This window comes from Comamonas sp. A23 (assembly GCF_004522605.1).
GTDB classification, from domain to species: Bacteria; Pseudomonadota; Gammaproteobacteria; order Burkholderiales; family Burkholderiaceae_C; genus Comamonas; species Comamonas thiooxydans.
In genome coordinates, this window is sequence record NZ_RSDT01000002.1 from 284,601 (window position 1) to 342,271 (window position 57,671).

At 63.4% G+C, this 57,671-nt stretch carries 44 protein-coding genes and 4 tRNA genes (2 of these 48 cut by a window edge); 24 read left to right on the plus strand and 24 right to left on the minus strand.

Annotated elements, in window-relative coordinates:
* On the minus strand, positions 1–117 hold the 5' end (the start) of the coding sequence (locus tag EIC84_RS05760; protein ID WP_003067744.1) for an alpha-hydroxy acid oxidase. 1,062 nt of this gene lie to the left of the window's left edge; the window shows 117 of its 1,179 coding nt (coding positions 1–117); its start codon is at positions 115–117; the stop codon falls past the left edge of the window.
* Between the two features lie 32 nt (positions 118–149).
* Between EIC84_RS05760 and EIC84_RS05765 the strand changes: the two genes are divergently transcribed.
* The 5 genes from EIC84_RS05765 (at position 150) to lldD (ending at position 6,017) form a co-directional block, all read left to right on the plus strand.
* On the plus strand, positions 150–338 hold the full coding sequence (locus EIC84_RS05765) for a hypothetical protein (protein ID WP_131361368.1): 189 nt from the start codon (positions 150–152) through the stop codon (positions 336–338).
* On the plus strand, positions 316–1,974 hold the full coding sequence (locus tag EIC84_RS05770) for an L-lactate permease (protein WP_003067746.1): 1,659 nt from the start codon (positions 316–318) through the stop codon (positions 1,972–1,974). Before EIC84_RS05765 ends, EIC84_RS05770 begins: the two co-directional genes overlap by 23 nt.
* A gap of 460 nt (positions 1,975–2,434) precedes the next feature.
* Complete coding sequence (lldP, locus tag EIC84_RS05775; protein ID WP_003067748.1) at positions 2,435–4,099, plus strand: L-lactate permease; 1,665 nt, start codon at positions 2,435–2,437, stop codon at positions 4,097–4,099.
* A 17-nt stretch (positions 4,100–4,116) separates the two neighbouring features.
* The gene (gene lldR, locus EIC84_RS05780; RefSeq protein ID WP_003067750.1) at positions 4,117–4,887 is read left to right on the plus strand and encodes a transcriptional regulator LldR; all 771 of its coding nucleotides are present in this window, start codon (positions 4,117–4,119) and stop codon (positions 4,885–4,887) included.
* The gene (gene lldD, locus EIC84_RS05785) at positions 4,884–6,017 is read left to right on the plus strand and encodes an FMN-dependent L-lactate dehydrogenase LldD (protein WP_003067752.1); all 1,134 of its coding nucleotides are present in this window, start codon (positions 4,884–4,886) and stop codon (positions 6,015–6,017) included. Before lldR ends, lldD begins: the two co-directional genes overlap by 4 nt.
* 114 nt (positions 6,018–6,131) lie before the next feature.
* Here lldD and pbpC read toward each other — a convergent pair whose 3' ends face one another.
* From pbpC to argH, 11 genes are all read right to left on the minus strand, one after another.
* Positions 6,132–8,504 carry a penicillin-binding protein 1C gene (gene pbpC, locus EIC84_RS05790; RefSeq protein WP_050788991.1) on the minus strand — a complete coding sequence of 791 codons (2,373 nt, stop codon included), beginning with the start codon at positions 8,502–8,504 and terminating at the stop codon, positions 6,132–6,134.
* A gap of 169 nt (positions 8,505–8,673) precedes the next feature.
* Positions 8,674–9,231, minus strand: coding sequence for an HdeD family acid-resistance protein (locus tag EIC84_RS05795; RefSeq protein WP_012837236.1), 558 nt, complete (start codon positions 9,229–9,231; stop codon positions 8,674–8,676).
* 106 nt (positions 9,232–9,337) lie between these two features.
* Entirely contained in the window at positions 9,338–10,213 is an 876-nt protein-coding gene (locus EIC84_RS05800) for an endonuclease/exonuclease/phosphatase family protein (RefSeq protein WP_003067758.1), read from the minus strand.
* A gap of 66 nt (positions 10,214–10,279) precedes the next feature.
* Complete coding sequence (locus EIC84_RS05805; protein WP_003067760.1) at positions 10,280–10,666, minus strand: VOC family protein; 387 nt, start codon at positions 10,664–10,666, stop codon at positions 10,280–10,282.
* A gap of 34 nt (positions 10,667–10,700) precedes the next feature.
* Positions 10,701–11,567 carry a carbohydrate ABC transporter permease gene (locus tag EIC84_RS05810; protein WP_034362726.1) on the minus strand — a complete coding sequence of 289 codons (867 nt, stop codon included), beginning with the start codon at positions 11,565–11,567 and terminating at the stop codon, positions 10,701–10,703.
* Positions 11,564–12,484 (minus strand): carbohydrate ABC transporter permease, encoded by a 921-nt coding sequence (locus tag EIC84_RS05815; RefSeq protein WP_046460342.1) that lies wholly within the window; start codon positions 12,482–12,484, stop codon positions 11,564–11,566. Before EIC84_RS05815 ends, EIC84_RS05810 begins: the two co-directional genes overlap by 4 nt.
* A gap of 35 nt (positions 12,485–12,519) precedes the next feature.
* On the minus strand, positions 12,520–13,809 hold the full coding sequence (locus tag EIC84_RS05820; RefSeq protein ID WP_003067767.1) for an ABC transporter substrate-binding protein: 1,290 nt from the start codon (positions 13,807–13,809) through the stop codon (positions 12,520–12,522).
* A gap of 46 nt (positions 13,810–13,855) precedes the next feature.
* Positions 13,856–14,977: an ABC transporter ATP-binding protein gene (locus tag EIC84_RS05825; RefSeq protein ID WP_003067769.1), complete on the minus strand. Its 1,122-nt coding sequence runs from the start codon at positions 14,975–14,977 to the stop codon at positions 13,856–13,858.
* 230 nt (positions 14,978–15,207) lie between these two features.
* Positions 15,208–21,219 carry an alpha-2-macroglobulin gene (locus EIC84_RS05830; RefSeq protein ID WP_003067772.1) on the minus strand — a complete coding sequence of 2,004 codons (6,012 nt, stop codon included), beginning with the start codon at positions 21,217–21,219 and terminating at the stop codon, positions 15,208–15,210.
* A 152-nt stretch (positions 21,220–21,371) separates the two neighbouring features.
* On the minus strand, positions 21,372–22,352 hold the full coding sequence (locus EIC84_RS05835; RefSeq protein ID WP_003067774.1) for a Bug family tripartite tricarboxylate transporter substrate binding protein: 981 nt from the start codon (positions 22,350–22,352) through the stop codon (positions 21,372–21,374).
* 99 nt (positions 22,353–22,451) lie between these two features.
* Complete coding sequence (argH, locus tag EIC84_RS05840; protein WP_003067776.1) at positions 22,452–23,900, minus strand: argininosuccinate lyase; 1,449 nt, start codon at positions 23,898–23,900, stop codon at positions 22,452–22,454.
* A 339-nt stretch (positions 23,901–24,239) separates the two neighbouring features.
* On the opposite strand from argH, the gene EIC84_RS05845 reads away from it, so the two are divergent.
* The 3 genes from EIC84_RS05845 (at position 24,240) to EIC84_RS05855 (ending at position 27,182) form a co-directional block, all read left to right on the plus strand.
* A complete protein-coding gene (locus tag EIC84_RS05845; protein WP_003067778.1) occupies positions 24,240–25,199 on the plus strand; it encodes a DMT family transporter in 960 nt (319 codons plus the stop codon).
* Between the two features lie 194 nt (positions 25,200–25,393).
* A complete protein-coding gene (locus EIC84_RS05850) occupies positions 25,394–26,464 on the plus strand; it encodes a sensor histidine kinase (RefSeq protein ID WP_003067780.1) in 1,071 nt (356 codons plus the stop codon).
* The gene (locus EIC84_RS05855) at positions 26,445–27,182 is read left to right on the plus strand and encodes a LytTR family DNA-binding domain-containing protein (RefSeq protein WP_003067782.1); all 738 of its coding nucleotides are present in this window, start codon (positions 26,445–26,447) and stop codon (positions 27,180–27,182) included. The genes EIC84_RS05850 and EIC84_RS05855 overlap by 20 nt, the downstream gene beginning before the upstream one ends.
* Before the next feature lie 48 nt (positions 27,183–27,230).
* On the opposite strand, the gene EIC84_RS05860 is transcribed toward EIC84_RS05855, so the two are convergent.
* The 5 genes from EIC84_RS05860 to polA all read right to left on the minus strand — a co-directional run bounded on the left by EIC84_RS05860 (position 27,231) and on the right by polA (position 33,382).
* A complete protein-coding gene (locus EIC84_RS05860; RefSeq protein WP_003067784.1) occupies positions 27,231–28,190 on the minus strand; it encodes a ZIP family metal transporter in 960 nt (319 codons plus the stop codon).
* 200 nt (positions 28,191–28,390) lie between these two features.
* A complete protein-coding gene (locus EIC84_RS05865; protein ID WP_003067785.1) occupies positions 28,391–29,296 on the minus strand; it encodes a dienelactone hydrolase family protein in 906 nt (301 codons plus the stop codon).
* Between the two features lie 95 nt (positions 29,297–29,391).
* The gene (locus tag EIC84_RS05870) at positions 29,392–29,703 is read right to left on the minus strand and encodes an AzlD domain-containing protein (protein ID WP_003067787.1); all 312 of its coding nucleotides are present in this window, start codon (positions 29,701–29,703) and stop codon (positions 29,392–29,394) included.
* The gene (locus EIC84_RS05875; protein ID WP_034362752.1) at positions 29,700–30,362 is read right to left on the minus strand and encodes an AzlC family ABC transporter permease; all 663 of its coding nucleotides are present in this window, start codon (positions 30,360–30,362) and stop codon (positions 29,700–29,702) included. The genes EIC84_RS05870 and EIC84_RS05875 overlap by 4 nt, the downstream gene beginning before the upstream one ends.
* Positions 30,363–30,568: 206 nt before the next feature.
* Positions 30,569–33,382: a DNA polymerase I gene (polA, locus tag EIC84_RS05880; protein WP_003067792.1), complete on the minus strand. Its 2,814-nt coding sequence runs from the start codon at positions 33,380–33,382 to the stop codon at positions 30,569–30,571.
* A 100-nt stretch (positions 33,383–33,482) separates the two neighbouring features.
* Between polA and EIC84_RS05885 the strand changes: the two genes are divergently transcribed.
* From EIC84_RS05885 to EIC84_RS05900, 4 genes are all read left to right on the plus strand, one after another.
* Positions 33,483–33,845 carry a hypothetical protein gene (locus EIC84_RS05885; protein WP_003067794.1) on the plus strand — a complete coding sequence of 121 codons (363 nt, stop codon included), beginning with the start codon at positions 33,483–33,485 and terminating at the stop codon, positions 33,843–33,845.
* Positions 33,846–33,957: 112 nt separating this feature from the next.
* A complete protein-coding gene (locus tag EIC84_RS05890; RefSeq protein ID WP_003067796.1) occupies positions 33,958–34,914 on the plus strand; it encodes a homoserine kinase in 957 nt (318 codons plus the stop codon).
* A 112-nt stretch (positions 34,915–35,026) separates the two neighbouring features.
* A complete protein-coding gene (locus tag EIC84_RS05895; RefSeq protein WP_003067798.1) occupies positions 35,027–35,857 on the plus strand; it encodes a BPSS1780 family membrane protein in 831 nt (276 codons plus the stop codon).
* A 232-nt stretch (positions 35,858–36,089) separates the two neighbouring features.
* Positions 36,090–38,054: a PhoX family phosphatase gene (locus EIC84_RS05900; protein WP_003067799.1), complete on the plus strand. Its 1,965-nt coding sequence runs from the start codon at positions 36,090–36,092 to the stop codon at positions 38,052–38,054.
* Positions 38,055–38,124: 70 nt separating this feature from the next.
* On the opposite strand, the gene EIC84_RS05905 is transcribed toward EIC84_RS05900, so the two are convergent.
* From EIC84_RS05905 to EIC84_RS05920, 4 genes are all read right to left on the minus strand, one after another.
* The gene (locus EIC84_RS05905) at positions 38,125–40,608 is read right to left on the minus strand and encodes a UvrD-helicase domain-containing protein (protein WP_003067802.1); all 2,484 of its coding nucleotides are present in this window, start codon (positions 40,606–40,608) and stop codon (positions 38,125–38,127) included.
* Between the two features lie 182 nt (positions 40,609–40,790).
* Positions 40,791–42,371 carry a DHA2 family efflux MFS transporter permease subunit gene (locus EIC84_RS05910; RefSeq protein ID WP_003067803.1) on the minus strand — a complete coding sequence of 527 codons (1,581 nt, stop codon included), beginning with the start codon at positions 42,369–42,371 and terminating at the stop codon, positions 40,791–40,793.
* A gap of 7 nt (positions 42,372–42,378) precedes the next feature.
* Positions 42,379–43,551, minus strand: coding sequence for an HlyD family secretion protein (locus EIC84_RS05915; protein WP_003067805.1), 1,173 nt, complete (start codon positions 43,549–43,551; stop codon positions 42,379–42,381).
* A 122-nt stretch (positions 43,552–43,673) separates the two neighbouring features.
* Complete coding sequence (locus EIC84_RS05920) at positions 43,674–45,170, minus strand: efflux transporter outer membrane subunit (RefSeq protein WP_003067806.1); 1,497 nt, start codon at positions 45,168–45,170, stop codon at positions 43,674–43,676.
* 106 nt (positions 45,171–45,276) lie between these two features.
* Between EIC84_RS05920 and EIC84_RS05925 the strand changes: the two genes are divergently transcribed.
* The 8 genes from EIC84_RS05925 (at position 45,277) to EIC84_RS05960 (ending at position 50,101) form a co-directional block, all read left to right on the plus strand.
* A complete protein-coding gene (locus tag EIC84_RS05925; RefSeq protein ID WP_003067809.1) occupies positions 45,277–45,924 on the plus strand; it encodes a TetR/AcrR family transcriptional regulator in 648 nt (215 codons plus the stop codon).
* 199 nt (positions 45,925–46,123) lie between these two features.
* Complete coding sequence (locus EIC84_RS05930) at positions 46,124–47,101, plus strand: GMP reductase (protein WP_003067812.1); 978 nt, start codon at positions 46,124–46,126, stop codon at positions 47,099–47,101.
* 200 nt (positions 47,102–47,301) lie between these two features.
* Positions 47,302–48,180 (plus strand): NAD(P)-dependent oxidoreductase, encoded by an 879-nt coding sequence (locus EIC84_RS05935; protein ID WP_003067815.1) that lies wholly within the window; start codon positions 47,302–47,304, stop codon positions 48,178–48,180.
* 79 nt (positions 48,181–48,259) lie between these two features.
* Positions 48,260–48,335 (plus strand) — tRNA-Lys (locus EIC84_RS05940).
* Positions 48,336–48,384: 49 nt separating this feature from the next.
* Positions 48,385–48,460, plus strand: a tRNA-Lys gene (locus EIC84_RS05945).
* Between the two features lie 49 nt (positions 48,461–48,509).
* A tRNA-Lys gene (locus tag EIC84_RS05950) sits at positions 48,510–48,585 on the plus strand.
* A 49-nt stretch (positions 48,586–48,634) separates the two neighbouring features.
* Positions 48,635–48,710, plus strand: a tRNA-Lys gene (locus EIC84_RS05955).
* A 158-nt stretch (positions 48,711–48,868) separates the two neighbouring features.
* Positions 48,869–50,101, plus strand: coding sequence for a multidrug effflux MFS transporter (locus tag EIC84_RS05960; RefSeq protein WP_003067818.1), 1,233 nt, complete (start codon positions 48,869–48,871; stop codon positions 50,099–50,101).
* A gap of 180 nt (positions 50,102–50,281) precedes the next feature.
* On the opposite strand, the gene EIC84_RS05965 is transcribed toward EIC84_RS05960, so the two are convergent.
* Both EIC84_RS05965 and orn read right to left on the minus strand, forming a co-directional pair.
* Positions 50,282–52,384 carry a DEAD/DEAH box helicase gene (locus EIC84_RS05965; RefSeq protein ID WP_003067821.1) on the minus strand — a complete coding sequence of 701 codons (2,103 nt, stop codon included), beginning with the start codon at positions 52,382–52,384 and terminating at the stop codon, positions 50,282–50,284.
* Between the two features lie 283 nt (positions 52,385–52,667).
* A complete protein-coding gene (gene orn / locus EIC84_RS05970) occupies positions 52,668–53,276 on the minus strand; it encodes an oligoribonuclease (protein ID WP_003067823.1) in 609 nt (202 codons plus the stop codon).
* 30 nt (positions 53,277–53,306) lie between these two features.
* On the opposite strand from orn, the gene EIC84_RS05975 reads away from it, so the two are divergent.
* The 4 genes from EIC84_RS05975 (at position 53,307) to EIC84_RS05990 (ending at position 56,992) form a co-directional block, all read left to right on the plus strand.
* A complete protein-coding gene (locus EIC84_RS05975) occupies positions 53,307–54,608 on the plus strand; it encodes a M48 family metallopeptidase (protein WP_034362731.1) in 1,302 nt (433 codons plus the stop codon).
* 19 nt (positions 54,609–54,627) lie between these two features.
* Positions 54,628–54,966: a 4a-hydroxytetrahydrobiopterin dehydratase gene (locus EIC84_RS05980; RefSeq protein ID WP_003067828.1), complete on the plus strand. Its 339-nt coding sequence runs from the start codon at positions 54,628–54,630 to the stop codon at positions 54,964–54,966.
* A gap of 5 nt (positions 54,967–54,971) precedes the next feature.
* Positions 54,972–55,958 carry a ribosome small subunit-dependent GTPase A gene (gene rsgA / locus EIC84_RS05985; RefSeq protein WP_003067831.1) on the plus strand — a complete coding sequence of 329 codons (987 nt, stop codon included), beginning with the start codon at positions 54,972–54,974 and terminating at the stop codon, positions 55,956–55,958.
* A gap of 170 nt (positions 55,959–56,128) precedes the next feature.
* Positions 56,129–56,992 carry a lytic transglycosylase domain-containing protein gene (locus EIC84_RS05990; RefSeq protein ID WP_237704490.1) on the plus strand — a complete coding sequence of 288 codons (864 nt, stop codon included), beginning with the start codon at positions 56,129–56,131 and terminating at the stop codon, positions 56,990–56,992.
* Between the two features lie 146 nt (positions 56,993–57,138).
* Here EIC84_RS05990 and EIC84_RS05995 read toward each other — a convergent pair whose 3' ends face one another.
* Positions 57,139–57,671: the 3' portion of a CobD/CbiB family protein gene (locus tag EIC84_RS05995; protein WP_003067835.1), read on the minus strand. The gene runs 451 nt beyond the window's last position; only the last 533 of its 984 coding nucleotides appear in the window; its start codon lies off the right edge, out of view; it ends in the stop codon at positions 57,139–57,141.

Here is a 57,671-nt window from a genome sequence, read left to right on the forward strand (position 1 = left end):
ATACGTGCCCTGGGTGTAAGAGCCCGAATCGGCGTAGTCATAGAACATGCGCGGCACACGACGCTTGGCCACCACACGCAGGTCTTCGATACAGGTGATTTTGGAAAGATCGCTCACGACTTCTAGCCTTGTAATTGGAGTTGAACCCGATGGTAGCCCTCATCGCCGTCATCGGCAGTTCACTATGGTTTGAAGTGATTTATGCCGGTTTTGAAATTTTCTTCAGCGAGGGAAAATCAAGGGCTAATGCTAGGTATGCAAGCCTATTCGCACAGCCACCATCCTTGTCACCACAACAAACAGGAGACAACAGAGATGGTTTGGCAACAGGTCTATGACCCTCTATCGAATATGTGGCTATCCACATTGCTGGCGGCCATTCCGGTCGTGGTGATGCTGGTGGGCCTTGGTTTTCTGCACATGAAGGCCCACCTGGCCGCAGGAGCAGGCCTGATTGCAGCGCTGCTGATTGCAGTCTTTGTCTACAACATGCCCGGCGAAATGGCGGGGCGCGCAGCCTTGTTCGGCGGCTTCACCGGCCTGCTGCCCATTGGCTGGATTGTGCTGAACATCATCTTCCTGCATCAGCTGACCGAGCAGAACGGCAGCTTCAAGGTGCTGCAGGATTCACTTTCCGGGATCACCGAAGACCGCCGCATCCAGTTGCTGCTGATTGCCTTTTCCTTCGGTGCCTTTTTCGAGGGCGCTGCCGGCTTCGGGACACCCGTGGCCGTGACGGCAGCCATCCTGATCGGCCTGGGCTTTTCTCCACTGGCGGCATCTGGTCTGTCGCTGATCGCCAATACCGCACCCGTGGCCTTTGGCGCCCTGGGCACGCCCGTCATCACGCTGGCCAAGGTCCATGGCTACGATCTGATGGAAGTGACCGCCATGATCGGCCGCCAACTGCCTTTCTTCTCGGTGCTGGTGCCGTTCTGGCTGATCTGGGCCTTTGCCGGTCGCAAGGGCATGATGGAGATCTGGCCCGCGATTCTGGTCACCGGCCTGTCGTTTGCCATTCCCCAGTATCTGGTCTCCAACTTCATCGGCCCCGAACTCGTGGACATCATCGCGGCCATCGTTTCCATGGCCAGCCTGATCCTGTTCCTGCGCGTCTGGCAGCCAAAGAAGATCTGGACCTCGGCCTCGCTGCGCGGCAAGGATATCAGCGCCTCCGAAGTCAAGCCGCCACAGCCCGTGGCCAAGCACAGCAAGAGCGCGCTGATCGCCGCCTGGACACCCTGGATCATTCTCTCGGTGTTTGTCTTCATCTGGGGCCTGCCGCCGGTCAAGGCCTGGCTCAACAGCCTGTTTGCCCCCGCCTTCCCCATGACGGGCCTGCACAATCTGATCGAGAAAATGCCGCCCGTGGTGCCCCAGCCGACCAAGGAAGGTGCTGTCTACACGCTGAACCTGCTGTCTGCCACCGGAACAGCCATTCTGTTCTCGGCCATCGTCAGTGCCTTCGTCATGAAGTACAACCCGGTGACCATAGTGCGCACCTTCTTCAAGACCACCTGGCTGGTGCGCTACTCGCTGCTGACCATCGTGCTGATGCTGGCCCTGGGCACGCTGACACGCTACTCGGGCACCGACACCACCCTGGGCCTGGCCTTTGCCAACACAGGTGTGCTCTACCCCTTCTTCGGCACGCTGATGGGCTGGCTGGGCGTGGCGCTCACAGGCTCGGACACGGCGTCCAACGTGCTGTTCGGCGGCATGCAGAAGGTCGCCGCCGACCAACTGGGCCTGTCCCCCAACCTCATGGGCGCCGCCAACAGCTCGGGCGGCGTGATGGGCAAGATGATCGATGCGCAATCCATCGTCGTGGCTTCGACCGCCACACGCTGGTTCAACCGCGAAGGCGACATCCTGCGCTACGTATTCTTCCACTCCATCGCCCTGGCCTGCCTGATGGGTCTGTTCGTCACCATGCAGGCCTATGTCTGGCCGTTCAAGCTGATGGTGAACTGAGCCCCCGAGCCGCTTTGCGGCTTGCCCTGACGGGACACCTCAAAGAGCCACACAGGCCCTTGCTCGGTATCTCTGGCCTGGGCCGCGGCGGTTTTCCGCCGCGCATGTCCCTTTTCTCAACCCACCAGATGGGCATTCCAGCAGCCGCAGCGCCTTCGAGCCTGCGGCTTTTTTGCGCCGTTTGCAGGTAATCAGCGTAATACCAATTCGCAAATTGGTATTACCAATCAATTATTCAAAACAAGGGAAAACCACTAATTCATGAGCAAAACCTCATTTCTATAATCCGCTTTACCCGAAATCGCCACATATTGGTCATACCAATTTAACAAACGAAGCCGAACAAGACTGCGTGACAGCGTCCGGCACAGGGTGACACGGTTGTTTAAAGAATTGACGGGGAAGCTTCTGGACGCTCAGGAGGGTTGCCCTCCCCGCATAAATCCAGGAGATCAAGGCAATGCAAGAAATCTGGTCGCAGAACTACGACCCCGCAGGCAATGTGTGGGTGTCGGCGCTGGTGGCGCTGATACCCATCATCTTTTTCTTTCTCGCTCTGACCAAGCTGCGCCTCAAGGGCTATGTGGCGGGCACCATCACGGTGGCGCTGTCCCTGGCCGTGGCGCTGCTCTTCTATCGCATGCCCGTGGCCAATGCGCTGGCAGCAGGCGTCTACGGCTTCTTCTATGGCCTGTGGCCGATTGCCTGGATCATTGTCGCGGCGGTGTTTCTCTACAAGGTCTCGGTCAAGACCGGACAGTTCGACATCATCCGCTCGTCGATTCTCTCGGTCACAGAAGACCAGCGCCTGCAGCTGATCCTGGTGGGCTTTTGCTTCGGTGCCTTCCTTGAGGGAGCCGCCGGCTTCGGCGCCCCCGTGGCCATCACGGCAGCACTGCTGGTGGGCCTGGGTTTCAGGCCTCTGTATGCAGCCGGCCTGTGCCTGATCGGCAATACCGCCCCCGTGGCCTTCGGCGCCATGGGCATTCCCGTCATCGTGGCCGGTCAGGTCTCGGGCGTCGATGTCATGGCCATCAGCCAGATGGCCGGCCGCCAGCTGCCGTTCATGACCATCATCGTGCTGTTCTGGCTCATGGCCATCATGGATGGCTGGCGCGGCGTGAAGGAAACCTGGCCTGCGGTGCTGGTCGGCGGCGGCAGCTTTGCACTCGGACAGTTTCTGACGGCCAACTACATCGGCCCCGAACTGCCGGACATCACCTCGGCCATCTTCGCCCTGGTGACACTGACCACTTTCCTCAAGTTCTGGCAGCCCAAGCGCATCTTCCGCTTCGACACCGAGCCGGGCGCAGCAAAGATCCAGACGACAGCCCCTGCCAAACTGACGACCGGCATGGTGATCAAGGCCTGGTCGCCCTTCATCATCCTCACGGCCATGGTGACCATCTGGAGCCTCAAGCCCTTCAAGGCGCTGTTCGCCTCGGGCGGTGCACTGTCCGGCACGGTCTTCAGCATTCCCGTGCCCATGCTGCACAATCTGGTGCAGAAAATGGCTCCCGTCGTCGCCGCGCCCACGCCCTATGGCGCGGTCTATTCCTTCAACTGGCTGTCGGCCACTGGAACCGCGATCCTGATCGCCGCCGTGCTCGCCATTCTTTTGCTGCGCCTCAAGCCAGCCGTGGCAGTCCAGACCCTGGGCGAGACCTTCAAGGAACTGGCCCTGCCCATCTACTCCATCGGCATGGTGCTGGCCTTTGCCTTCATCGCCAACTACTCCGGCCTGTCCACCACGCTGGCCATGGCGCTGGCCCATACGGGCAAGGCCTTTGCGTTCTTCTCGCCCTTCCTGGGCTGGGTCGGCGTATTCCTCACAGGTTCGGACACCTCGGCCAATGCGCTGTTCGGCGCTCTGCAGGCCACGACGGCCGCCCAGCTGGGGCTGCCCGAGGTTCTGGCCGTGACGGCCAACACCACCGGCGGTGTGACCGGCAAGATGATCTCGCCCCAGTCCATCGCCATTGCCTGCGCGGCCGTGGGCCTGGCCGGCAAGGAATCGGACCTGTTTCGCTTCACCGTCAAGCACAGCCTGGCCTTCCTGGTGCTGATCGGCATCATCTGCACGCTGCAGGCTTATGTGTTTCCGTGGATGATTCCTACCACCTGAAACTCCTGCCCGACCCCATGCCCGCCATCCGCCTGTCCGACCGCGTTGCCCAGCAGTTGCTGGAGCTGATCCAGAGCACCCAGCTCCAGAGCGGCGCCAAGCTGCCGACCGAGCGGGCGCTGGCCGAGCAGCTGGGGGTCTCGCGCACGGCGCTGCGCGAGGCCATACAGAAGCTGGCCAGCCGCGGCGTGCTCGAAAGCCGCGTGGGCGCCGGCACTTTTGTCGGCTCGCGCGTTCCGCTGTGGCACGAGCAGGCCGTCGCACCGCTGGAGTCCTTGCTGCGCGACGACCCCCAGTATCGCTACGACGTGCTGGAAGCACGCCAGGCGCTGGAGCTCAGCACCGCCTGGTATGCGGCCCAGCGTGCCACCGACAAGGACAGGGACCGCATCCGCCGCTGCTTTGACGACATGCTGCGCCACCAGCAGGCGCGCGATGCCGCCAGCGCGGCCCGCTCCGACGCACAGTTCCATCTGGCAATTGCCGAGGCTTCGCACAACGCCGTGCTGGTGCAGCTCATGGGCAGCCTCTTCGAGCTGGTGCTGGGTACCGTGGCCCAGAACCGGCGCCTGATGTTCGTGCATGATGATCTTTCGACGCTGGAGCATCTGACTGCGCAGCACCACAACCTCATGCAGGCCATTGTCGACGGCGAGCCAGAGCAGGCCAGAAGCGCCATCGGCCAGCACCTGGCCTATGTTCACGAAAAGCTGTCCGAGTCGGATGCCGAAGCGGCCCGACGCAAGCGGCTGGATCGTTTCTCCTCTTCCTCCGCCATTTTTTCATGATCATTTCCTCCACCACCGACTACCGCGCGGCTGCGCAAAAGCGCCTGCCGCCCTTTCTGTTCCACTACCTCGACGGCGGTGCCTATGCCGAGAAGACGCTGGCCCGCAATGTCGATGACCTGGCCGACGTGGCCCTGCGCCAGCGCGTGCTCAAGGACATGAGCCAGCTGGACACCAGCATCGAGCTGTTCGGCGAGAAGTTCTCGATTCCCGTGGCGCTGGCTCCCGTGGGGCTGACCGGAATGTTCGCCCGCCGCGGCGAAGTGCAGGCCGCCATGGCCGCTGATAAAAAGGGCATCCCCTTCACCATGTCCAGCGTCTCGGTCTGCCCCATCGAGGAAGTCGCGCCCAGGCTGGGCCGGCCGATGTGGTTCCAGCTCTATGTGCTCAAGGACCGGGGCTTCATGAAGAACGCGCTGGAGCGCGCCCAGGCTGCCGGCGTCTCCACCCTGGTCTTCACCGTGGACATGCCCGTGCCTGGCGCCCGCTACCGCGATGCGCATTCGGGCATGAGCGGCCCCAACGCCGCCATGCGCCGCTACCTGCAGGCCGTGACCCATCCGCACTGGGCCGTGGACGTGGGCCTGATGGGGCGCCCGCACACGCTGGGCAATATCTCCACCTACAAGGGTCAGAACGTCTCGCTCGAAGACTATATGGGCTATCTGGGCGCGAACTTCGATCCCTCGATCTCGTGGTCGGACCTGGAGTGGATCCGTGACTTCTGGAAGGGTCCCATGCTCATCAAGGGCATTCTCGATCCCGAGGACGCCAGGGATGCCGTGCGCTTCGGGGCCGACGGCATCATCGTCTCCAACCACGGCGGGCGCCAGCTCGACGGCGTGCTCTCCTCGGCACGCGCCCTGCCGGCCATTGCCGATGCCGTCAAGGGCCAGATCAAGATCCTGGCCGACTCGGGCGTGCGCAACGGCCTGGACATCGTGCGCCTGCTGGCCCTGGGCGCAGACTGCACCATGATAGGCCGCGCCTTCGTCTACGCGCTGGCCGCGGAAGGCGAAGCCGGCGTCACCAACCTGCTGAACCTGCTCGAAAAGGAAATGCGGGTGGCCATGACGCTGACCAGCGTCAAGAAGGTCTCGGAGATCACTGACGATCTGCTGGTGCGCTGAGCGCCTCTGAGAGACGGCGCTGCTGCCTCCCGATGGCTTGGCTTGAGGACAGTCATGTCCGGCGGTCATGCCCCGTCTGCAAACCGCTGACCCCAACCAGCGGTTTTTTCATGTCTATCTTTTTTTCTTGATGTCCTCGGGGCCCGCAACCAGTGCGCCGGCACCACGCACCTCGAGCGCAATGCTGTCCAGCACCTTGCCGGAGGCATCAAGCAGCTCCAGCTTGTGGCGCCCCGGCCAGGGCAGCCAGCCCAGCTGACTGCCACGCCCCAGCTCGCGCTGCACTTCCCGCATCACGGGTTGGGCGTTCTTGTCTGCTGTGGCGGGCGCTCCATATTGCCGGGTCACCAGCCGCCAGCGCAAGCTGCTGTCGCGCCAGTCCTGCTCGGCCGCCATGCCGGCCTGGCGCGCCACCAGCTGCACGCGCTGGCTATCGGGTGGAATATCGGGGTCCAGCGCCAAAATGGTGCCATTGGCCGGACGCGAGATACGCACAGCGGCCGCAGCCGCAGCGCTGCCGGACTTGCTGCCTTTTTGCCTGGCTAGGCTTTTCTGCTCTGCACTGCCCGCCACGTGATCCATGGCAAACAACGACTGCTGCGTGCCTTCCACAAACCATTCGCCACGGGCGCTTTCGATGGGCGTTCCGCCACTGGCCAGCGCGCCAAACTGCACTTGCTGCTGCAGCACGCCGATCGGAGCCCTGGGCGCGCGGCTGGACAGGTTGCGATGCAAAAAGCCCATGATATCGGCCCAGATGGGCGCTGCGCCGCTGGTGCCGCTGACCGAATGCATGGCCTCGCCACCCGCATTGCCCACCCAGACGCCCACGGTGTAGCGCTCGGACCAGCCCACGGCCCAGTTGTCGCGCATATCCTTGCTGGTGCCGGTTTTCACGGCCGTCCAGAAGCGCGTGGCCAGCACGCTGTCCGTGCCGAACGTCGGGGCCCGCGCCATATTGTCGGAGAGAATGTCGCCCACGATAAAAGCTGCCCGCGCATCCAGTGCCTGCACCGCGTCGTCGCCGGTTTTGCCGCCGGCCTTGCGGCTTTCAGTCTGAGGCAAGGCCCAGCTCACGGGACGATATTGACCGCTATTGCCCAGTGCCCGATAGGCATTGGTCAGATTGAGCAGCGCGACCTCGCTGCTGCCCAGCGCCAGGCTGAAGCCGTAATAGCCTCCGCTTTCGCGCAGCGGCAGACCCAGTTTTTTGAGCTGCTCGAAGAAGGCGTCGGGCGTGACCATGACCAGCGTGCGCACCGCAGGCACATTGAGCGAGGAAGCCAGCGCCGTGCGCGCCGATACCCAGCCCTTGAAGCGCCGGTCGTAATTCTGCGGAATATAGAGGCCGTTCTGCGTGGGAATATGGGCCGATGAATCCTCGATCAGCGAGGCGGCCGTGATGCGCTTTTCGGCAATCGCCTGGGCGTAGAGAAACGGCTTGAGCGTGGAGCCGGGCTGACGCAGCGCAGTGACGCCATCGACCTCGGACGCCTGGCTCAGCGTGCCCGAAGAGCCCACCCAGGCCAGAATCTCGCCTGTTCGGTTGTCCAGCACCACGGTCGCACCATCTTCCACATTGCGGCCCTGCAACTCGCGCAGATGCTGCTGCAGGCTGGCCACGGCAAAGCGCTGCAAGGGTGCGCTCAAGGTTGATCGCACCTGCTCCTGCCCCCTGTTCTGAGGCAGCGCCAGCCAGCGCCGCGCGAAATGCGGGGCCACGCCCTCGCTGGCCAGCCATTGACGCCGCTGCAGCACGCTGGAGGTGTAGAGCTGCATGGCCGAGCAATCCCTGGCCGCCACATCATCGGGCACCATCACCTGCAGCACGCCACAGGCACGCTGGGCCACCCGCTCCACCGAGGCATTGGGTGCCCGCACCAGGGCTGCGGCAATGGCGGCCTCGCGCGCGTCCAGCCCGTGTGCTGCCTTGCCGTACAGGCTTTGCGACAGCGCAGCGATACCCACGATCTCGCCGCGGAACGGCACCAAGTTCAGATAGGCCTCGAGAATCTGGTCCTTGCGCCAGCGCCTGTCCAGCACCTGGGCCGCCACGGCCTGCCCCACCTTCTGCACCACGCTGCGCCCACCCGGTCCCTGACGCCAGTCTCCATCCAGCAGACCGGCGAGCTGCATGGTGATGGTGCTCGCGCCGCGCGTGCGTGTGTTCCAGAGGTTGCCCCATGCAGCTGCGGTGACGGCAGCCCAGTCCACGCCGCTGTGCTCGTAGAAACGCTTGTCCTCGCTGAGCACCAGGGCCGTGCGCAGTGCCGGCGAAACATCGGCCAATGCCACCCAGGGACCGCGGCGCACCGTGCTGTCGGTGCGCAAGCGCTGCAGCACCTCGCCTTCGCGCGAAAGCAGAAGGGTCTCCGACGAGCGATGGTCGCTGCGCACCTCGTCATAGCTGGGCACGGCTTGGCTGCTAGCGGCAAGACCCAGCCACAAGGCGGCCGTCATGCCAACGGCTCGCCAGAACGGCTTCATTCTCTGGGGCTGGAAATACCGCTGCATGCCTTGTTTCATGTCTTTGTGCGCTGTTGGAAGTCTGCAGGCATTGTCCCAAAGATGGCATGGCAAACTGTCCGCTCAGGCAAGCGGCAATAAAAAAGCGGCTCCAGCGAGCCGCTTTTTTTCCGGAACCACCGCCTTTTCTTCAGGCCGTGAACTTCTTGATCTTGAACGCCAGTATCACCATCAGCACGCCAAAGATGACGGCATAGGTCGCCAGCACCCACAGCATGGCCATCATGCCCGCGCCGGGTTGCATCAGCACGAAGATGCCGAACAGCACCGAGAGCAGCCCCCCGAGCACCAGCACCCATTCGCCTTGAATTTCCTTGCGCAGACGCAGCGCCGCGACGATCTGCAGCACACCGGTCATCAAGGCCCAGACGCCGATATAGATGGTCAGAACCAGCGCCGTAATCGCAGGGTTGATGACCGTGAGCACCCCCACCACCACACCCGTCAGCCCCCACAGCAAAACCACCCACCAGTGGCGCGACTGTTGACGGCTCTTGATGGCGGTGTAGATGCCTAGCAAGCCGTCGACAAACACATAGGCGCCAAACACCAGCACCAGCGCGGCGGCGGACGCCGCAGGCTGCATCCAGGTCAGCACGCCGAAGATGATGGCTGCGGCGCCGCGCAACAACAGCACCCACCAGCTACGGTGCAACATGATGGACATGGACGGAATTTCTACAGGCATGAAGACTCCTCTCTTTTAGAACGTGTTTACGTTCTCAGGGTTTCACAACAGTGCGACTTGTGCAGCCACTCGTCTCTCGAATCCAGCTTCGACCCTAGCAACAAGCTCAGCCCAGCGTCAACATCACAGGCTGGTGATCAGACGCCTGTGTGGCGCTGTCAACACTCCAAGTGTGCACTCTCTGACACAAGCTATCGCTGACCCATATCAAGTCGCATGCCCCAGGCTCTGCCCCCCAGGTTCGATCCACCAGTCTGAAGGTCGGAGGCTGCGGTTGCCCGGGATACAGCACATCCCAGCTATTGCGCCACTGCCCGGCCTGCAGACAGCCTTCCTCGCCGGCAACCCAAGGTGCAGACAGAACGGCATATTCGGGCTCGTGCGGCTCGAAGTTGAAATCCCCACAAAGCACGGCATGGCGGGTATGCGGCTTGGTTTGATAGGGCGAGCCATCGCTGGCCGGCTGAGGCGGGGCATCGGCCAGCGCACAGGCCTGCATCTGCAGGGCACGCAGTGCGCCGGCCTGCGCCATGCGCTGACGCGCCGAGAAATATTCGAGATGCGTGGTCATGATGCGTACCGGTCCCAGCGCCGCGTCATCGACCGTGACCACGGAACACATGCGCTGCATGCAGCGCATATCGGCTTGGGCCGGCATGGGCAGCAGATAGTGCTGAACCAGCAGCACCGGCAGCCGCGTGGCAATCAGATTGCCAAAACGCTGATGGCCACTGGACGTGAATTCATCGACCGATGCGCCAAAGAAAATCTGCCAGCCCGGCAACAGCGCCTTCAGCTCGGCCAACTGGTCGCCGGGCCTTCCTTGCAGATCGGGGTAGTTGACGGCGATTTCCTGCAGGCACAGCACATCCAGACCGCCGGACTGCTCGCCCATTTGCAGCGCGTGACGCACGATGCGTTCCACACTGACCAGTCCATCCATGCCGCAGCACCATTGCACATTCCAGGTCAGGATATTCATCTTGTCGCGTCTTTCCAGATTGAAAGTGGCTGAAGCCCCGGCAGCCACTATTTTTACAGCAGCTGATCAGGCCAAGTTCTCGCGCAACTGGAACACATTGCCTTCCTTGTCCATGGCATTGCAGGCCGCAAAGCCAGGACCTTGCCAACGCTCGTCAAACACTTGTCCGCCCAGCGCCTGTGCTGCGCTTTCGGCGTCGGCAATCGCCGGCACGGTGACAAAGAACTTGAGTGCCACATCGGCGCGGCGCTGCGGTGGCGTGCCGATCTTGACCCGCGCCGCAATCTCGGCCGGCAGGGCGTGAATCACCAGTTGCAACACGGCGGACTCCAGCACGATGACGTGCGCATCTTCATGCAGTCGCCGCATGCCCAGAACCTGCTCATAGAAGCCTGCCAGACTCTGGAAATCCTTGGCATAAATCAGCACACCAGCAGCAGCGGGACCGGGCATCGTCAACTCCTCAAATGGTTTGACTGTATCCCAGTCACTTGATGCCCGCACGCATGAAGCTTTGCACGAACTGGCGCTGGAACAGCAGGAATGCAATAAGCAGCGGCCCTGAAGTCATCAGTGTGGCGGCGCAGATGGTCGACCATTCCACGCCCGATTCCACGCTGGAGAAAACCTGCAGGCCCACGGTGAGCGGACGCGACTGCACGCTGTTGGTGATGATCAGAGGCCAGAGAAAATTATTCCAGTGAAAGCTCACCGAAACCAGCGCAAACGCCGTGTAGACCGGCCTGGCCAGCGGTACGTAGACACGCCAGAGAATCTGCAGCGTGCTGGCACCTTCCACGCGCGCGGCTTCGTCCAGCTCGCGGGGTATGCCCATAAAGGTCTGGCGCAGCAAAAAGATGGCAAAGGCCGAGGCGAAATACGGCAGACCTATGCCCGCCAGAGTATCGATCGCCCCCAGCCCGGACATGGTCTGATAGTTCGCCACCAGCAGAATGTCCGGCATGATCATCAGCTGTATCAGCACCAGCGCAAACGCTACATTGCTGCCGCGAAAGCGCAAGCGTGCAAAGGCAAATGCAGCCAGCGTGGACAGCAGCAGCTGCACCGCCAAAATCATGGCCACCAGCAAGATGGTGTTGAGAAAATAGCGCGCAAACGGCGCGGCTTCCCAGGCATGGCGGAAGTTCTGCAGCGTCCAGGGCGCGGACAGATCCAGGCGCGTGGACGCATCGGAGGGGTGAAACGCCGTCCAGACCGCATAGGCCAGCGGCAGCAGCCACAGCAGGGCCAGCGTCCAGGCAGCCAGGGTGTCCAGCCATGAAGCGCCATAAAAGCTCACGCCCTGGATTGCCCGGGCGCTCCTGCGCCCTGGCAGAAATGAAGCAGCTGTCATTGATAGTGCACCTTTTTGTCCAGCACGAAGAACTGGAACAGCGCCACGGCAGCCAGCACCACGACCAGCACCACGGTGATGGCCGCGGCATAGCCGGTATCCCAGAACTTGAAGCCCACTTCGTAGAGGTGATAGAGCAGCAGCGTGGAGGCATTGTCCGGTCCGCCACGTGTGAGGATGAACACATGGTCCACGAGCCGGAAGGCATTGATCACGGCGTTGACCAGGATGAACAGCGTGGTCGGCATGAGCAGCGGCCACTGCACGCGGCGCAGGAAATACCAGCGCGATGCGCCTTCGATGACCGCTGCCTCCTTGAGGCTGGGATTGAGCGTCTGCAGCGCGGCCAGATAGAAGATCATGAAAAAGCCGGCCTCCTTCCACACGGCCACCAGCGTGATGCAGGCCAGGGCCGTGGACGGATCGCCCAGCCAGTTGTGCGCGTCCAGGCCCAGTGCGCCGCGCAGTTGCTCCAGCAGCCCGTACTGGGGCGTGTAGAAGAACAGCCAGATATTGGCCACGGCAATCATGGGCAGCACCGTGGGCGTGAAATAGGCCATGCGCAGCAAGGCCCGCCCCGCGAGCTTCTCGTTGACCCACAGCGCCATCAGCAAGGCCAGCCCCATGGACAGCGGAATGGTGGCAGCAGCAAACCAGAGGTTGTTGCGCACGGCCTGCCAGAACACGGGGTCGTCGACCATGAGCGCATAGTTTTCCAGCCCCACCCATTCTCCGGACTGGCCGCCACGACCCGTGGCATGCAGGCTGTCGATCAACGTGGACAAGGCCGGCCAATGTGTAAAGCCCAGCAGCAGCACCAGCGCCGGCATGAGCAGCAGCCAGGCATGCACGGCCTGCTTTCGTGCTGCGGCCTGCGCCAGCCTGCGGGCGGCCCCGGATGACAAGGGCGCAGACATGGCACCCTTGCCGGGTTCAAGCGCCGGACTGCTCATTACTTGTAGCGACGCAGAATGCGGTCGGATTCCTTCTGCGCGTCGTCCATGGCCTGGGCTGCGGTCTTCGTGCCGTTCAGGGCCGCCTGAATCGCATCGTTGAGCACCTTGGTCACGCGCTGGTTCTCATGGGTGGAATACTCGGCCACCGACACGGGCAACTGGTCACGCGCCACCAGGGCCTGAGGAAATTCCTGGCCGTACTTCTTGAGCGCAGGCGTCTCGTAAGCCGCGGGCGAGACCGCCACATAACCGCTGTCCATGCTCCACTGGGCGGCACGCTCGGGCTGGGTCACCCATTTGGCAAACTCGAACGCAGCCTGCTGCTGCTCCTTGGGCGCGTTCTTGAAGATGTAGAAATTGCCCCCGCCCGTGGGCGAGCCCTTGCGGACATTGCCGGCTATCTGGCCCACGCCGAAGTCGAACTTGGCATTGGCGCGGATATTGGTGAGATTGCCCGTGGTCGTCACGATGATAGCGGCCTTCTTTTCCATGAAGTCCCTGGGCGTCGTGCCCCACTCCACCACACCTGCCGGGTGCACGCCGTCCTTGACCAGGCTGACCCAGAAGTTCAGCGCTTCCACCACCTTGGGGTGGTTGAGCATGACGCGGGTGCCGGACTCGTTGGCCAGCAGCACATCATTGGGCGTGGTCAGGGTCTGCAGCATCCAGTAGCCAAAGCCTGTGGACGGAATCTGGATGCCGTATTGCACGACCTTGCCGCTGGCGTCCTTCTTGGTCAGCTTGTGGACGGCCTCCTTGAGTTCCTTCCAGTTCTGGGGCGCCTTGTCGGGGTTCAGGCCGGCCTCCTTGAAAGCTTCCTTGTTGTAGTACATCACCACGGTGGAGCGCTGAAAGGGCACGCCCCAGGTCTTGCCACCGGTCTGGCTGTTGGCCATGAAGGCCGGATAAAAGCCCTTGAGCCAGGCCTTGTCGGCATCGGTCTTCACGAAGTCGTCAATGGGCGCAATCGCGCCCTCGTCCATCAATGTGAACATATCGGTGGACAGCAGCACCGAGGTCGCAGGCGCCTTGCCGGCCTTGTGCGCCGTCAGCGCCTTGACGATGGTTTCCTGATAGGTGCCCGCATAGATGGGCGTGATCTTGTATTGCGGATGCGCCTTGTTGAAGTCCGCCGCATAACCGTCTATCACCTTGGTGATGGGGCCACCCACGGCCACGGGGTAATAGAAAGGCACTTCCAGCGGGGACTGCGCAAGAGCAGTGCCCGCCAGGCCAAGGCCGGCGGCAGCGGCGATCACGCCATGAACAAAGGTTTGACGACGCATGGGAATCTCTCCTCGGGAATTGCAGACAATGGAAAACACCGGCGGCTCAGGCTGCGGCCAGCAAGGAGCGGGCGGATTCCACCGCCTGCCCGCAAACATGAATGCGCCCGCCCTGCGCATCGAACCAATGCGAAGCCTGCTGCGGCCAGTACAGGATCACGCCTTGTCCAGGCCGCAGATCTGCATGGGCATGGCCGGGCACACGCGCCGTCAGCAGCTCGCTGCCCACCAGGCAGCGCAGCACCAGATCGGCACCCAGATATTCAAAGCCCTGCACGGTGGCCGGAATGCCGTTGCCCAGACCCTCGTTACCGCCGTCGGCATCACCTGCCACGGCAATCACCTCGGGCCGCACGCCCAGCGCTTGCGGATAGGCGCTGCCAGCCACCAGATCCGGGGCCACGACCACATCGCAGCCTGCAATCCGGTTGCCCTGCAGGGCCACGATGTTCATGGCGGGCGTGCCGATAAAGCGCGCGGCAAACGTGGTTGCGGGCTTGGCATAAATCTCGCGCGGCCCGGCCGCCTGTTCCACCCGGCCCTTGTTGAGCAGCACCACCTGATCGGCCATGCTCATGGCCTCGGCCTGATCGTGGGTCACATAGACCACTGTCAGCCCCAGACGCTGCTGCAGCTCGCGCAGCTCGGCGCGCATTTCCTGGCGCAGCTGGGCATCGAGATTGGATAGCGGCTCGTCCATCAGACAGACCCTGGCCCGCGCCACCAGCGCACGACCCAGCGCCACGCGTTGCTGCTGGCCGCCCGAGAGTTGCCCAGGCCGGCGCTCCAGCAGCGCCGTCAGTCCCAGCAGCTCGGCCGTTTGCTCAAGACGCTGCTCGCGCTCGGCCTTGCCAAGCTTGCGTACCCGCAGACCGAACTGGATGTTGTCGGCCACGCTCAGATGCGGGAACAGCGCATAGTTCTGAAACACCATGGCAATGCCGCGCTCTGCGGGCGGCAGATGGGTGACGTCGCGACCATCGATGCGCACCGACCCCGAGGTGGGAATGTCCAGCCCGGCAATCATGCGCAAGGTGGTGGATTTGCCGCAGCCCGAAGGGCCGAGCAGGACGCAAAACGAGCCTGGTTCAATGCGCAGATTCACGGCATGCAGGGCCGTGGCGTCACCCCAGGATTTGGCGACGTTCTCCAGCTCGATCAAAGACATCGCGCCAGTCTAGAAAGACTGGATGACAGCCGCGTGTCAGCCCAGATCCAACCAAATAAAAACAGGAGCTTCTTGCGCCTGCTATTTATTGATCTCAGATAGAAATGATCTTGAATCATCCTTTTTAAATGCGAAAGCAGCTTCAATATCCATAGCATCAGTGCATGAAAAAAGCCCCGGCTGCTTGCGCAGACCGGGGCTTGGCGTATGGCCGGGAAACCGCTGAAAGCTTACTTGGGCATCACCACCTTGATCTTGGCGTTGGGAATCTCGCCAAACATCTCGGGCGCATACAGCGCTTCGGCACGCGTGGGCGGCAGGGCGAATTCACCGGCGTTGTTCAGGCGCACCGTGTATTCGACCTTGGTCGTCCCTGCAGGCAGATACTGGTAGTAGGCACGGTAGGACTCGAAGCTGCGCTCTTCGTAGGCCAGCCAGCCGGCCCCCTCCTGCTTCTCGCCCTTGGACGCGATCTCCGAATCACGGCCCAGGCCGCCACCCAGAATGGTCGCCCCCGTGGGGACGGGATCGGTGATGGCCACCCAGGTCATATCGGTCTTGGCCTGTACTTCCAGCGTCACGCGCAGCACATCGCCGCGCGTGTACTGGCCGCCACCGAACAGGCCCTTGTCGGCCTGCTCCACGGGCGTGACGGTCTTCTTGATGGTGTAGCCGGCGCTGAACGGTGCCTTCAGGGCCACGGCCGCCACGGACTGCACGGTCAGCCAGGGCTTGCCCGTGCCTTGCTGCGTCACGCTCAGCTGACCCTTGCCGGCCTTGGCCCAGGGCATGAACATGGTGTTGTTCATCAGGCCGCCGGCGCGCACGGGCTCACCGAAGACGCTGTTGGAATGGGCCGTGCCCTGCGCATCCTCGGACGTGGCGCGCCTGACCTCGGCCCAGTTCACCTTGGCCTCGTTGCCGTTCATGCTGGCCACGGTGCTGCCGGCCACGGGCTCGGACTCGAACTTCTGCGAGAAGCGGCGTAGCGCCAGAGCTCCCCAGAGGTTGGCCGTGGTCGTGTTCCAGGCACCGCCCTGCTGGCGAGCGATAAAGCCGCTGACCAGGCGCGGCATGTCTTCGGCCCATGCCGGGTCGTTGATGGTCGCCAGGATCAGACGCGCCAGATTCACGTCAGGGCCCTGCATCAGCCACCACCAGCCATCGTCCTGATCGGTCGAGAAGCCGGCACGCGTGCCGTTGTAGGTCAGGCGGGCACGCAGAATCTGCATGGCCTGAGCCAGGCGCTCATCGCGCTGGGGCGCCTCGCTCATGCGCTGCAGCAGCATCACCCAGTCGATGACCGTGTGCGTGGGCCACTGGTTGGGCGTGGCATTGATGCTGTCGAGCATGCGCGGCGTGGCCTTGCCCGACAGTGCCAGTGCAGCAATCGCCGCCAGCTTGCGCATTTCCAGATCCTTGCGCGGGCTCCAGAAGTTGCGCTGGATGCGGCCTTCCACAAACGCGATCAGGCCGTCCTCCATGCGCGCACGTTCGGCTCCGGGGATCACGAAGCGCTTGTCAACGCCCTGCGCCATGGCCGACAGATTAAGCAGATGCGCGGTCAGCGTATCGCTGCCGCGGCTGACCGAGCCGTCCTGCGGCGGGAAGTAGTTGGCCAGGCCGTCACCGTCCAGATAGTTGGGCAGCTGGGCCATGGTGCTGCCCCAGAGCTCGGCGTTGTTCATGCCGACGGCCTTGCTGGTGGTCTGCTCCAGGCAGGAGTAGGGGTAGCGGGCCCACCAGTCGCGCACGCCGGGCAGACCTTCGGTCAGCTTGGGTACCAGCGACATCTGCAGGCCGCCACGGCCTGGCAGCGCATCGGCTGGCGGATTCACGGGCACGCTATAGCTGCCGTTGACCTGCACCAGCGTGGCCTGCTGCACCGACAGCGGCACGGCGGGCACGATGCGCTGGCTGACCTTGAGCGCATCCTGCGCCGCATCGGCGCCACCAGCGGTGTCGCGCGCAGAAATCTCCCAGATCAGCGCCTCGGCACGCGTGCCGGAGAGCTGAGCCGGAGCCTTCACATCCCAGGCCACTTCACGCGCCTCGCCGGCGGGAATCTCCACGGTCTGGGCCTTGAGTTCCAGCAGCGTGGCGCGCGGCGTGACCTCCACCTTCATGGCCTTGGCCGAGGTGTTGCGCAGCGTGACCTGGGCGCGGAACTGATCGTCCTCGCGCACCAGGGGCGGCAGGCCGCTGATGATCTGCAGATCCTGCGTGGTGCGGATCGCCGCCTGGCCGGTGCCGAACAGGCTCACGCCCGCATCGGCCACGGCCACCACCTGGAAGTTGGTCAGGGCGTCGTTGAGCGGCACCTCAATCAGCGCCATGCCGTTGCCGTCCAGCACCACATCGGGCTTCCACAGCAGCAGGGTGTCGAGCAGTTCGCGTGTGGGGCTGCGGCCACCGCCACCGCCCGCAGGCACGGCCTTCTTGCCGTAGTGGCGACGGCCGATCACCTCCATTTGGGCCGTTGCCGTCTGCACGCCCCATTCGCGGCGCGTCAGCATGGCATCGAGCAAATTCCAGCTGCTGTTGGGCATCAGCTCCAGCAAGGCCTGGTCCACGGCCGCCAGCGCCACATGGGCACCTGCTGCAGGCTTGCCATCGGGCAGCGTGGCCTTGACGGTGACCTTGGCCGTGCCGCGCACCTTGTAGCTGGACTTGTCCGAGGAAACCTTGACGTCCAGCGTATTGCTCTTCAGGCCCACGCGAATTTCGGACATGCCGAAACGGAAGGCAGGCTTGGAGAGGTCCACCATGGAAGTCGGCGCGATGAATTCCTTGCCGTCATTCCAGAAGGCACGCCACCACTCCAGCGGCGACTTGAAGCCCCAGGTGAAGAAGCTGTACCAGGGCACTTCCATCAGGCGGCCGCGCAGCGCCAGCACGCTGACATAGGCATTGGGGCCCCAGTTGTCTTCGATCTTGACGTCCACCGTGGGGTTGTCACCCGCCAGCTCCACCACCTGGGTGCTGACGATGCCTTCGCGCTCCACTGCCACCAGCGCCGTGGCGCGGCGGAAGGGCATGCGCACCTGAAAGCGCGCGGTCTCGCCGGGCTCATAGCTCTTGCGCTCGGACAGCACGTCCATGCGGTCATGGTCTTCGCCGCCGAACCAGAGTTCGCCCTGGCCCGTGACCCACACCGAGGTCGCGGCCTGGCTGCTGCGGCCTTCCTTGTCGGCAGCCTTGACGATCAGCTCCACCTCGCCGGGCTGGGACAGCTGGGCCTCGCATTGAACAAGGCCATGACTGTCGCTGGTGCCCGAGCACACGGTGCCCAGATTCTTGAGCGTGGTCTGGTTGTCGTAGCTGTAGAAGCCGCCCACCAGTCGCTTGCGGCTGGAGGTGGTGATGCGCGCCACGGCCTCGACCTTGACGGGCACGCCGGCCTGGGCCTTGCCTGCCGTATCCAGCGTCAGCGCCTGAAAGCGCAGCTTGCGGTCCACCGAGATCCAGTTCTCGGAGCGCACGCCTGCCACCACGGCAGCCGGCCAGATGGTGCGCGTGCTGCGCAGGGTCTGCACCTCGCCGTTCGGGTCGGCGTAGGTCGCTTCCATCAGCAGCTCGCGCGGCTCACCCGACTTGGGCAGCTTGTCGATGCTGACCTTGCCCAGACCGTTCTTGTCCAGCGTCACGGGCAGCTTGTCGGCCACGACCTTGGTGTCGTCGGCCGCCGTGCTTTCCTCATCGTCGCTGCTGCCCACGTCCTGGGCACTGCGCGGCGGGTTGAAGCTGAAGCCATCCCATCCCGCGAAATCCAGCGATTTGGAGCGCAGCAGAGCCGACACCTTGACCGGCAGATTGGCGGCGGCACCACCCGAGACATAGTTGATCTGCACTTCGGCAGGCACGCTGCTGACAGCGTAGAGCTGCTCCTTGCCGGCCGGGCCCACACGTCCCTCCATCACGGGAAGGCGGAACTCCTCGACACGGAAGATGCCCGTGCTGAAACTGGAGCGACGGCCGCTGCCATTGGTATAGCCCAGCTCCACCGCATATTCGCCGAGCTTGGCGGCCTTGGAGATGGGGAACTCGCTGCTCGCGCTGCCGTTGGCATTCCAGCTCAGGGCCTGGGTAAAGCGCTGGCCGCTGCCCAGATGGGTGATGGTCAGGCGGTCAGGCTTGTCCTGGGTCTGTTCAAAACCCGTGGAGTTCTTGCCGGGGCCCGTCAGGGCACGCAGAAAGTGCTTCATGGACACGGTTTCGCCGGCTCGGAACAGCATGCGGTCAAACACCGTATGCGCGACTTCGTCGCGCTTGCTGCTGGAGCTGGTCGGCACATTGAAGCGCCAGGACTCTATGCCCTTGTTCCAGTTGCTCCAGACAAACGCCAGTTCCTCGCCAGCCTCGGTCTTGGCCCGCGCACTCACGAAATAGGAGTTGCTGCGGTAGTAGCCGTCTTCGTTGCTGCAGGAAGGCGGATTGGGATTGAGGCCGTTGAAGGTCACCAGACCCTGGGCATCACTGACGGCCGAAGCAATCGCCTGACCGTTGCAGTCCGAGACCTGCACCGTCGCGCCCGGCACCACCTTGCCCTTGTCCAGCGTCGTCACCCAGGCCACGGAGTTCTCGCGGCCCAGCTTGAAGTGCACGGCCAGATTGGTCACCAGCACCGAGGTGCGCACATACATGGTGCGGCCCGCTCCATAGCCTTCGTCGAGCAGAGACTGGCCCAGCATGGGCGAGGCGATCTCCACTACCTGGAAGCCCGGGTTCAGCGGAATGCCGACGACCTCAAAGGGGCGCGGGTCGCTCTTGGCCGCCTTGGGCAGCTCCAGCGTCTGGGTCTGGCTCTGGCCGTCCAGCAGCGACAGCATGCGGGTCTGCACCCAGTGCTTGTCGTCGTTGATGACAGGAGGCAAGACCTTTACATCACGCGCAGCGCGCTTGCGCTCCACGCTGTAGCTGTCATAGCGCTCGACCTTTTTGAGCCAGGCGATGATGTCGGCGTCCGAGCCGCCCTTCTTGGTGCGCACCACGCTGGCGTCCAGCGACTTGCCCAGAAGCTGCGGCTCCACATTGCGCAGCGTCACGGGCAGCAGCGCCGGGCCCTTGGGGCCTTCGGCAAAGCGCTCGACGATGCCGAAGGGCGCGGCGGCAAACTTCACCAGCGGCGGCATATTGCCCGTGGCCGTGGCCAGCGGGAACAGATTGGCATTGCTCAGCGTGCGGCCCGCTGCATCCTTGAACTGCGGCGGCAGCTCCACCACATATTTGGAGTTCGGCTGCATGGTGGCGGGAAAGCTCACGCTGTCCACCAGCGAATCCTCGGCCAGCTTGTCGCCGTTCTGCTCGATGATGGGTGCCACGGCCGAGGCACCGCTCTTGAGGCGTATGCCTTCGATCAGCTTGCGCGGCACCGGCGCGCTGAATGACAGCCGCATGGGACGGATCGGCAGGCAGGCGGCGTTGGCGTTCTCGCGCTCGCAGCTAAAGTCGGCGCTGAAGGGCTGGCGCACCTGGTACTCGTAGCGCTGCTCGTCCTTGCTGACCAGGCCGTTGGCCATGGCCACGCCCTTGCCATAGACCAGGGTCATCTTGCTGCCCGAGGTCAGACGGCGGTTACAGGCCAGCACCGCATAGTTCTGCGGGTTCTTGGCGGCATCCTTGTCCCAGTGGCGCTGCTCGAGCACGGCCTCGCGGTCCTTGCCCTCGATCAGTTGCACGGGAATGCGCTCGCCCACACCTTCGGAGGTACACCAGACGCGCTGCTTGAGGCTGTCGACGGATGCCGCGCCCGTCAGGCGCAGAGCAAAGTACTGCTGCTCGTCCACCTCTTCATAGGTGTCGGGCGCAATGCTGGCCACCTGCGGTCCGCCGGTCTGGAACTGATAGCTGGCTGCGCCCGTCAGGGCCCCGCCCGATACGCTCTTGAACTGCGGGTTGAGCTGGGCCGTGCAACGCACGCCGGCGGGCAGGTTCTGGGCAAAGTCGAAGACCCATTCCTTTTCGCTGTTCCAGCGCCCCGTGCCCTTGGCGGCCTGCGCATTGCTGCACTGCAGATTGACCGGCGCCGCGGCCTTGGGGTCGCCAAAGCGCACAGCTGCCCCATCGAACTGCACCACCACCTGGCCCACCTTGCTTACATCGCCCTGCGGGCTGAACTGGCGCACCCCCACGGCATGGGCCGCCGTGGCCGCCAGGCCCCATAACAGGCCTGCCTTGAGCAGCGCGCGCCAGTGCGGCGCGATCTGCTCCCTCTTCCTTCCCTCTGCATAAGGCACAGTCATACAGTCACTTCCTTTTGGGGCCGGCGTGGCCGGCCCTGGCTGTTTGAATCTGAAGTCTGGAGTCAGCGACGCAGCAGTGCGAGACGGCAGAATGCAAAAAGCCCTGCCTCGCAAGTGAAGCAGGGCCTTGAGCAGGTGCCGCACGCGCGAAACTACTGCGGCTGGAAACCGCTGCGCTGAATGATACCGGCCCAAACCTTGGAATAGGCGACCTCACGCTCCCCCAACTGGCGGGGATTCATGTATCCAACTGTAAGCCCCAACGCCGTCAGCTGCGCGTAGACGTCACGCTGCTTGAGCACATTGCCCACGGCTGCAGAAAAGCGCTCGACAAAGGCCTGGGGCACGCCCTTGGGCGCAAAGATGCCGTAGTAAGGCATGTCCTCGAAGCCCTTGATGCCCTGCTCCAGCAAGGTCGGCACTTCGGGCATGGAGGCCTGGCGCTTGGCGCCCAGCACGCCGATCACGCGCAGCTTGCCAGCTTTCTGGTTCTCCATGAAGTCGGGCACCGAGGCAATGCCGGCAGGAATCTGATTGCCCAGCATATCGGCCAGCAAGGGAGCGCTGCCGCGATACGGTGCCGCCACCAGATCGAGCTTGTAGTGGTCGGCCAGGATCTTGACCAGAAATTCGGGCGTCGATGCCGGAGCCGGAATGCCGATGGTTCCGTTCTTGGCACTGCCCCTGGCCCAGGCCGCGTACTCGGCCAGATTCCTCACCGGCGTGTTGCTGGACACGGCCAGCGCATTCACGAAAGTGGCGACCCCGGCCACGGGAATGAAGTCCTGTTGCGGATCGAAGCCCGGCTTTTTCACGACCTTGGGCAGGATGGAGATGGTGTGGTCATGCGTGAGAAACAGCGTATGGCCATCGGCAGGCGAGGCCTTGAGCAGTTGCGCGGCAATCTGGCCGCCGGCACCGGGGCGATTCTCCACCAGCACCGTCGCACCGCCCAGTTCGTCCTTGAGCTTGTCGGCCAGCAGGCGCGCAATCGCATCCGAGCCACCGCCGGGCGGAAAGCCCACCAGAATGCGGATGGGCTGGCCCGACGAGGCCCAGGCCAGCGGGCCCAGGGCCGATGCTGCCACCGCTCCCGCACCGGCTCTCAGCAATTGACGACGAGATTGCGTCATGTGTTTTCTCCTTATGCTTTTTCCAGACTAACCAAAACAAAAGCGCCCGGCAAAGGGCGCTTTCAAGGCGTGAACGTTACGCCACAGTGCTTGAGTCCATCAGGCCAGACGAGCGTGGTGCTTGGCCAGTTGCGCACGCACCTGCGCCGGAGCCGTACCGCCCAGCGTGTTGCGGGCATTGAGCGAGCCCTCCAGACTCAGGGCCTCGAACACATCGGCCTCGATATTGGGGTTGAAGGCCTGCAGCTCGGCCAGCGGCAGCTCGGTCAGGTCCACGCCCTTCATGGTGGCCAGCTTCACGGCGTGAGCCACGGTTTCGTGGGCGTCACGGAAGGGCAGACCCTTCTTGACCAGATAGTCGGCCAGGTCGGTGGCCGTGGCATAGCCCTTCAGGGCAGCAGCGCGCATGTTCTCGGCATTCACGGTGATGCCGCCTTCCTTGACGCCGCTGGCGGGGTTGAGCTGGCCGCCGATCATCTCGGCGAAGATGCGCAGCGTGTCCTTCAGGGTATCCACCGTGTCGAACAGCGGCTCCTTGTCTTCCTGGTTGTCCTTGTTGTAGGCCAGGGGCTGGCCCTTCATCAGCGTGATCAGGCCCATCAGATGACCGACCACGCGGCCGGTCTTGCCGCGTGCCAGCTCGGGCACGTCGGGGTTCTTCTTCTGGGGCATGATGGACGAGCCGGTGGTGAAACGGTCGGCGATCTTGATGAAGCCGAAGTTCTGGCTCATCCAGATGATCAGCTCTTCCGACAGGCGGCTCACGTGCACCATGCACAGCGAGGCAGCAGCGGTGAACTCGATGGCGAAGTCGCGGTCGGACACGCCGTCCAGCGAGTTCTGGCTCACGCCTTCCATGCCCAGGGTCCTGGCCACGCGCTCGCGGTCCAGCGGGTAGGTGGTGCCGGCCAGGGCGGCAGAGCCCAGGGGCAGCACGTTGACGCGCTTGCGCACGTCCAGCATGCGCTCGGCGTCGCGCTTGAACATTTCCACATAGGCCAGCATATGGTGGCCGAAGCTCACGGGCTGGGCCACTTGCAGATGGGTGAAACCGGGCAGGATCACGTCCACATTCTTGGCAGCCACGTCGACCAGCGAGCGTTGCAGCTCCTTGAGCAGGCCTTCGATCAGGTCGATCTCGCTGCGCAGCCACAGGCGCACGTCGGTGGCCACCTGGTCGTTGCGGCTGCGGCCGGTGTGCAGACGCTTGCCGGCATCGCCGACCAGCTGGGTCAGGCGCGCCTCGATATTCAGGTGCACGTCCTCCAGATCCAGCTTCCACTCGAAAGTGCCGGCCTCGATCTCGGCCGTGATCTGCGCCATGCCCTTCTGGATGGAGGCGAAATCTTCGGCTGCAATGATCTTCTGGGCCGACAGCATTTCGGCGTGTGCCAGAGAGCCCTGGATGTCGGCCTGCCACATGCGCTTGTCAAAGAACACGCTGGAGGTGTAGCGCTTGACCAGGTCGCTCATGGGTTCGGAGAACAGGGCAGACCAGGCTTCGGCCTTGGAATCGAGCTGGTTGTGCGAAGGAGCAGATGTAGACATGTGAGGGCAACAATCCCGTAAAACCACAGGCCGCCCAATGCAGAAGTTTGGCGTGACGGCTGTGCAAAGCAGAAACAGGGATTTTATCGGCCTGACCCGGCGCCGGCGCCAGAGCACCCCAGAGCCATTGCCGGCCACTGCGACAAAGCAGCATTCGCGCCCCAAAAACTCACTAATCAATAGCACCATGTAATTGATGGATAAGGCCTGCAAGCCTTATTTCCCCGAGCCGACAAATCCGGCTGCAGCCACCCGGTTTCTGGCTTGCGCGGACAATCACATCGTCCCCGCTCACTTCCCTCCCAGGCCGCTGCCCAAGCGGCTGACGCGCCTCCCGGCATGCATTCCCGCTCTTCCCTGATTTCCGGCCTCGGTTTTGCGCTGGCCGCCTGCGCGCTCTGGGGCGCGATTTTTCTCGTGCCGGCCATGCTGCCGGAGTTCTCGCCGCTGCAGATCACCTTTGGCCGCTTCGTGCTCTATGGTGTAGTGGCCTTATGCGTTTTTCTGCCTCGGGCCACCAGGCTGCTGCCCAGGCTGCAAGCGGCCGATATCCGGCATCTGGTCTGGCTGGCCCTGACGGGCAATGTGGTGTACTTTGCCCTGGTTGCCACGGCCGTGCAATGGATAGGCATGGCCGTGACCTCGCTGATCGTGGGCCTGGTTCCCGTCACCGTGCCGCTGCTGGGCCGCAACACCCATGGCGCGCTTCCGCTGCGCCGCATGCTGGCGCCGATGGCACTGATCCTGACCGGCATCGTGCTCGTCAACGCCCATGCGCTGACCACAGGGCCCGAAGGCAGCCAGGGGCGCTATCTGCTGGGCGTGCTGATGGCCGTGCTGGCCATGCTCTGCTGGAGCCGCTACGCGCTGGACAACACCCGCTATCTGGCGCAGAGTCGCTTCAACGGCACGGAATGGTCCACGCTCTGGGGTCTGGTCGTAGGGCTGATCAGCGCCTTGCTCTGGGCGCTGCTCTGGCTGGTATCGCCGGAGGCCAGCGGCGCCAACAACCCCGACATTCCAGCCCAGCGCTGGCAGCTGTTCTGGCTGTTGAACCTGGCCGTGGCCGTGCTCTCGTCCTGGCTGGGCAACTGGATGTGGAATGCCGCCAGCCAGCGCCTGCCCATCACCTTCGTGGGCCAACTGCTGGTATTCGAGACCCTGTTCGCCCTGGCCTACCACTTCCTCTACGAGCAGCGCCTGCCACGGCTCGGCGAGCTGGCACCCATGCTGCTGATTCTCGCAGGCCTGGTCTGGTCGCTCAGACGCTTTCAGGCCGCAGGCAGGGCTGCAGCCTAGTTTTGAGTCAGCACAAACGCTGATGCATCAAACCGACAGATGCCGCGCGAATTGCAGCTGCACAGCGGCTGCTGGCCAATAATCACAGGACTTGCGCAAATTCGGACCGGGCATGCTGCCCTGTCGACAGGGATGCCCTTTGTGCTTTTTTGCCCCAGTCTGCATCCAAGACACCGCCCTGCTCCAGACCACCTGTGCCCATTTCACCGCTCATCGCCGCCACTCCCGCATCGGCCCGCACGGTCCTGGTGTTCGACGCCTGCAATGCCGGTGTGGTCCTGCGTGCCGTGCTGTTTGTACAGGTGGTGGTGAGCACGGCCGCCATCTATGGCGCGGACTCGCTCTGGGAATGGTTTTCCAGCGCCGCCCTGCTCACCGGGGCTTGCCTGCCCGGCACCCTGGTCTGGCTGATAGCAGCCTGCAGCCTAAAGCACCAGTTGCAGCGCCTGGGCACGCGCGGCCAGTATCTGGCCGGCGTGCTGCTGGGTGCCCTCGCGGGGCTTTATGCCTGCGGCATGCTGCTCTTCATAGGCATAGCCAAAGTCCCCTGGCTGGCCAGTGCCGTCACGGGAGGCCTGCTGGCCGCGCTGCTGGTGACGGCGCTGGTGCTGCGCGCGCGCGGCAACACGCCGGCGCAGACCCAGGCCCGTCTCACCGAGCTGCAGTCACGCATCAGACCGCATTTTCTGTTCAACACCCTCAACAGCGCGATTGCGCTGGTGCGTGCCGAACCCGCCAAGGCCGAGGCCTTGCTCGAGGACCTCAGCGACCTGTTTCGCTATGCGCTGGCCGAACCCCATCTAACCACCACGCTGGCGCAAGAGATAGAGCTGGCCCAGCGCTATCTGTCCATAGAGCAGGTTCGCTTTGGCGAGCGGCTGCAGATGCAGTGGCAGCTCGATGAAAGCGTGCATGGCGCACTGCTGCCGCCGCTGCTGCTGCAGCCGCTGGTGGAGAACGCCATCCGTCACGGCGTGGAGCCCAATGCGCGCGGCGGCAAGCTGCAGGTCCGCACCGAAAGGCGCGGCAACGAGGCGCTGATCCAGATCATCAACACCTTGCCGCCAGCCAGCGCCGAGCATCAAAGCACGGGCCATGGCATGGCCCTGGACAATGTCAAGGCCAGGCTGTCGCTGCTGCACGATCTGCAAGGCAGTTTCAGCGCCAAGGTGCGCGACGGGCTGTATGTGGTGCGCCTGAGCGTGCCTTTGCAGCAGACCGCGCCAAAACCGGGACAATCCCGTCATGCACATTCTGATCGTTGATGACGAAGCTCTGGCTCGCGCCAGACTGCGCACTCTGCTCGGCGACTGCGCACATGGCCCCCACCATATTCAGGAAGCCGCCGACGGCGAACAAGCCCTGCAGATGCTGCAGGCTGCACAGCCGGCCCCGGTGCAACTGGTGCTGCTGGACATCCACATGCCGGGCCACAACGGGCTGCGACTGGCAGCGGCTCTGGCCGAGCTGCCCAACCCGCCCGCCATCGTGTTCGTGACAGCGCATGCCAGCCATGCGCTACAGGCTTTCGAGCTCGATGCCGTGGACTATCTGACCAAGCCCGTACGCCTGGAACGCCTGCAGCAATCGCTGCAAAAGGCCGAACGTGCGCTGAGCACGCGCAGCGTCGTGGACAGCGGCCCCGTCCTGCTGATCCAGGAGCGCGGCGGCACGCTGCGGCTGCCGCTGTCCGAAGTACGTTTTCTCAAGGCAGAGCAGAAATACATCACCGTGCGCACCGTGCAGCGCAACTACATCCTCGACGGAGCACTGGCCGATCTCGAAACCCGCCATGGCGAGCATCTGCTGCGCATACACCGCAACGCCCTGGTGCTGCGTGCGGCCCTGCGCGGCCTCGAGAAATATGACGACCCGCAGGAAGGCGAAGGCTGGGGCCTGCGCCTGCAAGGTGTGAGCGAGCTGCTGCCGGTCTCGCGCCGCCAGCTGGCGGCGGTCAAGACCGAGCTCAAAGATATTTCCTGAATAAAAAAACCGGCTGGAAGCCGGTTTTTTTATCGAATGCAGTTGCAATCAATGCTCGTGCTTGTGCGCCGCTTCATGAGCAGCCGCGGGCGCGGGGGCGGGCTCGTGCGAATGCCCGACCTCGGCACCATGATCGTGCTCATGCTCGTGTCCATGGTTGTGCGCCGCACCGCTCATCACCGTCACGATGACGATGCCCAGCAGCAGCCAGAAGACCTGGGCTGCGGTTTCCTTGGCGCTCAGGCGCTTTTGCAGCTGGGGAATCAGGTCGGCCAGCGCCACATAGATAAAGCTGCTCGACGCAATGACCAGGAAATATGGCAGCAGCTCGTGCAGCTGTCCGATGAGGAAATAGCCAGCCACCCCGCCCAGCGTTGTCACGGCCCCTGCCATGGACACCTTGATCAGCGCCACGCGGCGATTGCTGCTGGACTGGCGCAGCACCACGATATCGCCCATGTGATGAGGCACCTCATGCGCCAGCACCGACAGCGCGGCGATCAGGCCCAGACGGATGTCGGCCACGAAAGCCGATGCAATCAGCACGCCATCGCCAAAGCAATGCACGCTATCGCCCGTCAGAATGGCCCAGCCGCCCTTGCCATGGCTGTGAGCGTGCGTATGCTCGCCATGCTCATGGCGGGCGTGACCATGCTGGTGATCGTGGCCATGACCGTGAGCATGGTGCACGGGAACATGCTGGTGGGCGTCGCCATGCGAATGCTCATGGCCGTGGTGCCATAGCTCGGCCTTGGACAGCAGAAAGAAAAACACCAGCCCGATCAGCAGCACCACGAACAGATCATGGGACTTGCCGTGGCTCTCGAACGCCTCGGGCAGCAAATGCATAAAGGCCGTGGCGAGCAAGGCTCCCGCCGCCAGGCTCAGCAAACGCTGAGGCATCAGCCCTGGCGTGCGCCCCCCTCCCAGACTCATCAACAAGGCGGCCACCCAGACACTGCCGATACCAGCAGCCAGGGTGGCCAGAATAATTGCTACCAATGTCATAGCTTTATATGGCTTAACCGCAACCTTTTACAGGCGAATCTTGAGGATTTTCGCAGAATGCGCCGCCCAACGCGGCCCGCTTGCGACTATCCCCATACCGTCAGCCCCGGATGCGCATGACATGCATGGCACGCCGGGACTTCTTTCACCTTAGCAAAGCTGTCAAGCCCCCCGGGCCGAAAATTTCAGCGTATGAGGCATCAAGCCACGCCATGCTGGTTGAACCAGGTCAGCATGCGGGTCCAGCCGTCCTGCGCGGCCTGCTCGCGATAGCTGGGGCGGTAGTCGGCATGGAAGGCATGGGGCGCCTCGGGGAAGATCACGAACTCCGAGGCCCTGGCGGCCGCAGAGCCGGTCTTGAGAGCTGCTTTCATGGCTTCGACCGACTCCAGCGGAATGCCCGTGTCCTTGCCGCCGTACAGGCCCAGCACCGGCGCCTTGAGCTGCCCCACCAGATCCAGCGGATAGCTGGGCTGCAAATCGTTCTTGTTGCCCTGCAGACGCCCGTACCAGGCCACGCCGGCCTTGAGCGGGGCATGCGCCGCATAGAGCCAGGTGATGCGCCCGCCCCAGCAAAAGCCGGTGATGGCCAGCTTCTTCACATCGCCGCCCTGCGTACCCGCCCATTGCACGGCCGCGTCCAGATCGCCCATGACCTGGGCATCGGGTACCTTGGCGATCACCTCGCTCATGAGCTTGGCCATCTCGGCATAGGCCATGGGGTCGCCCTGGCGCACAAACAGGTCGGGCGCTATCGCCAGATAGCCGGCACGAGCCAGGCGGCGGCAGGTGTCGGCAATGTATTCGTGCACGCCGAAGATTTCGGAGATCACCAGCACCACGGGCAGATTCTGCCTGCCCGCAGGCATGGCCCGGTAGACCGGCAGCTTGAAGCCTTTGACATCGATGCTGACCTCACCTGCCGTCAGGCCGTCGACCGGAGTCTTGATGGCCGTCTGTGCCATGACCGGCCCGGCAGCGCAGGCATAGCCCACGCCCAGACCGGCCCCCAGGGCTGTGCGCAAGGCCGCGCGGCGGCTGGGCCGGGCATCGGTGCGACCGCCAAGCAGCCCCTGCATATCCTGAGCGATGTCTTCGTACTTCATGGATCCTCCTTGGGTTGATGGAATCTCAAGCCAGCCCGGCTCGCGCAGCAAGCCGGGCTGGCCATGCAGTCTAAGGCCAGTGCCTTTCCGTCAGCTCAGACCAGCCAGCGCAGCAGCGCCGCAGCGGCCGCCCCCAGAATCACCACCAGCAAGAACGGTGCCCGCAGCCACAGGGCAAGCGCCGCCACCAGCAAGGCGCCCAGACGCGCATCCAGGCTGATGCGCGTGCCGCTGGCCAAGGTGTTCATCACCGTCAGCGATGCCAGCAGCGCCACCGTCAGACAGGCCGCGATCTGGGCCATGCGCGGGCTGCGCATCCAGCGCTCGGGCAGGCTGTAGCCCAGCAGCTTGGTCACAAAGGCCAGCGCACAGGCCAGCAAAATCCATTGCCACAGGGACAGCGTCATTGCTCAGCCTCCGAAGGACGCACCCAGCCCCAGAAGGCGCCCAGGGCCGCGGCCAGCAGAATCGGCACGCCTGCGGGCACCCAGGGTATGGCCAGGGCCGTGACCAGCCCGCAGCCCAGTGCCAGCGCCACCGGCTCGCGCGCATTGAGGCGCGGCCAGAGCAGACCGAGAAAGGCCGCCACGGCGGCTCCGTCGAGACCGAAGCGGCGCGTGTCGCCCAGCGCATTGCCCATCAGCGCGCCCAGCAAGGTGAACAGATTCCAGAGCAGGAACACGCCCGCCCCTGCGACCCAAAAGCCGCGCCGCTGCTCGGCCAGATCTTCCTGCCCCGATGCCGTGGCCGCAGATTCGTCGATGGTCCAGTGCGCGGCCAGCCAGCGCTGCAGCCCTTTGACACCCAGCAGACGGCTCATCTGCATGCCGTAGATGGCATTGCGCACGCCCAGCAGCGAGGCAGCGCTCACGGCCGCCATGCCGCTGCCGCCACCGGCAACCACGCCGATGAAGGCGAACTGCGAACCGCCCGTGAACATCAGCGCGCTCAGCGCCATGGTCTGCCAGAGATTGAGGCCGGCCGCCACGGAAAGCGCACCGAAGGAGATGCCGTACAGCCCCGTCGCCACCGAAATCGACAACCCCATGCGCACGGCGGGCGTCATTGCAAAGCCTTTGAACAAGATATTTCCCGCAACAAGCCAGAACAATTCAGGAGCTGACAGCGCATGTGAACAAAGCACTTCAGGTCAAAAACAACCTGAAATTCTTTATTAGAAAGCGCAAGCAGCTCTCTTTTTTAAGGATTCGTCTCGGCAAGACCTAGTAGCCCCGGGACGAACGCGTATCAGTGCGCCTTTGGGTGAAAAGCTCAATGCGCCTTTTCCCAGCTGCTGCCAAAGCCGATCTCGGCCAGCAGCGGCACGGACAGGTCGGCCACGCCAGCCATGATGGCCGGGATCTCGGCCTGCACCCAGTCCCTGGCGGATTCAGGCAGCTCGAACACCAGTTCGTCATGCACCTGCATGATGACCAGCACCTCGGGCTTTTCGGTATCCAGCCTGGCCTGCACGGCCACCATGGCCTTCTTGATCAGATCGGCCGCCGTGCCCTGCATGGGGGCATTGATGGCCGCGCGCTCGGCCGCTTTCTTGCGCGGGCCGTTGCCGCCGTTGATCTCGGGCAGCACCAGGCGGCGACCGAACACGGTCTCCACATAGCCCTGGGCGTGGGCCAGCTCCACGGTCTGGTCCATATAGCGCTTCACGCCGGGGTAGCGCTGGAAGTATTTGTCGATATAGGCAGCCGCAGCCTTGGTTTCAATGCCCAGGTTCTTGGCCAGGCCGAAGCTGCTCATGCCGTAGATCAAGCCGAAGTTGATCACCTTGGCATAGCGGCGCTGCTCGCTGCTGACCTCGTCCACACTCACGCCGAAGACTTCGGCGGCCGTCGCACGGTGCACGTCCAGGCCGTTCTTGAAGGCGCTCAGCAAGGCCTCGTCGCCCGACAGATGGGCCATGATGCGCAGCTCGATCTGCGAATAGTCGGCGCTGGCAATCAGCTTGCCCTCGGGTGCCACAAAGGCTTCGCGCACGCGGCGGCCTTCGGGCGTGCGCACGGGAATGTTCTGCAGATTGGGGTCGTTGCTGGACAGACGCCCCGTCACCGCCACGGCCTGGGCATAGTGGGTGTGCACGCGGCCATCGCTGGGCAAGGCCATCTGCGCCAGCTTGTCGGTGTAGGTGCCCTTGAGCTTGGACAGCGAACGGTGTTCGAGCAGCTTGGCGGGCAGCGGATAGTCCTCGGCCAGCTTTTCCAGTACCTCCTCGTCCGTGCTGCGCGCGCCGGTGGCGGTCTTCTTCACGACGGGCATACCCAGCTTGTCGAAGAAGATCTCTCCCAGCTGCTTGGGGGAGGACAGATTGAAGGGCTGGCCCGCAATCTCGTAAGCCTCTTCCTCGAGCTTGAGGATGCGCGCGCCCAGATCGTTGCTCTGGCGTGCCAGCTCGCCAGCGTCGATGCTCACGCCATTGCGCTCGATGCGAAACAGCGCTTCGCTGGTCTGCATTTCCAGCTCGTAGATATGCAGCAGACCGGCATGGGCCTGGATGCGCGGCCACAAGGTGTTGTGCACATCCAGGGTCTGGTCGGAGTCCTCGCAGCTGTACGCCGCGGCCTTGTCCACGCTCACCTGGGCAAACGGAATCTGGTTCTTGCCCTTGCCGCACAGGTCCTCGTAGCTGATGCCGCTGCGACTCACATGGCGCAGCGCCAGGCTGGTCAGATTGTGCGGACGGTCGGCTTCGAGCACATAGGACTGCAGCATGGTGTCGTGCGCATAGCCGCGCACGGTGATGCCGTGGTTGGCAAACACATGCTGGTCGTATTTGACATGCTGGCCCAGCTTCTTCTTGCCGGCATCTTCCAGCCAGGGCTTGAGCCTGGCCAGCACCATGTCCATATCGAGCTGCTCGGGCACGTCCATGCCTTCGTGGCGCAGCGGAATATAGGCGGCCTCCCCCACGGCCACGCTGAAGGAGATGCCGACGATGCGGGCCACCATCTCGTCCAGTGAATCGGTCTCGGTATCCAGCGCGGTCAGCTCGGCGGCGCTGATCTTGGCCAGCCATTCATCGAGCTGAGCCTCGCTCAGGATGGTGGTGTAGAGCACATCGCGCTGCTGGGCAGTCACGGCGACCTCGGTCGCCGCCGCGTCATCGGCATCGAACAGGCCGCCCTGGGCACTGTCCGTCTTGGCAGCCTTGCCGGGCTTGGCCGCCTTGGCTTCGGCTGCTGCGGCGCCCAGCGTGCGCGCCAGCCCCTTGAAGCCGTATTTCTCGTAGAAGGGCGCAAGCGCTGCGCTATCGGGCTCGGCCAGCGTGATGGCATCGAGCTGCGGCAGGCCGCTGATATAGGAGGACAGATCGCAATCGGTCTTCATGGTCACCAACTGGCGGCTCAGCGCCAGCTGACCGCTGGCAATCGCATCGCGCAGGTTCTGACCGGCAACGCCCTTGATATCTGCGGCGCGGGCGATCAGATTGTCCAGCGAACCATGCTCCTCCAGCCACTTGGCTGCTGTCTTGGGCCCGACCTTGGTCACGCCGGGCACGTTGTCCACGGTGTCGCCCACCAGGGCCTGGTAGTCGATCATCAGCGCCGGCGGCACGCCGAACTCGGCCGTCACTCCCGCCACGTCGCGCTTCTTGCCGTTCATGGTGTCGATGATGGTCACATGCTCGTTGACCAACTGGCTCAAGTCCTTGTCGCCGCTGGAGACGATGACCTGTATGCCCTGGGCCGCCGCGGTCTGCGCCAGCGTGGCGATCACGTCATCGGCTTCCACGCCGGGCACGGCCACCACCTTCCAGCCCAGCAGTTGAACCACCTCGTGGATGGGCTCGATCTGGCTGCGCAAATCATCGGGCATGGGCGAGCGCGTGGCCTTGTACTCGGTGTACATCTCGTCGCGGAAGGTCGGGCCCGAGGCATCGAACACGCAGACGGCGTAATCGGCCTGCACATCCTTCCTCAGCGCCTGCATCATGTTCACCATGCCGCGGATAGCGCCCGTAGCCGGGCTGGCCGGGTCGCCTGGAATCGCCCGCAGGTCGGGCATGGCATGGTAGGCGCGGTAGAGGTAGCTGGAGCCGTCCACCAGCACCAGGGTCTTGGAATTGCTCATACCCCGGATTGTGCACGCGTGCCCGGCTCCTCCGAGCTGCAGCCCAAAGACAGGCTGCGCCTGGTGGGACAATTCGAAGTCGCCCTACAATCTATGCATCATGCGCGCTGCACCACTTTTCATCATCCTGAGCCTGGCTGCCGGATCCGTTCTGGCCCAGTCCCCCACTCCTGCTCCGGCCAATGCCGTGGTCGCTCCTGCGCCCCAGGGCCAGCAGGACAACGCGGCGGCGACCGGCAGGCACAACCAGCGGATCGAACATATCCGCGTGGAAGATGCTGGCAGCCGTGTGGATGAAACCCGTGTGGGCGGTCAGACCCAGAGCATCACCGTGCAACCCAAGGTAGGCTCCATGCCCGAGTACGAGGTGCAGTCCAACGACGGCGCCCGCGCAGCCCGCAACCGCGACAACAACAGCGGCGACACCACGGGCACCCGCGTCTGGAATTTCATCAAATTCTGAAGCGCGGCGCGCCTTCCCCCATTCATGACAGGGCAGTGCTTCACTGCCCTGTTGCATATAGACACCTTCTCCCCGCTAGTTCGGTCGGTCGCCCCAGACCGGCGTATTCACCATGGCTGTTTTCACCGAAGTTTCCGATAAAGATGCGCGCGAGCTGCTGCGCCGCATGTCCCTAGGCGCGTTCAAGGAATTGCGCGGCATTCAAGGCGGCATTGAAAACACCAACTATTTTCTGACGACCGACCAGGGAGAGTGGGTGCTGACACTGTTCGAGCGCCTGAGTGCCGAGCAGCTGCCTTTTTACCTCTACCTGATGAAGCACCTGGCACAAGCCGGGATTCCCGTGCCGGACCCGCAGGGCGAGACACGCAGCGGTGACATTCTGCTCAAGGTCTGCGGCAAGCCCGCATCCATCGTCAACCGCCTGGCCGGCAAGAGCCAGCTGACCCCGGCTGCCGTGCACTGCGCTGCCGTGGGCGAGATGCTGGCGCGCATGCACCTGGCCGGTCAGGACTACAACCGCCAGCAGCCCAATCTGCGCGGCCTGCCCTGGTGGAATGAAACCGTGCCCGTGGTCCTGCCCCATCTGGGCGAGGAAACCGCCGCCATGCTGCGCGCCGAGTTGGCCTATCAGAACCATATCGCCGCCTCGGCCAGCTATGCGGCCCTGCCGCGCGGCCCCATCCATGCCGACCTGTTCCGCGACAACGTGATGTTCGACGGCGACCGGCTGACCGGCTTTTTCGACTTCTATTTCGCGGGCGTGGACACCTGGCTCTTCGATCTTGCGGTCTGCCTCAACGATTGGTGTATCGATCACGCAACAGGTGCACATGATGCCGAGCGCGCCAAAGCCATGCTTGCGGCCTACCAGTCCGTGCGTCCTCTGACCGGGCCCGAGCGCGAGTTGCTCAACGCCCAGTTGCGTGCCGGCGCCCTGCGTTTCTGGATCTCCCGCCTCTGGGACTTCCATCTGCCGCGTGAAGCCGCACTGCTGCAGCCTCACGACCCCACCCACTTCGAGCGCGTGCTGAGCCAGCGCATCGCACATCCGCTGACGCTGGACTGAGTACCAGGCAAGCTGATTGCTCCGGGGCTTTTGATGGCCCCGCTCAGCCGTCTCGGGTACAGTGCAAGAAGCGACTTTTGCACGCTCTCGCAAAAGTATTTCAGCCTCTTCCATGAAACTTCAAATCGTTCCACCCGGCACCGGTCTGCAATGGGTGCTGCAGGGTCTGCGCACCTTCAAAAGCCAGCCCCTCGCCCTTGCCGCCCTGTTCTTTCTGGGCATGGCCAGCATGTCTCTGATCTCGGCCCTGCCGCTGATCGGCCCTGTCATTGCACTGGCACTGCTGCCATGCATCTCGCTGACCATGATGGTCGCAGCATCCGAAGCCGCCCACGGCCGCAAGCCCACACCGGCGCTGCTGCTGGTGGCTTTCCGCTCCGGCAGCCAGCATCTGCACTCCATGCTGATGCTGGGCGGCCTCTATGCCGCAGGCTTTTTGCTCATCATCGGTGCCTCCAGCCTTGTGGACGGCGGCACGTTTGCCAGCGTCTACCTGGGTCAGACTCCCATGACCCGAGAACTGGCCGAAGAGCCCGAGTTCCAGTCCGCCATGTGGCTGAGCATGTTTCTCTACCTGCCGCTGTCGCTGGCCTTCTGGCATGCTCCGGCGCTCATCCACTGGCATGGCATCAGCCCCGTCAAATCGCTGTTCTTCAGCTTTGTCGGCTGCATTCGCAATATCGGTGCCTATCTGGTGTTCGGTGTCTGCTGGATCGGCGTGTTCATCGTCTCAGGCATGGCCCTGGCCATCGTGACCGGCATATTGGCCATGCTCATCGGCAGCATTGCCGGTGGCCTGATGGTGGCAACGGCACTGATGCTGGCAGCCATCTTTTTTACCTCGATTGTGTTTACCTTCCGTGACAGCTTCAGCCCGCCCGATGACGACCAGACTCTGATCGACTCCTCGTCGGGCACAGCGCCGCCATCATCGGACTCCTAAGCTCGAGCACTACCCCGCACCAGCCCCGACCCCAGGTCGGGGCTTTTTTATGGGCTGAACACAGGCCCGTGTAGCCAGATCATTCATCCCGGCGTCATCAAGCCGCCACGGCACTGTCATATTCGTTTCCTAGGATTCGCAGGACTGACCAAGGCATGCATCTCATGTCCTGGCATTCATCCAATTCAGCGCGGCCCCAAGTCTGCGCTTCACCCCACACTGCGAAACTCTCATGGCACAAAATCTGCTCAGCCGTCGTAAGGCCCTGCAACTCTTTTCCGGCGCTCCTCTGCTCCCACTGGGTTCGGTCGTGTCCGCATCCAGCCTGCTGGCCGCATGTGGTGGTGGTGACGATGACAACACAACGCCGACAACGCCTCCTGTCACCAAGAATTATGTTTCCGCCACCTTCACCAGCATGGCGGCGCCCACGCTGACCACGCCCGCCAATATGGCCACCATGTATGTGGCTTCGCAGCTCAAGGTGGCGTTCGATGACAAGAGCGAGCAGGTCTACGACCTGGGCTATGAACCCTACTTCGTCACCGGCGACATGGTGACCGACGGCAAAGGCGGCAAGATCCTCGCCGGTGGCTACTACGACATCAACAACCAGCCCATCATGGACAAAAGCGTGGCTGGCAAGGAACGCCACTTCTTCTCCGACTGCCCAGATGGCTCTTCGCTGCTGCAACTCGACAACGCCAAGGTGGACGGCGTCAAAGGCAAGCCCGTGTTTGCGGTGGTGCAGTTTGAGTACGCCAACAAAGACCAGTCCGGCAAGAGCGCCTACGGCACCCTGCCATCGCCCATCGCCGTGCTGACACTGGATCAGGATCAGACTACGGGCAAGCTGAGCCTGGTCAAGTACCACAATGTGGACATGTCCAAGGCTCACGGCCTGTGGATCACCTGCGGTGCCAGCCTCTCGCCCTGGAACACCCACCTGTCCAGCGAAGAGTACGAACCCGATGCTTTCAGCGCCAGCAACTCCTCCATGTTCAAAGCCTTCAGCAAGAACGTGTTTGGCGATGAAACCAAGGCCAACCCGTACCACTACGGCCATCTGCCTGAAATCACGGTCAACCCCGACGGCACTGGCACGGTCAAGAAGCACTACTGCCTGGGCCGCATTTCGCATGAGCTGATCCATGTCATGCCTGACAATCGCACAGCACTGATGGGTGACGACTACACCAACGGCGGTCTGTTCATGTTTGTCGCGGACAAGGAAAAAGATCTCTCCGCCGGTACGCTGTATGTGGCGCATTACACGGAGTCGCTGACCGACACCTCCACCGCCAAGATGGAGTGGATCAACCTCGGTCACGCCACCAGCGCTGAAATCGAAGCGCTGGCTAACAGCACCAAGCCCACCGACATCATGGAGTCGCTCACGACTGACCCCGGCGACGCTAGCTACACCAAGGTCTTTCTGGATGGCAGCGCCGCCTGGATCAAGCTCAAGTCCGGCATGGAGAAGGCTGCTGCCTTCCTAGAAACCCACCGCTATGCCAATCTGATGGGTGGCAGCATGGCTTTCACCAAGATGGAGGGCACAACAATCAGCATCAAGGACAAGGTTGCCTACTCGGCACTGGCCAATATCCAGACCTCCATGATCCAGAACGACAAGCTCTGGGATGCCAAGCACAATGTCAACTTTCCCAAGACGGTCAAAGCGGGCGGCATTCTGGAGCACAAGCTGGGCGGCAGCATCAAGGACACCAAAGGCACGGCCATCAACAGTGAATGGGTGCCCACAAGCTCGCACATGCTGATGATGGGCGAAGACATTGCCGCAGATGCACTAGGCAACACTGCCCACCCGGACAAGATTGCCAGCCCCGACAACCTCAAGTTCTCCGAAAAGATGCGCACGCTCTTCATCGGCGAAGACAGCGGCAACCACATCAACAACTTCCTGTGGACCTATAACGTCGAGACCAAGGCCATGTCGCGCATTCTGTCCACACCGGCAGGTGCCGAATCCACAGGTCTGCATGCCGTGGACGAGATCAACGGCTGGACCTATATCCAGAGCAACTTCCAGCACCCCGGTGACTGGAGCACTCTGCACGCCAAGGTCAAGGATCAGCTTGACGGTTTGATCAACGCCAATTACAAGGACAAGTTTGGTGCGGCAGTCGGCTACATGACGGCCAAGCCCACGCAGATGACACTCAAGGCCAAATAAGCCGCTTCAATCCAAAATGCCGCCAGCGTGATGCTGGCGGCATTTTTCATGTCCCAACGGCCCGCGAACCTCAGTCCACGATCGTCAGCTTGGCAATCGCCAGCGCCAGCCACTTGGTGCCATGGCGGCCAAAGCTGACCTGTGCGCGCGCATCGTCACCCGAGCCTTCCACGGCCAGCACCTTGCCCTCGCCAAACTTGTTGTGGAACACCGCGATACCGGCCTTGATGCCGTGCGCGGGCTCGGCCTTTTGCTGCGGCACGGGCGAACTCGCAAAGACTTCGGTCTGCTTGCCGCCCCAGCCCGAGCCGGAGCCAAACTGGCTTGCGCCCCTGGATTCCCAGGCGCCGCCAGCGCCCGATGAAGGGGCGAAACTGCCAAAGCCGCTCTGCCTGGGCGTGATCCACTTGAGCGCTTCCTCAGGCAGCTCGTCAAAGAAACGGCTCTTGACGTTGTAGCGCGTCTGGCCATGCAGCATGCGCGTCTGCGAATGGCTCAGATACAGACGCTTGCGCGCACGCGTGATAGCCACATAGGCCAGGCGCCGTTCCTCCTCCAGACCGCCACGATCCATCATGGCGTTCTCGTGCGGGAACAGGCCTTCCTCCACACCGCCGATGAACACGGCATCGAACTCCAGGCCCTTGGAGGCATGCACGGTCATCAATTGCACGGCATCCTGGCCCGCCTGGGCCTGGTTGTCGCCCGCTTCCAGCGCCGCATGCACGAGAAAGGCCTGCAGCGGCGACAGCGTCTCGCCGGTATCGGCATTGACCATGGAGGCCGCCGTACCGGCCGGCGCCTTGAGCGCCTCGTCCAGCTGCGGCTGATTCGGGTCCAGCCCCTGGCTGACAGGTGACTGGCTCAGCTGCGGTGCATTCTGCTGCTCGTCCAGCGGCATGGCCACGGCATCGCGGCCAAAGCCTTCCTGGGTCACAAAGCTCTCGGCAGCCGTGACCAGTTCCTGCAAGTTCTCGATGCGGTCCGCGCCTTCCTTCTCGTTGCGGTAATGCTCGATCAGGCCGCTTTGCTCTTCCACGGTCTCGATGATTTCACGCAGCGTGCGCCCTTGCGTCTGCTCGCGCAGCACATCGATCTGTGCAACAAAGCCCTGCAGCTTGGTGCCGGCCGTGCCGCCCACGGCCGTGACAGCGTCGCTCAGCGAGGTGCCGCTGCTGCGCGCCGTGTCCTGCAGGACTTCGATCGTGCGCGCGCCTATGCCGCGTGCGGGAAAGTTCACCACGCGCAGGAAGCTGGTGTCGTCGTGCGGATTCTCCAGCAGGCGCAGATAGGCCAGGGCATGCTTGATTTCCGCGCGCTCGAAAAAGCGCAGGCCACCGTACACACGGTAGGGAATTTTGGAATTGAACAGCGCCGACTCGATCACCCGGCTTTGCGCATTGCTGCGGTAGAGCACGGCGATTTCCTGGCGCGTGAAACCATCGTTTCTGACCAGCTGCTTGATCTCGTCGACCATCCACGCAGCCTCGGCCAAATCACTGGGCGCCTCGTAGATACGCACCGGCTCGCCCGGGCCCTGGCTGGTGCGCAGGTTCTTGCCCAGGCGGTTGCTGTTGTGGCTGATGAGGGCGTTGGCGCAGTCGAGGATATTGCTGTAGCTGCGGTAGTTCTGCTCCAGCTTGATCTGGTTTTTGACGTCGAACTCGCGGATGAAGTCGGCCATATTGCCCACGCGTGCACCGCGAAAAGCATAGATGCTCTGGTCGTCGTCACCCACGGCAATCACGCTGGCGGCCGACTCGTAGCGCCCGCCCACATCGTCGCCCGCCAGTTGCTTGAGCCACTGGTACTGCAGCTTGTTGGTGTCCTGGAACTCGTCCACCAGGATGTGCTGAAAGCGGCGCTGATAGTGGTGGCGCAGATGGACATCGTCACGCAGCAACTCGTAGCTGCGCAGCATCAGCTCGCCAAAATCGACCACGCCTTCGCGCTGGCATTGCTCTTCGTAGAGCTGGTACAGCTCCACTTTCTTGCGAGTGTCGGGGTCGGTCGCCACCACATCGCCAGGGCGCATGCCCTCTTCCTTGCAGCCCGCAATGAAGTACATCAGCTGCTTGGGCGGAAAGCGCTCGTCATCCACATTGAACTGCTTGCACAGACGCTTGATGGCCGAGAGCTGATCTTGCGTATCCAGAATCTGAAACGCCTGGGGCAACTTCGCGGCCTGATAGTGGGCGCGCAGCAGTCGGTTGCACAAGCCGTGGAACGTGCCTATCCACATGCCGCGCACGTTGTAGGGCAGCATGGCCGACAGACGCGTGAGCATCTCCTTGGCGGCCTTGTTGGTGAAGGTCACGGCCATGATGGAGCCGGGCGTGGCCTGCCCGGTCTGCAGCAGCCAGGCGATGCGCGTGGTCAGCACGCGCGTCTTGCCCGAGCCGGCCCCCGCCAGAATCAGCGCATGGCCCGCAGGCAGGGTCACCGCAGCCAGCTGCTCATCGTTGAGGCCGGTCAGCAGGGGCGAGTGAGAGGCGGGATTGGCGCCGGAATTTGCACCGTCTGGCGCGGAGTCAAGCAGGTCGATCGGGAACATAGCCCCCCATTGTAGAAATGCTGGCGACTCCCTGCGACCTGCTGCTGCTTTCGTGGCTTCATGCTCCTGAAAGAAAAGCTGCCTGCGCTTGATAAATATGGATTTCAGATATTTTCATATCTGAAAAGCATGAATATCAAACGCAAGCAGCTATCAAATCATTCAAGCCACGGCACTCACACTCAGTGTCCACCCGCACCGGGCTCAACCGTGCGGCTCGGCCTCGGTGCCAGCCAGATCGCGCAGGCTGCCAGCACAAAGCCGCCCGCGATGATGAACATGATCTGGTTGGTGGCCAGCATCACGCTCTGGCTGGTGATGAGCTGATCGAGCGCCGACAGCGCCGCATCGGGACTCATGCCCGACTGCTGCAGCCCGTGCAACACCTCGCCGCTGGCATCGCTCAAACCCACCAGATCCGCATGCTTGCGCGTCGTGCCGTTCTCCCAGGCCGTGTTGACCACGGAGACCGCGGCCGCGCCCGACAGGGTGCGCAGAAAGTTCATCAGGCCGGCGGCGTTGTCCATCTCCTGCGGCTCCACGCTGGCCAGCGCCAGCCCGGTGGTCGGGATGAAGAAGAACGGCAGACCCAGCCCCATGAACATCAGCGGCAGGGCGATGTCCCAATAGCCCATGTCCGTGGTCGCGAACGCGCGCCAGAAGGTGATCACCCCCATCCAGAACACGCCGCCAAAGATCAGCCGGCGCGGATCCACCCGGGCCGCCAGCCCGGCCGCAGCCGGCGCCACGAACAGCGCGAACAAGCCCGTCCAGGCCGTGACCAGACCCGCCAGCGTGGCCGTGTAGCCCATGAAGCTCTGCAGCCACAGCGGCGTGAGCACATTGACGGCGAAGAAGGCTGCAAACGCCAGACTGATGGTCAACACGGCCATGGAAAAGCCGCGGTGCCTGAAGACGCGCAAATCCACGATCGGGTGCTCGGCATGCAGCTCCCAGATCATGAAGGCCGCAAAGCCCACCACGGCGACCACGGCCAGCGCCACGATCATGGGCGAGGCAAACCAGTCCAGGTTCTTGCCTTCGTCCAGCATCAGCTGCAGCGAACCCACCCAGACGATGAGCAACACCAGGCCTACGGTGTCTATGGGGTTCTTGAGCAGCGGCTGCTCGTAGCGCCTGACCAGATGCCAGACCGCGAACGCGCAGACCAGGGCCACCGGGATGTTGATCAGAAAGATCCAGTGCCAGGTGTACTCGTCGCAGATCCAGCCGCCCACGATGGGGCCCAGCACGGGAGCTATCAGCGTGGTCATGGACCACAGGCCGATGGCCGCAGGCGCCATGCGCGGCGGGAAGATGCGCAGCAGCAGCGACTGGGACAGCGGCATCAGCGGGCCGCCGGCCAGGCCCTGCAAGATGCGCGCAAACACCAGCATGCCCAGCGAATTGGCCAGACCGCACAGCAGCGATGCCAGACCGAACAAGCCCATGGCCGTGGCAAACACGCGCACCGCGCCGAAGCGCGCCGCCAGCCAGCCGGTCAGCGGCACGGTGATGGCCTCGGCCACCGCGTAGCTGGTGATGACCCAGGTGCCCTGGCTGGTGGTCGCGCCCAGGTTGCCGGCAATGCTGGGCACGGAGACATTGGCCACCGTCATGTCCAGCACGGCCATGAAATTGGCCGCAGCCAGCACCAGGGCCGCCAGCCACAGCGTGCCCCCCGTCAGCGGCACCATGCCGGCGGCCATGGGCACGGCAGGCGCATCGGCCGCTGCGGCCGCACTTGCGTTGTGATCGCTCATGAGACGCTCACTGCGCGGCCGTGGTCGCCACGCCGGCTGCGTCGGCAGGGCCGCTGCGGGTGTCCACCGTCACCTGCATGGACAGGCCCACGCGCAGCGGGTTCCTGGCCAGCTCGGCGGCATCGAGCTGAATGCGCACGGGCAGGCGCTGCACCACCTTGATCCAGTTGCCCGTGGCGTTCTGCGCGGGAATGGCTGCAAACGCCGAGCCGGAGCCGCCGCTGAAGCCCACCACAGTGCCGCTGTACTTCACATCGCTGCCGTACAGATCGGACTGCAGCTGCACGCGCTGGCCCACACGCACCTTGCCCAGCTGGCCCTCCTTGAAGTTGGCATCCACATAGATCCGCTGCACCGGCACCACCGTCATCAAGGGCGCGCCGGCCTGCACGCGCTGACCGATCTGCACGCTGCGCCTGGCCACCACGCCATCGACGGGAGCGCGCACCGTGCTGCGATCCAGATCGACCTGGGCCTGATCGCGACGCGCCTGCGCCAGCTGCACCTCGGGATTGCTCTGTGCATCCGCGCCCTCGATCAAGGTGGCGTTGACCTGCTTGGCGCCAATGGCGGCTTCGCGGTTGGCCCTGGCCTGTGCCTGCGCGGCCACGGCCGATGCCAGCTGCGCCTTGGCTGCGGCAAAAGCGTTCTGCGCCTGCGTCAGCTCCTCGCCCGAGACCGAACCACTCCTGGCCAGGGCCTGGCGGCGCTGCAAATCAATGGTGGCACGCTCCATATCGGCCTCGGCCGCCAGCAGCTGCGCGGCCGCGCGCTTTTCATCGGCCTCGCGTGCCGTCACCTGGGCCTTGAGGCCGCCATCATTGGCCACATAGCCCTTGACGCGGCGCATGGCGCGGGCCAGCTCGGCCTCGGCCTGGGCCAGTGCCAGCCTGGCGTCCGTGGGATCGATGCGCAGCAGCACATCGCCTTGCTTGACGGCCTGGGTGTCCCTGACCAGCACCTCCAGCACCGTGCCGCCTATGGACGGCGTGACCTGCGCCACCTCGGCCGCCGCATAGGCGTTGTCGGTGGAGACGAAGCGGGAGGCATGCATCCACCAATAGGCGCCGGCGCCCGCACCGCCAAGCAGCACCACGCCAGCCAGCCCGGCCAGCAGCCGGTTGCGGCGCTGTTCGCGCACGGCAGGATTCGCGCTCACGGAAGAAGCGTTTTCAGTCATACAAAAACCTTGGAAATATTCATGGGACCTACGCAAACAGGAATGCAATCACGGCCTGCCGCCTGAGGCAGTCGTCTTGCCGGAACCCGTTTTGCGTAAGTCATTCAGTTCAGGAAAGTGGCTCAGGCCTTTGGCGCAGCCGCATCAGGGGCGCCGGCGGACTCGCTCCAGCCGCCGCCCAGTGCGCGATGCAGACCGATATCGAGCGTCAGGGCGCGCGACTGCACATCGACCAGCTGGCGCACGCTGGCCAGCAACTGGTCTTCGGCCGACAGCACATCGAGATAGCGCGCCAGCCCGCCTTCATAGCGGTTGCGCGCCACGCGATGCGCCTCGGTCGCGGCCATCACGGCTTGCTGCATGGCCGTCAGTTGCTGCTGCAGCGCTCGCTGGCTGACGGCGTTGTCCGCCACCTCCTGCAAGGCCCGGTTCAGCGTGCTGCGGTACTGGGCCACGGCCTCGTCATAACGGGCGCGCGCGGCACCCAGTTGCGAGCGCAAACGGCCGCCATTGAAGATCGGCAGGCTGACGGCCGGCCCCACGCTAGCGATGCCGGAGCCGCTGCGGCTCAGCATGTCCAGGCCCAGCGACTGCACGCCGACAAAGGCGCTGAGATTCACATCGGGATAGAACTCGGCCTGCTGCGATGCCACGCGCGACTCCAGCGCCTGTGCCTGCAGGCGGGCCGCCACCACATCGGGGCGACGGCCCAGCAGATGCGCCGGCAACTGCTCGGGCAAGGCCCATTGCTGCTGCCACGGTGATTGCAGGCGCCCGGCATCGAGCACGATGGCCGCACCACGATCGGGAGCGGCGCCAATCAGCGCAGCAATGCTGTTGCGCTGCAAGCCGACCTGTTCCTGCATCTGTGCCAGCTCGGCCTGTGCAGCCGCCAGACGCGCCCTGGCGCTGTGCACGCTGCCCTGGTTTTCGAGCCCGTTGGCATAGCGCTGCTCAAACAACCCGGCCGTGGTCCGGCGCACCTGCACCGATTGCTCCAGCGTCTGCGCATTGGCGGCCAGGCGCAGCAGCTGTGCATAGGCCAGGGCCACATTGCTGGACAGCAAGAGACGCGCCTGGGCTGCATCGGCCTCGCGCGCTGCCAGTTCGCCGGCAGCGGCGGCCACGGCGGCGCGCTGCTTGCCCCACAGATCCAGCGACCAGCTCAGGTCCAGCGTGGCGCGGCCGTAGTCATTCATGCCGCGCGGCGCGAAGGCCTCTGGCGTCAGATGGTTGTAGCTGAGCTTGTCCTCGCTGATCGAGGCGCGGGCGGAAAGCTGCGGCGCAGAGGCCGCCTCGCTCACGCCCAGCATGGCCCTGGCCTGCTGCACGCGGGCGGCGGCGGCCGCCATATCGGGAGCGCCCTCCATAGCCTCGGCGATCAGCTGATCGAGCTGTGCGTCGCCATAGCGCTGCCACCATTGCTGGGGGGGCCAGTCCATGGGCGGGGCATGGTTTGCAGCCTGCAGAGTCTCGGGCACGGGCTGCGCCAGCATGGCCTTGCCCTCCCATTCGGGAATCTGGGCACAGGCTGCCAGAACCGCCGGCAAGCCCAGAACCCACCAGCCATGGCGCCCGCGCCGAATCCTCTGCGGCGCGGCGGCTATGCATTGAGTCATGAAATACTTTAATAATGAACTGTACGGTACAGTATATGTTTCCAGCGTTTGAGATCGCAAGCGCTACACTGAAAGACATCACAACCGCCCCAGGACATTTCGCCCCATGCGCACCAAAACGGAAGAAAAGCGACAAGCCATCATTGACGTTGCAGCGGCCACCTTTGGCGAACTGGGCTTCGAGCGCACTTCCATGTCCGAGATCTGCACGCGGCTGGGCGGCTCCAAGGCCACGCTCTACAACTACTTCCCGTCCAAGGAAGCGCTGTTTCTGGAGGTGATGTTCCAGGCCTCCGAGGCCGACTTCCAGAACACCATGCTGGCGCTGCAGACCGGCAATGACGATGCGGCGCAGACGCTGCGCAACTTTGGCCAGCGTTTCCTGGGTCTGCTGTATTCGCCGGAGGTGATGTCCGTGCGCCGCCTGCTGGTCTCCGAAGGCGGTCGCGCCAATATCGGCCAACGCTGCTGGGACATGGGGCCGGCGCGCGGCAACGCTGCCATCAACGCCTTTTTGCAGCAGGGCATAGAGCGCCGGCTGCTGCGCAATGCCGATACAGAAGTCATGCGCCATCATCTGCTGGCGCTGCTGGAAGCCGAACTGCTGCCGCGCTTCATGTTCCAGCACCTGCCCGCCCCTACTGCGCAGGAGATTGCCCTGTGCACCGAGCGCGCCGTGGATGCCTTCATGCGGGTCTATGGCACACCGGGTGACACACAGGGCAAAAGTGACGCTATAAGAAAATCCTTATAACCCTCATAACGATGCCGGAACATACGATTTGCGCCAGCGCCGTATAGAATCAATCACCGGGCCCAAGTTTTTTGAGGTCCGGTTTTTTTTGCCTGCTGCATGCCGGCACTGCCAAAAACCGGGCTCCAAGCCAAGCGCCTATCCTTGAAAATTGAGGTGGGTGAGATTCCCGCCGTGACCTTTTCCGGAGCTTGGAACCATGGAAATCTTCGACTACGACAACATTCTTTTGCTGCCCCGCATGTGCCGCGTGGAAAGCCGTTCGGAATGTGACACCAGCGTGGTGCTGGGCAACCTCAGCTTCAAGCTGCCTGTGGTGCCCGCCAACATGAAGACGGTGGTGGACGAGAAGATCTGCACTTATCTGGCACAAAACGGTTTCTTCTATGTGATGCACCGTTTTGACATCGACAACGTGGCCTTCACCAAGGACATGCAGTCCAAGGGACTGTTTGCCTCCATCTCTCTGGGCGTCAAGCAGCCGGACTACGAGACGGTGGACCGCTTCGTGGCCGACGGCATCTGCCCCGAATACATCACCATCGACATTGCCCACGGCCATGCCGAGAGCGTGAAGAACATGATTGCCTACATCAAGGCCAAGATCCCTGCGGCCTTTGTGATTGCCGGCAACGTCGCCACGCCCGAGGCCGTGATCGACCTCGAAAACTGGGGTGCGGACGCCACCAAGGTCGGCGTGGGTCCCGGCAAGGTTTGCATCACCAAGCTCAAGACCGGCTTCGGCACGGGCGGCTGGCAGCTGTCGGCGCTCAAGTGGTGCGCCCGCGTGGCGACCAAGCCCATCATTGCCGACGGCGGCATCCGCAGCCACGGCGACATCGCCAAGAGCATCCGTTTCGGTGCCACCATGGTGATGATAGGCTCCCTGTTTGCGGGCCATGAAGAGTCGCCCGGCAAGACCGTGGAAGTGGACGGCCAGCTGTTCAAGGAATACTACGGCTCGGCCTCCGACTTCAACAAGGGCGAGTACAAGCATGTGGAAGGCAAGCGCATTCTGGAGCCCGTCAAGGGCCCGCTGATGAACACGCTGGTCGAGATGCAGCAGGACGTGCAGTCCTCCATCAGCTACTCCGGCGGCACCAAGCTCATGGACATCCGCAAGGTCAACTACGTCATCCTCGGCGGCGACAACGCCGGCGAGCATCTGCTGATGTAGGCCGTAAAGCGCGACTCACCAGCGCGAAGGTGAACCTCCAAAAAAAAGCATCAAGGGCAGCTCAGGCTGCCCTTGTTGTTTTCGGCTGTCCCTTTTTCTGCATCCTGCGCGCACAACTGATCTGTGATCATGGCCGCGATTGCGGCCTTCACCAGGGCTTAGCATGTCGTCATTCATAAAAGCTCCAGGGAAACAACGCCATGAACACATTGAAGATCGCCGTTCTGGGCACGGGCATGATGGGCCTGCCCATGGCCCGCCGCCTGGCCCAGGCCGGCCATGAGGTCCACGTCTGGAATCGCACCCGCGCCAAGGCCGAGCCGCTGGCTGCCGATGGCGTGAGCATCCACGGCAGCGCGGCAGATGCCGTACGCGGCGTGGACTTCGCCGTGAGCCTGCTGGAGAGCGGCGCCATCGTGGGCGAAGTGCTGTTCACGCTGGGGGTTGCCGATGCCATGCCCAAGGGCTCGCTGTTCATCGACATGGCTTCCATCCAGCCACGCGAGGCGCGTGAACATGCGGGCAAGCTTGCCGCGCTGGGCGTGCGGCATCTGGATGCTCCCGTCTCGGGCGGCACGCTGGGTGCGCAAGCCGGCACGCTGGCCATCATGGCCGGTGGCGAGGCTGCGGATTTCGAACATGCCCTGCCCGTCTTTGCAGCGCTTGGCCGTGCCACCCATGTGGGCCCGCACGGCGCAGGCCAGCTCGCGAAACTGGCCAACCAGATGATCGTGGGCATCACCATCGGTGCCGTGGCCGAAGCGCTGCTGCTGGCCGAACGTGGCGGCGCCGACCCTGCCAAGGTTCGTGAAGCCATCTCCGGCGGCTTTGCCGACAGCCGCATCCTGCAAGTGCATGGCGAACGCATGGTCAAGCACGACTTTGCGCCACGCGGGCGCATGACGGTGCAGCTCAAGGACATGCGCAACGCCATCGCCACGGCCGAGGAAGTCGGCTTTGACGCGCCCATCACCGGCCTGCTGGAGCAGCTCTATGCCGAGGGAGTGAAAAACGGCCTGGGCGACCTGGACCAGGCGGGTCTGTTCGTGGAATTGCAACGCCGCAACGCACTGGATTAAAAAAACCCGCGGGTTTTCCTGCAAGCCCTCCAGAATTAGCGCATAATTGCGGTCTCGCTTGCAGCGCAGGCGTTGTGTGGGGCTCTTAGCTCAGCTGGTAGAGCAGCGGACTCTTAATCCGTTGGTCGAGTGTTCGAATCACTCAGGGCCCACCAAATTTCTTCAGTCTGATTCTTCAGATTGATCCTCCGGATTTACTCCGGCGGGCTCTTAGCTCAGTTGGTAGAGCAGCGGACTCTTAATCCGTTGGTCGAGTGTTCGAATCACTCAGGGCCCACCAAAAATTTCTTCAGTCTGATTCTTCAGATTGATCCTCCGGTTTATCCGGCGGGCTCTTAGCTCAGTTGGTAGAGCAGCGGACTCTTAATCCGTTGGTCGAGTGTTCGAATCACTCAGGGCCCACCAAAATTTTCTTCGGTCTGATTCTTCAGATTGATCCTCCGGTTTATCCGGCGGGCTCTTAGCTCAGTTGGTAGAGCAGCGGACTCTTAATCCGTTGGTCGAGTGTTCGAATCACTCAGGGCCCACCACAATTCAAAAGCCAAAGTTCTCAGGAACTTTGGCTTTTTTCTTGGCCGCGCCCAAGCGCCGCCGAATCTGCAAAAGCATGGGCGCCGACACCGGAGCCGCGCCATATCAGGCATCATGCAGGCATCCCCGGGCAGTATTTGCCCACCCAAGACTCACTATGCAAAACGACCTCTCCACGTTCTGGCGCGGACCGCGTTGGACTCTGGCCATGCTGCTTGCCATTCTCGGCATGCTGGGCCCGTTCTCGGTTGACACCTATATTCCCGCCTTCTCGGGCATTGCCAAGGCCTTGGGCGCAACCCCCGTAGAAATGCAGCAGACACTGTCTGCCTACCTGCTGGGCTTTGCCTTCATGAACCTGTTTCATGGCGCCCTGGCTGACAGCTTCGGACGCCGCCCCGTCATCCTCTGGGGACTGGTGATGTTCACCATCGCCTCGGCCGGCTGCGCGCTGTCGCAGAACATCACCCAGCTGGTGATATTCCGTACGCTGCAGGGCCTGTCCACGGGCGCCGGCATCGTGGTCTCGCGCGCCATCGTGCGCGACATCTTTCCGCCGACCCAGGCCCAGGGCGTGATGGCGCAGATCACCATCTTCTTCGGCGTTGCACCGGCACTGGCTCCCGTGATCGGCGGCTGGCTGTTCGTGCACCTGAGCTGGCAGGCCGTTTTCTGGTTCCTGAGCATCGTGGGCGTGCTGCTCTGGCTCATCAACGTCAAGTTTCTTCCCGAATCGCTGCCGCCGCAAAAACGCCAGCCCTTCCAGTTCAGACCGCTGATGCAGGGCTATGGCATCTTGCTCACCGATCCGCGCTTTCTGCTGCTGGCCCTGGCCAGCGGCATTCCGTTCAACGGCATGTTTCTCTATCTGCTGTCGGCTCCTGCTTTTCTGGGCGATATCCTGCAGCTCGAGCCCACGCAGTTCTTCTGGTTCTTCATCGCCACCATCGGCGGCATCATGGCCGGCAGCTGGACCAGCGGCCGCCTGGCCGGACGCATTCCGCCCAAGCGCCAGATCCGCCACGGCTTTCTGGTGATGTGCGTGACCTCCATCATCAATCTGGTGGCCAATCTGATCTGGCCTGCCCATGTGAGCTGGGCCTTGATTCCCATCAGCCTGTTCGCCTACGGCTGGGCTCTGATGGTGCCCGTGGTGACGCTGCTGGTGCTGGACATCCATCCTGCGCGGCGCGGCCTGGCCTCTTCGCTGCAGGCCGTGGTGGGCTCGGTGGCCAACGGCTTTGTGGCCGGCGTGATCGCGCCGCTGGTCATGCATTCGGCCGCACTGCTGGCCACGGGCTCGATTCTGATGATGCTGATCGGCCTGGTCGCCTGGATCTATCTGCACCACCACTGGCCGGACATCGGCCGCCATGCCTCCGAACATTAAATAATGGAGCAGCTACCGTATGTCATTCATAGACTTCAGATTGGAAAGTATCTGAAATCCTTGAATGACATGCGCTAGCAGCTCACTTTTCAAGAGCTATCCCAGCCCTGTACGGGCAACAAAAAGCCGGCTTCAAGAGCCGGCTTTTTTCATGCTTCGGGCCGCAGCCCGAATCAGCGATCAACGCTCGTCGCGACGCGGTGCGCGGGGCTTGCGTTCGAAGCTGCGCTCGCCACCACGTTCGCCATGGGGCTGATAAGGCTTGCCGGCACCCTGACCAAAGGCAGGACGGCGATCGCCGCCGCCGAAGCCGCGCGATTCACCACCACGGAAGCCGCCTTCGCGGGGAGCGCCGGCATGAGCGCCTTCACGGCCACCGCCAAAGCTCTTGCGACCGAAATCGCCGCCTTCACGGCGCTGGGCACCACCACCGAAGCCGCCACGCGATTCGCCGCCGCCGAAGCTGCGCTCTTGACGCTCGCCACCACGGAAACCGCCGCGATCGCCACCAAAGCTGCCGCGATCATCACGACGCTCGAAGCTGCGCTCTTGACGCTCGCCACCGAAGCTGGGGCGGCCACCGCCGAAGCCGCGATCACCACCACGGTCGCCGCCGCGATCGGCAAAGCGATCACCACGAGGTGCACCAAAACCGGCGCGATCGCCACCGAAACGGTCACCGCCACGGTCGCCACCGAAACCACCGCGATCATTGCCACGGCCACCGCCGAAGCTGCCGAAGCCGGATTTGCGACCGTAGCCTTCGCCATCGCGACGACCACCGAAGCCACCGCGACCACCGGCGCCGCCGCCACGGCGACCGTCACGCTCGCCAGAGGCGGGGAAGCGCTGCTGGGGTTCCATGCCGGGAATGGTCTCGGCCTTGAACTGCTGACGGGTATAGCCTTCGATGTCGAACACGCGGCGACGGTCGCGGAATTCCGCAAACGTCACGGCCACGCCTTCGCGGCCCGCACGACCGGTACGACCGATACGGTGGGTATAGTCCTCAGCCTTCATCGGCAGGCCGTAGTTGAAGACGTGGGTGATGGTGGGCACGTCGATACCGCGAGCAGCCACATCGGTGGCCACCAGGATCTGCACCTGGCCGTTGCGCAGCGCCATCAGGCGGCGGTTGCGCAGGCCCTGGCTCAGAGCACCGTGCAGGGCCACGGCAGAGAAACCGTCCTGCTGCAGATCGTTGGCCAGACCGTCACATTCCACCTGGGTGGACGCAAACACGATGGCCTGGTTGATGCTGCTGTCACGCAGCCAGTGGTCGAGCAGCTTGCGCTTGTGCTGCATGTTGTCGGCCCAGAACAGCGCCTGCTTGATGTTGGCGTGCTTCTCCTGGGGCGTGGCAATCGTGATCTTCTTCACGTTGGCGCCGCCGTCATGCATCACTCGCATGGCCAGTTGCTGAATGCGGGGAGCAAACGTGGCGCTGAACATCATGGTCTGCTTGCGCTCGGCCGTCAGCTGGTTGACTTCGGCCAGATCGTCGGAGAAGCCCAGGTCCAGCATGCGGTCGGCTTCGTCGACCACCAGGAACTGCACCTTGTCCAGCTTGATCTGCATGGAGCGCTGCAGGTCCAGCAGACGGCCGGGAGTGGCCACCACCAGATCGGCGTTCTGCAGCTTGGCGATTTGCAGCTGGTAAGGAATGCCGCCCACCACGTTGGCGATGCGGATGCCGCGGCAGTGCTTGACCAGCTCGATGGCGTCATGCGCCACCTGCTGGGCCAGCTCACGCGTGGGGCACAGCACCAGGGCGCCGGGCACGGCGGCCTTGAAGTTGCGGGCGTTGGTGGGGTCCTTGCGCTTGTTGCGCTTGGGAGCGGGCTCGCCCTTGGCCGCAGCTTCGGCGCACAGGCGCTCGAATTCAGCCTTGGCGGCCGCATCGGCCACGGCACGCTGCTTAATCAGGGTGTGCAGCACGGGCAGCAGGAAGGCAGCGGTCTTGCCCGAGCCAGTCTGGCTGGAGACCATCAGGTCGATGAAGCCGTCGGCATCGGCACCTTCGCCCATGGCCAGGGGAATCGCTTGCAGCTGCACAGCGGTAGGCTGGGTATAGCCCAGGTCGGTCACGGCCTGGATCAGTTCGGGGGCCAGACCCAGTTCTACGAAGCCATTGGGTTCGTCGGCGGCTTGGGTTTCTTCGACAGCGGCATCTTCCGCGTCCATGTCGGCCAGCATGGCGTCCAGACGGGAATCGAGTTCGGGAGAAGACAAAGCAATATCAGCAGCGGCCACTTGGCCCTGCTCCAGGGAGTTTTCTGTCATGAATAGCTCACGCAAAAAGCGACGCAGTCAGCGTGCTGCTCGCTTCTTTGACGGTTGGTTATCAACATCCACCGTCAGACTTTGACTGGCCCGTTCGCAAAACGGGGCAGATGGGTGTTATGGCTTGTCGTGTCGGCGCTGGGCAGGCCGTTGCACGCAAGTAAGAACCCGGTGTGTGATGGAGATGCGCAAAAATTACCCATTGATCGGGTAAGCAGTGCATTGTCGCATGTACCGGGTTTTCCCGCAAGTGGCAGGGCTATACCGACCCGCCACCGCACCATCAGACGCTGAGCAGTTGCTGGCGGTAATGCTGCAGCTCGTCGATGGACTCGTGCACATCGGCCAGGGCCGTGTGACGCTGCGCCTTCTTGAAGGAGGTATAGGCCTCGGGCTTCCAGCGCTTGGCCAGCTCCTTGAGCGTGCTCACGTCGATATTGCGATAGTGAAAGAAATTGTTGAGCTTGGGCATGTAGCGCTCCATGAAGCGCCTGTCCTGACCAATGCTGTTGCCGCACAGCGGCGTCTTGCCCTTGGGCACGTATTTGCCCAGAAAGGCAATCAGCGCGGCTTCCGCCTCTGCTTCGCTGATGGTCGAAGCCTTGACCTTGTCGATCAGGCCGCTTTTGCCATGCGTGCCCTTGTTCCAGGCATCCATGCCGCCCAGCAGCTCGTCGGACTGATGAATGGCGAATACCGGGCCTTCGACGCGAATCTGCAGATCGGAGCTGCTGACCACCACGGCAATCTCGATGATGCGGTCGCGGTCGGGGTTCAACCCCGTCATTTCGCAGTCCAGCCACACCATATTGAGATCGGACTTGGGCAGAACCGGTGGGGTAGCGGCCACGGGGGCGGCGCTGACGGAATTCGTACAGGAAGCTTCAGACATGGCGCAAATTGTCGCCTACACTGCCAATACATGGCTTCCAGACTAGATTTCACATTGGCACTTTCGCTGCTGTTTGCGACGGCCGTGGCCCTGCAATGGCTGCTGCGCGTGTGGCTTGTTTCGCGCCAGGTGCGCCATGTGGCCACCCACCGCGACGCCGTGCCACCGGCATTTGCCCATCGCATCAGCCTGTCCGCCCATCAGAAGGCGGCCGACTACACGCTGGCCAAGGCCAGGGTGTCGCTGATCGACATCACGCTGTCGGCCGCCGTGCTGCTGTGCTGGACGCTGCTGGGCGGGCTGGACTGGCTCAACCGCTGGCTGCTGGAATTCATCAAACCCGGCCTGTGGCAGCAGCTGGCGCTGCTTGCCAGCTTTGCCGTGATCTCGGCGCTGATCGAGCTTCCCCTGTCGCTCTATCAGACCTTCAGGCTGGAGCAGCGCTTCGGCTTCAACCAGATGACGCCAGGCCTGTGGCTGGCCGATCTGCTCAAGTCGACGCTGGTGGGCGCCATCATCGGCCTGCCGCTGGCGGCCTTGATTCTCTGGCTCATGGGCTCGACCGGCCCGCTGTGGTGGCTCTGGGCCTGGGGCGCCTGGACGGCTTTCAATCTGCTGCTGATGTGGATTTTCCCCAGCTTTATTGCACCGCTGTTCAACAAGTTCGAACCGCTGGCCGATGAAAGCCTCAAGAGCCGCGTGACCCGGCTGATGGAGCGCTGCGGCTTTGCGGCCAAGGGACTGTTCGTGATGGACGGAAGCCGCCGCTCGGCGCATGCCAACGCCTATTTCACGGGTTTCGGCAATTCCAAGCGCGTGGTGTTCTTTGACACCTTGCTCAGGCAGCTCAGCCCCGGCGAAGTCGAAGCCGTGCTTGCTCACGAGCTGGGCCACTTCAAGCACAAGCACATCAGCAAGCGCATGGTCCTGATGTTCGGCGTCTCGCTGCTGGGCTTTGCGCTGCTGGGCTGGCTCAGCCAGCAACTCTGGTTCTACACGGGACTCGGAGTCTCTGTGCTGCTGGGCCCGAACATCGACGTGGCTGCCGAACACAATGCGCTGGCCCTGCTGCTGTTCATGCTGGCCGTGCCGGTGTTCAGCTTCTTCGTCACGCCGCTGATGTCCGCCATGTCGCGCCGCGACGAGTTCGAGGCCGATGCCTATGCCATGCAGCAGGCCGATGGTGCACAACTGGCTTCGGCACTGCTCAAGCTTTACGAGGACAATGCCTCCACACTCACGCCAGACCCATGGTATGTGAGCTTTTACTATTCACACCCTCCTGCCGTGGATCGCCTGGCGCGCATGCCGGCTCCTGCAGGCAGCTTGTAACACCACAACGAATTCAGACATGAGCACACCCACACTGCAACAGAAAGACTGGTCCCAGCTCAAGCGCAGCGCCCTGAGCACAGAGCAAGTGCAAGAGCAGCTGGCAACCCTTGAGGGCTGGGAGCTGCTGGCCGGCAACGCGGCCATCAGCAAGACCTTCCGTTTCGTGAATTTCTACGAAACCATGGCCTTTGTGAACGCGCTGGCCCTGATTGCCCATCAGCAGGACCACCACCCCGATCTGGAGGTGGGCTACAACCGCTGCAAGGTCAGCCTCAACACCCATGATGTGGGCGGCATCTCCGAGACCGACATCGACTGCGCACGCCGCATCGAAGCACTGCTGAATCCGGCCTGATCCTTATGGCAAAACAAGGACGGCGCCCAGGCGCCCAAGCAACAGGCGACACCCAGACAGGCCTGGTGGTCGCCAGCTATGGCCGTCATTGCGTGGTCGAGACCCCGGACGGCGAACGCCGCATCTGCCACCCGCGCGGCAAGAAAAGCCAGGCCGTGGTGGGCGACCATGTGCAATGGCTGGCTCCCCCACCCGGCCAGGGCGATGAGGGCACGATCGAAAAAATTGTGGAGCGCCGCAACGTCTTCTACCGCCAGGATGACATCCGCACCAAGACTTTTGCAGCCAACCTGGACCAACTCCTGATTCTGATAGCTGCCGAGCCGGTATTCAGCGAAGTGCAGCTCGCCCGCGCGCTGATCGCCGCCGAGGCCGCACACATCAAGCCCATCATTGCGCTCAACAAGATGGACCTGGAAGAGCCCTTCCTGCGCGCCTGGCAGCGGCTGGAGCCTTACCGGACCATGCGTGATGCCGCGAACGCTGCACCGCATTACATGGTGCTGCCGCTGTCGCTGGAAGATGCAGACGATGAGGATCGCGACGCCATCATCGGTCTGCTGGAGGGCAAGACCACACTGGTTCTCGGTCCTTCGGGCGTAGGCAAGAGCACCTTGATCAACTTGCTGCTGCCCGATGCCAAGGTGGCGACCAACGAAATTTCGCAGGCGCTGAACACCGGCAAGCACACCACCACCAGCACCACCTTGTACTGGGTGGACGAGGCACGCACCACCGCCATCATCGACTCGCCAGGATTTCAGGAGTTCGGTCTCTATCACATTGCCGCCACGCAACTGGCAGCCTGCATGCCCGACATCGGCGCACTGGCGGACCAGTGCAAGTTCTACAACTGCACCCATCTGCATGAGCCTGGCTGCGCCGTCATGGCCCAGGTCGAAGCGCAGGACAGCCCCCACTCCATCAGTGCCAACCGCTACCGGATCTATGGCGAGCTGTTCGATGAACTGAGTCAGGAACCCCGCTACTGAGCGCGAGGCCAGCCAAGCCGCAGGGCCGCGCCATATGAGAGCAATTTCAGCGTTTGCCACGCAGCCATTCCAAGCCCGATGAGCGCCGGCACGAGTGCTCGGCCTCCGGGATTGGCTGCCGACCACAACCCGGTGTTCACGTCATGAAGCCCAGAGTTTTACAGCCCTGTTTGCAAGCCGCCCTCGCCGTCGCGCTATATGCAGGCATGAGCCTGGCCTGGGCCCAGGGCACGGACTCCGCCCCCAGCTGGGAGGACGAGCCACCCACGCTGTCTCGCTGGATCGAAGAAGGCTACAAGGCCGAGCTGAGCCGGCAGCCATGGCGCGCAGCGCAGCGCTATTGCGCGGCAGCACGCTATGGCAGCCTCGAAGCCCAATACCGGCTGGGCCGGCTGCTGTTGCTGGGGCGAGGCTTGACTCCCGACCCTGCCACGGGCACGACGCTGCTGGCCCTGGCCGCCCAGCGCGGCCATGAGAAAGCCCGCTTGCTGCTGGCCGGCAAGCTCCCTGGCGACCGGCTGCCCGACTGCCTGACCCAGGGCGATGCGCCCGCACAGGAGTTTCTGGAGGCCAGCCAGGAGGCCGTCCCTCACGAGGTGGTGGCCAGCTATGTGAGCAGCCTGCCCAGGGAGAAGCGGCGCATGGCCGAGCTGGTGCAGCGCCTCGCACCGCGTTTCTCGATTGATCCGCGGCTGGCACTGGCCATCGTGCGCTCGGAGTCGAATTTCGAGGCGCAGGCGCTGTCGCCGCGCAATGCTCAGGGCCTCATGCAGCTCATTCCCGAGACAGCCGAGCGTTTTGGCGTGCGCGATGCCTGGAATCCCGAGCAGAACGTGCGTGGCGGCCTGGCCTACCTGCGCTGGCTGCTGGAGCGCTTCGAGGGCGATGTGGCACTGGTATCGGCAGCCTACAACGCGGGCGAGAGAACCGTGCAACAGTATGGCGGTGTGCCTCCTTATGCGGAGACGCGTGAATATGTGCGACGCATACTCAGCTTCTATCGCGCCAAGCACCACGAGCGCCCTGCTCGCTGATGGCACCTTGAACAGTGCCCGGCATGCCCGTCGCACCTGAGCCACCTTGGTATATGGCAATGCGCAACACAGGACTTCGATGACCCGCTGCGGCTTGAGCGCTCATGCACCAAGCTGCTGCCACGCAGAAGGCGATGTCCGGGTGCTCAACCGAGCAGACGGGCAAAGGTCAGCAAGGCCAGCAGCAGCAGCCAGACCACGACCGAACGCCAGACCAGCCCCACCACACTGCGCAAATGAGCCATTTCCGGCTCCCGCCCCGGAGTGACATCGCTGCCCGTCCACTGTGCATCGTCGCCCTCTTCGCCGTCAGCCGCATCGCGGCGGCGCAAGGCCTCGCCCCCCAGGCGGACATTGATGGCACCCGCAGTGGCAGCCAGAATCACGCCATCGTTGTCATTGGGAAAGCGCTGGGCATAGACGCGCCAGTTGTCTATGGCCTCCTCAAAGCTGCCCACCATGGCAAAGGACAGCGCCGTCAGCCGCGCCGGCAGCCAATCGATCACATACCAGGCCTTGGCTGCGGCGGACTGCAAACGCTCGCTGGTCGGTGCCCGAAGACCTTCCGCCCCCTTGCGCGACCAGGCACGCGACAGATATTCAGCCATGCGGTAGAGAATGGCACCCAGCGGTCCCAGCCCCAGAGCCGAGAGAATCGAAAACCAGAACAGCACGCCAA

What these genes read in the sequence shown, in the direction of transcription:
- EIC84_RS05815 (WP_046460342.1), bottom strand. Translation starts at nt 12,484, where the DNA reads ATGTCTGCGCCCTTGTCATCCGGGGCCGCCCGCAGGCTGGCGCAGGCC.
- EIC84_RS05935 (WP_003067815.1), top strand. Translation starts at nt 47,302, where the DNA reads ATGAACACATTGAAGATCGCCGTTCTGGGCACGGGCATGATGGGCCTG.
- lldP (WP_003067748.1), top strand. Translation starts at nt 2,435, where the DNA reads ATGCAAGAAATCTGGTCGCAGAACTACGACCCCGCAGGCAATGTGTGG.
- EIC84_RS05800 (WP_003067758.1), bottom strand. Translation starts at nt 10,213, where the DNA reads ATGAATATCCTGACCTGGAATGTGCAATGGTGCTGCGGCATGGATGGA.
- orn (WP_003067823.1), bottom strand. Translation starts at nt 53,276, where the DNA reads ATGTCTGAAGCTTCCTGTACGAATTCCGTCAGCGCCGCCCCCGTGGCC.
- EIC84_RS05930 (WP_003067812.1), top strand. Translation starts at nt 46,124, where the DNA reads ATGGAAATCTTCGACTACGACAACATTCTTTTGCTGCCCCGCATGTGC.
- EIC84_RS05805 (WP_003067760.1), bottom strand. Translation starts at nt 10,666, where the DNA reads ATGCCCGGTCCCGCTGCTGCTGGTGTGCTGATTTATGCCAAGGATTTC.
- EIC84_RS05920 (WP_003067806.1), bottom strand. Translation starts at nt 45,170, where the DNA reads ATGACTCAATGCATAGCCGCCGCGCCGCAGAGGATTCGGCGCGGGCGC.
- lldD (WP_003067752.1), top strand. Translation starts at nt 4,884, where the DNA reads ATGATCATTTCCTCCACCACCGACTACCGCGCGGCTGCGCAAAAGCGC.
- EIC84_RS05905 (WP_003067802.1), bottom strand. Translation starts at nt 40,608, where the DNA reads ATGTTCCCGATCGACCTGCTTGACTCCGCGCCAGACGGTGCAAATTCC.
- EIC84_RS05765 (WP_131361368.1), top strand. Translation starts at nt 150, where the DNA reads ATGGTAGCCCTCATCGCCGTCATCGGCAGTTCACTATGGTTTGAAGTG.
- EIC84_RS05895 (WP_003067798.1), top strand. Translation starts at nt 35,027, where the DNA reads ATGAAACTTCAAATCGTTCCACCCGGCACCGGTCTGCAATGGGTGCTG.
- EIC84_RS05885 (WP_003067794.1), top strand. Translation starts at nt 33,483, where the DNA reads ATGCGCGCTGCACCACTTTTCATCATCCTGAGCCTGGCTGCCGGATCC.
- EIC84_RS05770 (WP_003067746.1), top strand. Translation starts at nt 316, where the DNA reads ATGGTTTGGCAACAGGTCTATGACCCTCTATCGAATATGTGGCTATCC.
- argH (WP_003067776.1), bottom strand. Translation starts at nt 23,900, where the DNA reads ATGTCTACATCTGCTCCTTCGCACAACCAGCTCGATTCCAAGGCCGAA.
- EIC84_RS05830 (WP_003067772.1), bottom strand. Translation starts at nt 21,219, where the DNA reads ATGACTGTGCCTTATGCAGAGGGAAGGAAGAGGGAGCAGATCGCGCCG.
- EIC84_RS05925 (WP_003067809.1), top strand. Translation starts at nt 45,277, where the DNA reads ATGCGCACCAAAACGGAAGAAAAGCGACAAGCCATCATTGACGTTGCA.
- EIC84_RS05860 (WP_003067784.1), bottom strand. Translation starts at nt 28,190, where the DNA reads ATGACATTGGTAGCAATTATTCTGGCCACCCTGGCTGCTGGTATCGGC.
- EIC84_RS05865 (WP_003067785.1), bottom strand. Translation starts at nt 29,296, where the DNA reads ATGAAGTACGAAGACATCGCTCAGGATATGCAGGGGCTGCTTGGCGGT.
- EIC84_RS05795 (WP_012837236.1), bottom strand. Translation starts at nt 9,231, where the DNA reads ATGCCTGTAGAAATTCCGTCCATGTCCATCATGTTGCACCGTAGCTGG.
- EIC84_RS05820 (WP_003067767.1), bottom strand. Translation starts at nt 13,809, where the DNA reads ATGCGTCGTCAAACCTTTGTTCATGGCGTGATCGCCGCTGCCGCCGGC.
- EIC84_RS05870 (WP_003067787.1), bottom strand. Translation starts at nt 29,703, where the DNA reads ATGACGCTGTCCCTGTGGCAATGGATTTTGCTGGCCTGTGCGCTGGCC.
- EIC84_RS05825 (WP_003067769.1), bottom strand. Translation starts at nt 14,977, where the DNA reads ATGTCTTTGATCGAGCTGGAGAACGTCGCCAAATCCTGGGGTGACGCC.
- polA (WP_003067792.1), bottom strand. Translation starts at nt 33,382, where the DNA reads ATGAGCAATTCCAAGACCCTGGTGCTGGTGGACGGCTCCAGCTACCTC.
- EIC84_RS05960 (WP_003067818.1), top strand. Translation starts at nt 48,869, where the DNA reads ATGCAAAACGACCTCTCCACGTTCTGGCGCGGACCGCGTTGGACTCTG.
- lldR (WP_003067750.1), top strand. Translation starts at nt 4,117, where the DNA reads ATGCCCGCCATCCGCCTGTCCGACCGCGTTGCCCAGCAGTTGCTGGAG.
- pbpC (WP_050788991.1), bottom strand. Translation starts at nt 8,504, where the DNA reads ATGAAGCCGTTCTGGCGAGCCGTTGGCATGACGGCCGCCTTGTGGCTG.
- EIC84_RS05975 (WP_034362731.1), top strand. Translation starts at nt 53,307, where the DNA reads ATGGCTTCCAGACTAGATTTCACATTGGCACTTTCGCTGCTGTTTGCG.
- EIC84_RS05915 (WP_003067805.1), bottom strand. Translation starts at nt 43,551, where the DNA reads ATGACTGAAAACGCTTCTTCCGTGAGCGCGAATCCTGCCGTGCGCGAA.
- EIC84_RS05980 (WP_003067828.1), top strand. Translation starts at nt 54,628, where the DNA reads ATGAGCACACCCACACTGCAACAGAAAGACTGGTCCCAGCTCAAGCGC.
- EIC84_RS05890 (WP_003067796.1), top strand. Translation starts at nt 33,958, where the DNA reads ATGGCTGTTTTCACCGAAGTTTCCGATAAAGATGCGCGCGAGCTGCTG.
- EIC84_RS05835 (WP_003067774.1), bottom strand. Translation starts at nt 22,352, where the DNA reads ATGACGCAATCTCGTCGTCAATTGCTGAGAGCCGGTGCGGGAGCGGTG.
- EIC84_RS05900 (WP_003067799.1), top strand. Translation starts at nt 36,090, where the DNA reads ATGGCACAAAATCTGCTCAGCCGTCGTAAGGCCCTGCAACTCTTTTCC.
- EIC84_RS05875 (WP_034362752.1), bottom strand. Translation starts at nt 30,362, where the DNA reads ATGACGCCCGCCGTGCGCATGGGGTTGTCGATTTCGGTGGCGACGGGG.
- EIC84_RS05855 (WP_003067782.1), top strand. Translation starts at nt 26,445, where the DNA reads ATGCACATTCTGATCGTTGATGACGAAGCTCTGGCTCGCGCCAGACTG.
- EIC84_RS05810 (WP_034362726.1), bottom strand. Translation starts at nt 11,567, where the DNA reads ATGACAGCTGCTTCATTTCTGCCAGGGCGCAGGAGCGCCCGGGCAATC.
- EIC84_RS05965 (WP_003067821.1), bottom strand. Translation starts at nt 52,384, where the DNA reads ATGACAGAAAACTCCCTGGAGCAGGGCCAAGTGGCCGCTGCTGATATT.
- rsgA (WP_003067831.1), top strand. Translation starts at nt 54,972, where the DNA reads ATGGCAAAACAAGGACGGCGCCCAGGCGCCCAAGCAACAGGCGACACC.
- EIC84_RS05845 (WP_003067778.1), top strand. Translation starts at nt 24,240, where the DNA reads ATGCATTCCCGCTCTTCCCTGATTTCCGGCCTCGGTTTTGCGCTGGCC.
- EIC84_RS05910 (WP_003067803.1), bottom strand. Translation starts at nt 42,371, where the DNA reads ATGAGCGATCACAACGCAAGTGCGGCCGCAGCGGCCGATGCGCCTGCC.